Annotated in this window: 51 protein-coding genes, 2 tRNA genes and 2 riboswitches (1 of these 55 running past the window's edge); of the genes, 19 read left to right on the forward strand and 34 right to left on the reverse strand. The window is 73.4% G+C overall.

The features are described from left to right. Positions 1-87 precede the first annotated feature (87 nt). Positions 88-1,428 (reverse strand): UDP-glucose dehydrogenase family protein, encoded by a 1,341-nt coding sequence (locus tag EBN88_RS02490; RefSeq protein ID WP_122182173.1) that lies wholly within the window; start codon positions 1,426-1,428, stop codon positions 88-90. Between the two features lie 165 nt (positions 1,429-1,593). Between EBN88_RS02490 and EBN88_RS02495 the strand changes: the two genes are divergently transcribed. Further along, positions 1,594-2,754, forward strand: a complete 1,161-nt coding sequence (locus EBN88_RS02495) for an acyl-CoA dehydrogenase family protein (RefSeq protein WP_122182113.1) — start codon at positions 1,594-1,596, stop codon at positions 2,752-2,754. Positions 2,755-2,794: 40 nt separating this feature from the next. On the opposite strand, the gene EBN88_RS02500 is transcribed toward EBN88_RS02495, so the two are convergent. Next, the gene (locus EBN88_RS02500; protein WP_122182114.1) at positions 2,795-3,565 is read right to left on the reverse strand and encodes a TetR/AcrR family transcriptional regulator; all 771 of its coding nucleotides are present in this window, start codon (positions 3,563-3,565) and stop codon (positions 2,795-2,797) included. Positions 3,566-3,742: 177 nt separating this feature from the next. On the opposite strand from EBN88_RS02500, the gene EBN88_RS02505 reads away from it, so the two are divergent. Then, entirely contained in the window at positions 3,743-4,717 is a 975-nt protein-coding gene (locus EBN88_RS02505; RefSeq protein WP_122182115.1) for an ATP-binding cassette domain-containing protein, read from the forward strand. Continuing rightward, positions 4,714-5,565, forward strand: a complete 852-nt coding sequence (locus EBN88_RS02510; protein ID WP_199742225.1) for an ABC transporter permease — start codon at positions 4,714-4,716, stop codon at positions 5,563-5,565. Before EBN88_RS02505 ends, EBN88_RS02510 begins: the two co-directional genes overlap by 4 nt. A 76-nt stretch (positions 5,566-5,641) precedes the next feature. Here the strand turns inward: EBN88_RS02510 and EBN88_RS02515 are convergent, their stop codons facing one another. From EBN88_RS02515 to EBN88_RS02530, 4 genes are all read right to left on the reverse strand, one after another. After that, on the reverse strand, positions 5,642-6,373 hold the full coding sequence (locus EBN88_RS02515; RefSeq protein WP_122182116.1) for a LysM peptidoglycan-binding domain-containing M23 family metallopeptidase: 732 nt from the start codon (positions 6,371-6,373) through the stop codon (positions 5,642-5,644). Position 6,374: 1 nt separating this feature from the next. Beyond that, a riboswitch (cyclic di-AMP (ydaO/yuaA leader) is annotated at positions 6,375-6,589 on the reverse strand. Positions 6,590-6,807: 218 nt separating this feature from the next. Then, positions 6,808-8,022, reverse strand: coding sequence for a dipeptidase (locus tag EBN88_RS02520; protein WP_122182117.1), 1,215 nt, complete (start codon positions 8,020-8,022; stop codon positions 6,808-6,810). Continuing rightward, positions 8,019-8,558, reverse strand: a complete 540-nt coding sequence (gene purE / locus EBN88_RS02525) for a 5-(carboxyamino)imidazole ribonucleotide mutase (protein WP_122182118.1) — start codon at positions 8,556-8,558, stop codon at positions 8,019-8,021. The genes EBN88_RS02520 and purE overlap by 4 nt, the downstream gene beginning before the upstream one ends. Positions 8,559-8,604: 46 nt before the next feature. Continuing rightward, a complete protein-coding gene (locus EBN88_RS02530; RefSeq protein WP_122182119.1) occupies positions 8,605-9,744 on the reverse strand; it encodes a 5-(carboxyamino)imidazole ribonucleotide synthase in 1,140 nt (379 codons plus the stop codon). A gap of 193 nt (positions 9,745-9,937) precedes the next feature. Between EBN88_RS02530 and EBN88_RS02535 the strand changes: the two genes are divergently transcribed. Together EBN88_RS02535 and EBN88_RS02540 are read left to right on the forward strand one after the other, a co-directional pair. Continuing rightward, positions 9,938-10,396: a protease inhibitor I42 family protein gene (locus EBN88_RS02535; RefSeq protein ID WP_158621304.1), complete on the forward strand. Its 459-nt coding sequence runs from the start codon at positions 9,938-9,940 to the stop codon at positions 10,394-10,396. 46 nt (positions 10,397-10,442) lie between these two features. Beyond that, positions 10,443-10,931, forward strand: a complete 489-nt coding sequence (locus tag EBN88_RS02540; protein WP_122182175.1) for a GtrA family protein — start codon at positions 10,443-10,445, stop codon at positions 10,929-10,931. 36 nt (positions 10,932-10,967) lie between these two features. Here the strand turns inward: EBN88_RS02540 and EBN88_RS02545 are convergent, their stop codons facing one another. The 4 genes from EBN88_RS02545 to EBN88_RS02560 all read right to left on the reverse strand — a co-directional run bounded on the left by EBN88_RS02545 (position 10,968) and on the right by EBN88_RS02560 (position 14,258). After that, entirely contained in the window at positions 10,968-12,221 is a 1,254-nt protein-coding gene (locus EBN88_RS02545) for an ATP-binding protein (RefSeq protein ID WP_122182121.1), read from the reverse strand. A gap of 12 nt (positions 12,222-12,233) precedes the next feature. Then, complete coding sequence (locus tag EBN88_RS02550) at positions 12,234-12,911, reverse strand: response regulator transcription factor (RefSeq protein ID WP_122182122.1); 678 nt, start codon at positions 12,909-12,911, stop codon at positions 12,234-12,236. 203 nt (positions 12,912-13,114) lie between these two features. Further along, the gene (locus EBN88_RS02555) at positions 13,115-13,606 is read right to left on the reverse strand and encodes an ATP-binding protein (RefSeq protein WP_122182123.1); all 492 of its coding nucleotides are present in this window, start codon (positions 13,604-13,606) and stop codon (positions 13,115-13,117) included. A 271-nt stretch (positions 13,607-13,877) separates the two neighbouring features. Next, positions 13,878-14,258: an STAS domain-containing protein gene (locus EBN88_RS02560; RefSeq protein WP_122182124.1), complete on the reverse strand. Its 381-nt coding sequence runs from the start codon at positions 14,256-14,258 to the stop codon at positions 13,878-13,880. Positions 14,259-14,508: 250 nt separating this feature from the next. Here EBN88_RS02560 and EBN88_RS02565 point away from each other — a divergent pair, with 250 nt between their 5' ends. Next, positions 14,509-15,411, forward strand: coding sequence for an RNA polymerase sigma factor SigF (locus EBN88_RS02565; protein ID WP_122182125.1), 903 nt, complete (start codon positions 14,509-14,511; stop codon positions 15,409-15,411). Between the two features lie 332 nt (positions 15,412-15,743). On the opposite strand, the gene EBN88_RS30375 is transcribed toward EBN88_RS02565, so the two are convergent. Then, positions 15,744-15,908 carry a hypothetical protein gene (locus EBN88_RS30375; RefSeq protein ID WP_158621305.1) on the reverse strand — a complete coding sequence of 55 codons (165 nt, stop codon included), beginning with the start codon at positions 15,906-15,908 and terminating at the stop codon, positions 15,744-15,746. 52 nt (positions 15,909-15,960) lie between these two features. Here EBN88_RS30375 and EBN88_RS02570 point away from each other — a divergent pair, with 52 nt between their 5' ends. Both EBN88_RS02570 and EBN88_RS02575 read left to right on the forward strand, forming a co-directional pair. Further along, a complete protein-coding gene (locus EBN88_RS02570; RefSeq protein WP_122182126.1) occupies positions 15,961-16,605 on the forward strand; it encodes a zinc-binding dehydrogenase in 645 nt (214 codons plus the stop codon). A gap of 55 nt (positions 16,606-16,660) precedes the next feature. Beyond that, positions 16,661-17,329, forward strand: coding sequence for an MOSC domain-containing protein (locus tag EBN88_RS02575; RefSeq protein ID WP_122182127.1), 669 nt, complete (start codon positions 16,661-16,663; stop codon positions 17,327-17,329). Between the two features lies 1 nt (position 17,330). Here the strand turns inward: EBN88_RS02575 and EBN88_RS02580 are convergent, their stop codons facing one another. Beyond that, a complete protein-coding gene (locus EBN88_RS02580; RefSeq protein WP_158621306.1) occupies positions 17,331-18,983 on the reverse strand; it encodes an MFS transporter in 1,653 nt (550 codons plus the stop codon). A gap of 214 nt (positions 18,984-19,197) precedes the next feature. Here EBN88_RS02580 and EBN88_RS02585 point away from each other — a divergent pair, with 214 nt between their 5' ends. Continuing rightward, positions 19,198-19,938, forward strand: a complete 741-nt coding sequence (locus tag EBN88_RS02585; protein WP_147472626.1) for a hypothetical protein — start codon at positions 19,198-19,200, stop codon at positions 19,936-19,938. Here EBN88_RS02585 and hutI read toward each other — a convergent pair. The 4 genes from hutI to hutU all read right to left on the reverse strand — a co-directional run bounded on the left by hutI (position 19,878) and on the right by hutU (position 25,628). Further along, a complete protein-coding gene (gene hutI / locus EBN88_RS02590; RefSeq protein ID WP_122182130.1) occupies positions 19,878-21,047 on the reverse strand; it encodes an imidazolonepropionase in 1,170 nt (389 codons plus the stop codon). The two genes, EBN88_RS02585 and hutI, sit on opposite strands and share 61 nt — an antisense overlap. A 128-nt stretch (positions 21,048-21,175) precedes the next feature. After that, positions 21,176-22,528 carry a formimidoylglutamate deiminase gene (locus EBN88_RS02595; RefSeq protein WP_122182131.1) on the reverse strand — a complete coding sequence of 451 codons (1,353 nt, stop codon included), beginning with the start codon at positions 22,526-22,528 and terminating at the stop codon, positions 21,176-21,178. Continuing rightward, positions 22,519-23,706 carry an allantoate amidohydrolase gene (locus EBN88_RS02600; protein WP_122182176.1) on the reverse strand — a complete coding sequence of 396 codons (1,188 nt, stop codon included), beginning with the start codon at positions 23,704-23,706 and terminating at the stop codon, positions 22,519-22,521. Before EBN88_RS02600 ends, EBN88_RS02595 begins: the two co-directional genes overlap by 10 nt. A gap of 110 nt (positions 23,707-23,816) precedes the next feature. Then, entirely contained in the window at positions 23,817-25,628 is a 1,812-nt protein-coding gene (hutU, locus tag EBN88_RS02605; protein ID WP_122182132.1) for a urocanate hydratase, read from the reverse strand. A gap of 129 nt (positions 25,629-25,757) precedes the next feature. On the opposite strand from hutU, the gene EBN88_RS02610 reads away from it, so the two are divergent. After that, positions 25,758-27,065, forward strand: coding sequence for a type III PLP-dependent enzyme domain-containing protein (locus EBN88_RS02610; RefSeq protein ID WP_122182133.1), 1,308 nt, complete (start codon positions 25,758-25,760; stop codon positions 27,063-27,065). A 188-nt stretch (positions 27,066-27,253) separates the two neighbouring features. Here the strand turns inward: EBN88_RS02610 and EBN88_RS02615 are convergent, their stop codons facing one another. Next, a complete protein-coding gene (locus EBN88_RS02615) occupies positions 27,254-28,096 on the reverse strand; it encodes a MurR/RpiR family transcriptional regulator (RefSeq protein WP_122182134.1) in 843 nt (280 codons plus the stop codon). A 142-nt stretch (positions 28,097-28,238) separates the two neighbouring features. Between EBN88_RS02615 and EBN88_RS02620 the strand changes: the two genes are divergently transcribed. After that, the gene (locus EBN88_RS02620; protein ID WP_122182135.1) at positions 28,239-28,670 is read left to right on the forward strand and encodes a hypothetical protein; all 432 of its coding nucleotides are present in this window, start codon (positions 28,239-28,241) and stop codon (positions 28,668-28,670) included. Between the two features lie 359 nt (positions 28,671-29,029). Here EBN88_RS02620 and EBN88_RS02625 read toward each other — a convergent pair whose 3' ends face one another. Then, the gene (locus EBN88_RS02625) at positions 29,030-30,442 is read right to left on the reverse strand and encodes a cystathionine beta-synthase (RefSeq protein WP_122182136.1); all 1,413 of its coding nucleotides are present in this window, start codon (positions 30,440-30,442) and stop codon (positions 29,030-29,032) included. Between the two features lie 146 nt (positions 30,443-30,588). Here EBN88_RS02625 and EBN88_RS02630 point away from each other — a divergent pair, with 146 nt between their 5' ends. The 4 genes from EBN88_RS02630 (at position 30,589) to EBN88_RS02645 (ending at position 34,577) form a co-directional block, all read left to right on the forward strand. After that, positions 30,589-31,662, forward strand: a complete 1,074-nt coding sequence (locus EBN88_RS02630; protein ID WP_233580395.1) for an SGNH/GDSL hydrolase family protein — start codon at positions 30,589-30,591, stop codon at positions 31,660-31,662. Positions 31,663-31,731: 69 nt separating this feature from the next. Beyond that, positions 31,732-32,940, forward strand: a complete 1,209-nt coding sequence (locus EBN88_RS02635; protein WP_122182138.1) for an acetyl-CoA C-acetyltransferase — start codon at positions 31,732-31,734, stop codon at positions 32,938-32,940. A gap of 293 nt (positions 32,941-33,233) precedes the next feature. Further along, the gene (locus tag EBN88_RS02640; RefSeq protein WP_122182139.1) at positions 33,234-34,154 is read left to right on the forward strand and encodes a hypothetical protein; all 921 of its coding nucleotides are present in this window, start codon (positions 33,234-33,236) and stop codon (positions 34,152-34,154) included. A gap of 96 nt (positions 34,155-34,250) precedes the next feature. Then, entirely contained in the window at positions 34,251-34,577 is a 327-nt protein-coding gene (locus tag EBN88_RS02645) for a hypothetical protein (RefSeq protein ID WP_122182140.1), read from the forward strand. Between the two features lie 141 nt (positions 34,578-34,718). On the opposite strand, the gene EBN88_RS02650 is transcribed toward EBN88_RS02645, so the two are convergent. Both EBN88_RS02650 and EBN88_RS02655 read right to left on the reverse strand, forming a co-directional pair. Next, positions 34,719-35,573: a Bax inhibitor-1/YccA family membrane protein gene (locus EBN88_RS02650; RefSeq protein WP_122182141.1), complete on the reverse strand. Its 855-nt coding sequence runs from the start codon at positions 35,571-35,573 to the stop codon at positions 34,719-34,721. A gap of 154 nt (positions 35,574-35,727) precedes the next feature. Continuing rightward, the gene (locus EBN88_RS02655; RefSeq protein WP_122182142.1) at positions 35,728-36,858 is read right to left on the reverse strand and encodes a helix-turn-helix domain-containing protein; all 1,131 of its coding nucleotides are present in this window, start codon (positions 36,856-36,858) and stop codon (positions 35,728-35,730) included. 180 nt (positions 36,859-37,038) lie between these two features. Here EBN88_RS02655 and EBN88_RS02660 point away from each other — a divergent pair, with 180 nt between their 5' ends. Both EBN88_RS02660 and EBN88_RS02665 read left to right on the forward strand, forming a co-directional pair. Further along, positions 37,039-38,412, forward strand: a complete 1,374-nt coding sequence (locus EBN88_RS02660; protein ID WP_122182143.1) for an FAD-binding oxidoreductase — start codon at positions 37,039-37,041, stop codon at positions 38,410-38,412. A 94-nt stretch (positions 38,413-38,506) separates the two neighbouring features. Then, positions 38,507-39,883: an MFS transporter gene (locus EBN88_RS02665; protein WP_199742226.1), complete on the forward strand. Its 1,377-nt coding sequence runs from the start codon at positions 38,507-38,509 to the stop codon at positions 39,881-39,883. Between the two features lie 30 nt (positions 39,884-39,913). On the opposite strand, the gene EBN88_RS02670 is transcribed toward EBN88_RS02665, so the two are convergent. Next, positions 39,914-39,995: transfer RNA gene (locus EBN88_RS02670), tRNA-Leu, on the reverse strand. A 409-nt stretch (positions 39,996-40,404) separates the two neighbouring features. Between EBN88_RS02670 and EBN88_RS02675 the strand changes: the two genes are divergently transcribed. Beyond that, entirely contained in the window at positions 40,405-41,193 is a 789-nt protein-coding gene (locus EBN88_RS02675) for an ABC transporter ATP-binding protein (RefSeq protein WP_199742227.1), read from the forward strand. 46 nt (positions 41,194-41,239) lie between these two features. Here the strand turns inward: EBN88_RS02675 and EBN88_RS02680 are convergent, their stop codons facing one another. The 12 genes from EBN88_RS02680 to EBN88_RS02735 all read right to left on the reverse strand — a co-directional run bounded on the left by EBN88_RS02680 (position 41,240) and on the right by EBN88_RS02735 (position 54,293). Beyond that, complete coding sequence (locus tag EBN88_RS02680) at positions 41,240-42,532, reverse strand: SAM-dependent methyltransferase (RefSeq protein WP_122182146.1); 1,293 nt, start codon at positions 42,530-42,532, stop codon at positions 41,240-41,242. A gap of 224 nt (positions 42,533-42,756) precedes the next feature. Then, on the reverse strand, positions 42,757-44,178 hold the full coding sequence (locus tag EBN88_RS02685) for an NAD(P)/FAD-dependent oxidoreductase (protein WP_122182147.1): 1,422 nt from the start codon (positions 44,176-44,178) through the stop codon (positions 42,757-42,759). Positions 44,179-44,596: 418 nt separating this feature from the next. After that, positions 44,597-45,553 carry a Ppx/GppA phosphatase family protein gene (locus tag EBN88_RS02690; RefSeq protein WP_122182177.1) on the reverse strand — a complete coding sequence of 319 codons (957 nt, stop codon included), beginning with the start codon at positions 45,551-45,553 and terminating at the stop codon, positions 44,597-44,599. A gap of 2 nt (positions 45,554-45,555) precedes the next feature. Beyond that, a complete protein-coding gene (locus EBN88_RS02695) occupies positions 45,556-46,092 on the reverse strand; it encodes a DUF501 domain-containing protein (protein ID WP_233580396.1) in 537 nt (178 codons plus the stop codon). 96 nt (positions 46,093-46,188) lie between these two features. After that, the gene (locus EBN88_RS02700; protein WP_122182148.1) at positions 46,189-46,704 is read right to left on the reverse strand and encodes an FtsB family cell division protein; all 516 of its coding nucleotides are present in this window, start codon (positions 46,702-46,704) and stop codon (positions 46,189-46,191) included. A 159-nt stretch (positions 46,705-46,863) separates the two neighbouring features. Further along, the gene (eno, locus tag EBN88_RS02705; RefSeq protein ID WP_122182149.1) at positions 46,864-48,144 is read right to left on the reverse strand and encodes a phosphopyruvate hydratase; all 1,281 of its coding nucleotides are present in this window, start codon (positions 48,142-48,144) and stop codon (positions 46,864-46,866) included. Between the two features lie 294 nt (positions 48,145-48,438). Next, positions 48,439-49,098 (reverse strand): LysM peptidoglycan-binding domain-containing protein, encoded by a 660-nt coding sequence (locus EBN88_RS02710; RefSeq protein WP_122182150.1) that lies wholly within the window; start codon positions 49,096-49,098, stop codon positions 48,439-48,441. A 3-nt stretch (positions 49,099-49,101) separates the two neighbouring features. After that, a riboswitch (cyclic di-AMP (ydaO/yuaA leader) is annotated at positions 49,102-49,248 on the reverse strand. Between the two features lie 359 nt (positions 49,249-49,607). Next, on the reverse strand, positions 49,608-50,411 hold the full coding sequence (locus EBN88_RS32535; protein ID WP_325052714.1) for a LysM peptidoglycan-binding domain-containing protein: 804 nt from the start codon (positions 50,409-50,411) through the stop codon (positions 49,608-49,610). A gap of 189 nt (positions 50,412-50,600) precedes the next feature. After that, complete coding sequence (locus EBN88_RS02720) at positions 50,601-51,863, reverse strand: cytochrome P450 family protein (protein ID WP_199742230.1); 1,263 nt, start codon at positions 51,861-51,863, stop codon at positions 50,601-50,603. A 31-nt stretch (positions 51,864-51,894) separates the two neighbouring features. Next, positions 51,895-53,262, reverse strand: coding sequence for a sensor histidine kinase (locus EBN88_RS02725; RefSeq protein ID WP_122182153.1), 1,368 nt, complete (start codon positions 53,260-53,262; stop codon positions 51,895-51,897). Between the two features lie 90 nt (positions 53,263-53,352). Beyond that, a complete protein-coding gene (gene crcB, locus EBN88_RS02730; RefSeq protein ID WP_122182154.1) occupies positions 53,353-53,730 on the reverse strand; it encodes a fluoride efflux transporter CrcB in 378 nt (125 codons plus the stop codon). After that, entirely contained in the window at positions 53,727-54,293 is a 567-nt protein-coding gene (locus EBN88_RS02735; RefSeq protein WP_407703365.1) for a fluoride efflux transporter FluC, read from the reverse strand. Before EBN88_RS02735 ends, crcB begins: the two co-directional genes overlap by 4 nt. A 247-nt stretch (positions 54,294-54,540) precedes the next feature. Between EBN88_RS02735 and EBN88_RS02740 the strand changes: the two genes are divergently transcribed. Beyond that, a tRNA-Gln gene (locus tag EBN88_RS02740) sits at positions 54,541-54,612 on the forward strand. Positions 54,613-54,631: 19 nt separating this feature from the next. Here the strand turns inward: EBN88_RS02740 and mfd are convergent. Next, positions 54,632-56,810, reverse strand: the 3' portion of a protein-coding gene (mfd, locus tag EBN88_RS02745) for a transcription-repair coupling factor (RefSeq protein ID WP_122182155.1). 1,364 nt of this gene lie beyond the right edge of the window; the window shows 2,179 of its 3,543 coding nt (coding positions 1,365-3,543); its start codon lies beyond the right edge, outside the window; its stop codon occupies positions 54,632-54,634.

A 56,810-nucleotide genomic window follows, 5' to 3' on the forward strand; every position in this document is an offset into this window, starting at 1 on the left:
CGGCCGGCGGGGGCGGCCCGCCCCCGCCGGCCACGCGCCGCCGGCCACGCGCCTGCGGGGCGGTTCAGCCCCTGCCCCCCAGGGGTCTCAGGCCGTCGGGCGGCCCAGGGCCCGGTAGGTCCAGTCGGCCTTGCGCCAGAGCGAGGCGTCCAGCGTGTTCCGCCCGTCCAGAATGTGGCGGTTGGACACCACCTCGCCCAGGGCCACCGGGTCCAACTCCTGGAACTCGCGCCACTCCGTGAGGTGCAGCACCACGTGCGCGCCCCGCGCGGCCTCCGTCGCCGACTCGGTGTAGCGCAGCGTCGGGAAGACGGCCCGGGCGTTGACGACGGCCTTGGGGTCGTAGACGCTCACCTCGGCGCCCTGGAGGTGGAGTTGACCCGCGATGTTCAACGCCGGGGAGTCGCGGACGTCGTCCGTCTCCGGCTTGAAGGCGGCGCCGAGCACCGCGACCCGCCGGCCCAGCAGCGAGCCGCCCAGCGCGTCCCTGGTCAGCGCGACCATCGAGGCGCGGCGGCGCATGTTGAGCGAGTCCACCTCGCGCAGGAACTGGAGCGCCTCGGACGCCCCCAGCTCCCCCGCCCTGGCGAAGAAGGCGCGCAGGTCCTTGGGCAGGCAGCCGCCGCCGAACCCGATGCCGGAGCGCAGGAACTTCGGGCCGATCCGTTCGTCGTGCCCGAGCGCCTCCGCGAGCTTGACCACGTCGCCGTCGGCGACCTCGCAGACCTCGGCCATCGCGTTGATGAAGGAGATCTTGGTGGCGAGGAAGGCGTTGGCCGCCGTCTTGACCAACTCGGCCGTCGGCAGGTCGGTGACGACGAACGGGCTGCCCTCGGCGACGGGCGTCGCGTACACCTCGCGCAGCACGGCCTCGGCCCGCTCGCTGGTCACGCCGACCACGATCCGGTCGGGATGGAGGGTGTCCCGCACGGCGAAGCCCTCCTGGAGGAACTCCGGGTTCCACGCCAGCTCGGCGGCCTCGCCGGCCGGCGCCAGCTCGGCGACGCGGCGGGCCAGCCGCGCGGCGGAGCCGACCGGGACGGTGGACTTCCCGACGACCAGCGCCGGCCGGTCGAGGTGGGGCGCGAGGGAGTCCACCGCGCTGTCGAAGTACGACATGTCACAGGCGTACTCGCCGGGGCGCTGCGGGGTGTTGACGCAGATGAAGTGCACGTCAGCGAAGGCGGCGACCTCCTCGAAGGAGGTGGTGAACGACAGCCGCCCCGTGGAGTCCGGCAGGCCGGCGACGTGCTGGCGCAGGATCTCCTCAAGTCCCGGCTCGTACATCGGGGAGAGCCCCCGGGAGAGCAGTTCCACCTTGGCCGGCACCACGTCGATGCCGATCACCTCGAAGCCCAACTCCGCCATGGCGGCTGCGTGGGTGGCGCCGAGGTAGCCGAGACCGATCACCGAGATCCTGAGAGGCATGGCCCCGAGCATAGACGGACGGGCCTGTCGGCAAGCTCACCTATCCCCAGGCCCGCCATGACCCTAGGATCAAGTTACTTAACAGTCATGAACCAGTGGCACCACTGGCCCGAGCCAGTGCGGCACTGAACCAGCGAACCGCTTCGTGGGCAGGGAGTGAGACAGGTGGCAGGAGCCGGGGACTTCGATCTCTACCGTCCGGCCGAGGAGCACGAGATGCTCCGGGAGTCCGTTCGGGCGTTGGCCGAGGCGAAGATCGCGCCGCACGCGGCGGACGTCGACGAGCAGGCGCGTTTTCCGCAGGAGGCGCTGGACGCGCTGGTCGGCAACGACCTGCACGCGGTCCATGTGCCGGAGGAGTTCGGCGGCGCGGGGGCCGACGCGCTGGCCACGGTGATCGTGATCGAGGAGGTCGCGCGGGTGTGCGCCTCCTCCTCGCTGATCCCTGCCGTCAACAAGCTGGGGTCGCTGCCGCTGATGCTGTCGGGCTCGAAGGAGTTGCGGGAGCGGTATCTCACCCCGCTGGCCAAGGGGCAGGCGATGTTCTCGTACTGCCTCTCGGAGCCGGACGCGGGCTCGGACGCCGGCGGCATGAAGACCAGGGCGGTGCGGGACGGGGACTCCTATGTCCTCAACGGCGTCAAGCGGTGGATCACCAACGCCGGGGTCTCCGACTACTACACGGTGATGGCGGTCACCGACCCGGAGAAGCGGACGCGGGGCGGGATCTCGGCGTTCGTCGTGGAGAAGGGCGACGAGGGGGTCTCGTTCGGGGCGCCCGAGAAGAAGCTCGGCATCAAGGGCTCGCCGACCCGCGAGGTGTATCTGGACAACGTGCGGGTGCCGGCCGAGCGGATGATCGGCGACGAGGGCACCGGCTTCGCGACCGCGATGCGCACCCTGGACCACACCCGGATCACGATCGCCGCCCAGGCGCTGGGCATCGCGCAGGGCGCCCTGGACTACGCGAAGGGCTATGTGCGCGAACGCAAGCAGTTCGGAAAGCCGGTGGGCGACTTCCAGGGCGTCCAGTTCATGCTGGCCGACATGGCCATGAAGCTGGAGGCGGCCCGGCAGCTGACCTATGCGGCGGCCGCCAGGTCGCAGCGCGAGGACGGCGACCTGACGTTCTTCGGGGCCGCCGCGAAGTGTTACGCCTCGGACGCGGCGATGGAGATCACCACCGACGCGGTGCAACTCCTCGGCGGCTACGGCTTCACCCGGGACTACCCGGTGGAGCGGATGATGCGGGACGCCAAGATCACCCAGATCTACGAGGGCACCAACCAGGTCCAGCGCATCGTGATGGCCCGCAACCTCCCCTGACCGAGCGGTCGTTGACCCTCCGACCCGCCGGGTCGGGGGGTCAGCCCGCCGCGCGTTCCTCCTCGCGGCGGCGGATCAGGGCGGCCACGCTGTCCAGAAGGAAGTCGAGGTTCTCGTTGAAGTCGTCCTCGGCGGTGTTCTCGTTGTCGAAGATCCCCGACGTGGCGACCTTGGCGAGCGTGGGAAACCGCTCGTCGGTGGCGACCCTGGCCATCATGCGGCCGTAGACCCGGCCCCACTCCTCGTACGAGACGCCGGTGCGCGCCGAGGCGCTGGTCATGGTGAGTTCCTGTCGGGTGTCGCCCAGGACGAAGCCGCTGATGATCAGCAGCACCCCGATCATGTCGCCCTCGTTGAGCGCGGTCCGGTCCAGCGCCGCGAGGGCCACCTCCATCCAGGCCAGGTTGTTGGGGCCCATCGGCGGGGCCCCGATGGGAATGTCCAGCATCCAGGGGCGGTCGAGCAGCAGTTGCCTGGTCCCGCGCGCCCAGTTGCGCAGCACGCCGCGCCAGTCGTCGGGCCAGTCCGAGGTGTCCGGCACCGAGGTGGCCATGGAGAACATCAGGTCCAGCAGGTCGTCCTTGCTGGGCACATAGCGGTAGAGGGTCATCGTGGTGACGCCCAGCTTCTGGGCGATGCGGCGCATCGAGACCGCCGCGATGCCCTCCTCGTCGGCGATCCGAACGGCCTCCCCCACCACCTGGTCGAGGCTGAGGCTGCCCCTGGGCCCGCGCGTGCCGGGGCTCTGGGTGCGCCAGAGCAGGTCGAGCAGGTACTGCGGGTCCCGCCCTCGGGTCTCGTCCGCCGCCATGTCGCCGCTCCTCGATCCTTCGTGCCAGGCCAGGGACCGCCGCCATCGTAGAACTCTGTACAGCGTCCACAGAAAGTGTACGCTGTACAGAGTTAGTGTACGCCGTACAGGGTTTCCCGTTCGGCGTGCGCCGGGACGTGCGCGAACGCGGATGCGGAGAGGGCGAGGTGGGGCGCGATGACAGCGATCGTGGCCGAGGGGATACGCAAGCGGTACGGGGACACCCGGGCCCTGGACGGGTTCGACCTGACGGTTCGGGAGGGCACGGTGCACGGGCTGCTGGGGCCCAACGGCGCCGGAAAGACCACGGCGGTGCGGACGTTGACCACGCTGGCGCGGATGACGGAGGGCCGGGCGACGGTCTGCGGGTTCGACGTGGCCAGCCAGCCGGACGAGGTGCGGGCCAGGATCGGGCTCACCGGGCAGTACGCGGCGGTGGACGAGTTCCTCAGCGGCCGGCAGAACCTGGTCCTCTTCGGCCGGCTCTTCGGGCTGCGGCCCCGGGCCGCCCGGCGCCGCGCGGACGAGCTGCTGGAACGGTTCGACCTCACCGGGGCCGCGGGACGCAGGGTGGACGGCTACTCCGGCGGGATGCGCCGCCGGCTCGACCTGGCGGCCAGCATGATCGTGGTGCCCCGGGTGCTCTTCCTGGACGAGCCGACCACCGGGCTCGACCCGCGCAGCCGCAACCAGGTGTGGGAGGCGGTGCGTTCGCTGGTCGCCGAGGGCACCACGGTGCTGCTCACCACCCAGTATCTGGAGGAGGCCGACCAACTCGCCGACCTGATCTCGGTCGTTGACGCCGGCCGGGTGGTGGCCGAGGGCACCGCCGACCAGCTCAAGTCGCGGCTGGGCGGGGACCGGGTCGAGGTGGTGGCGCGCGAGGCCGCCGACCTCGGAGCCGTGGCCGCGCTGCTGCGGCGCGTCTGCGGGGTCGAGCCGGAAGTCGACCACGAGACGCGGCGGGTGGTGGCCGAGGTGGACGACCGGGTGCGGGCCCTGACCGACGTGGCCGGCGCGCTGCGCGCGGCCGGGCTGGCGGTCGAGGACCTGGGCACCAGGCGGCCGACCCTGGACGAGGTGTTCCTCCACCTCACAGGCCGCCCGACGGACGACGCCACGCACCCCGAACGGGAAGGAGCCACGGCATGAGCGCGCACGCCACCACGGACGCACCCGGCGAGGCCCGTTGGCGGGGGCGCGCGCGGCGCGGGCCCCGGGTCGCCGTCTCGGACGGCCTGGTGATGACCCGGCGCAACATGGCCCAACTGGCGCGCAGCCCCGAGGAGATCTCCCTCTACTTCAGCCTGCCGATCCTGTTCGTGCTGGTCTTCGGCTATGTCTTCGGCAGCGGGATGCGGGTCCCCGGCGGCGGGAACTACCGCGAGTTCCTGCTCCCCGGCGTCTTCGCCATGACCATGCTCTACGGGATGGGGGCGACGGGAACCTCGTTGGCGTTCGACGTCAGCCGGGGCGTGGTGGACCGCTTCCGGTCGATGCCGATGGCCAGGTCGGCGCTGCTGGTCGGCCGGTGCCTGGCCGATCTGCTGCGCGGGCTGCTGGAGATGACCGTGCTGGTGGTCTGCGGCCTGCTGGTCGGCTGGGAGTGGCACCGGGGCGTCGGGCTCGCGCTGGCGGCGGTGGGCCTGGTGCTGCTGCTGCGGGTGGCGATGTCCTGGATCGGGATCTACATCGGCCTGCTGCTGCCCAACCCGGACACGGTCGGCACGGTGATCTTCCCGTTGGCCTTCCCGCTGACCGCCCTGTCCAGCATCTTTGTCGCGCCCGAGCTGATGCCCGGCTGGCTGGGCACCATCGCGGAGTGGAACCCGCTCTCGGCGACGGTCGCCGCGACCCGCGAGCTGTTCGGCAACCCGGGCCTGGGGAGCGACTCCTGGGCGGCGGACCACGCGCTGCTGCTGGCGGTGGCCTGGCCGGTGGCGATGGTGGCGGTGTTCGCTCCGCTGGCCATCCGCCGCTTCCAGCGGCTCACCGACTGAACCGGTCCCCGGAAACGGGCGGGGCGGGGCCGGCACCCACCGGCCCCGCCCCGCGTTCGCCCCGGAGCGCGAACGCTCAGATGCTGACGCCGTGCTCGCGCAGGTACGCCAGCGGGTCGATGTCGGAGCCGTAGGAGGGGCCGGTGCGCACCTCGAAGTGCAGGTGCGGGCCGGTCACATTGCCGGTGGCGCCGGAGAGGCCCACCTGGTCGCCGGCGCCGACCGACTGGCCGACGCTCACCGAGAGCGAGGAGAGGTGGGCGTACTGGCTGTAGTGGCCGTCGGCGTGCCGGACCACGACCTCGTTGCCGTAGGAGCCGCCGCTGCCGGCGGTCACGACCTCGCCGGCGGCGATGGAGACCACCGGGGTGCCGGTCGCGACGGGGAAGTCGGCGCCGGTGTGGTACCCGGAGGACCACAGCGCGCCGGCGTTGCCGTAGCCGCCGCCGCTCACGCCGGCCACGGGGGCGACGTACTCGCCGCTCGGGGCGGGCTCGGCCGGCTCGTCGGCCTCGGCGTCCCCGAGGTCCAGGGAGAGGGTGAGGCCGGGGGCGATGTGGCCCGGGTCGTCACCGATGACCTCGCGGTTGGCCTCGTAGAGCTGCTCCCAGCCGCCGGCGATGTCATGGTCGGCCGCGATGCGGTACAGGGTGTCGCCGCCCTCGACGGTGTAGCTGGCGGGCGCGGCGCCGGCGGCGCCGGCGGCGAACAGGGGCAGGGCGAGGCCGGCGGCCCCGGTGGTGAGCAGCGCGGCGGCGCGGGACACGCGGCGGGACGGCTGACGGCGGTGGCGTCCGGTTCCGGACATGGGGTCTCCTCTCCGACGCCTGCGAGGTCAGCTGTCGGGTTCGGGCCGGAGTCGCCCGGCCACGGCCGGCCGCGACGCGCCTGGGCGCCGGGTTCTGCCGTGACTTCACCCCTAGCCGGAGATCGAACGAGATCCGGCGGAATTGGGTCCCCCGCTCCTGTCAGACGGAATGACCACGTTCCCGCTTCCGGTGACAGGATTCGGCGTCCGGAGCGGTTCGCCGCGAATGCGACGCGGACCGAACGTTAAACCCGGGAATTCCCCCCGGACAAGAAAGCGGGAACGCCGGGAACGTGACCCGAATATCACGGACGCCGGCATATGACGCTGCGTTCTGATCGTTTTCCGCACCGTAGGCGGCGCGCCGTTCCGGGAGAGGCGTCAACTGCACGCGGAAAAGGGACACTTCGCCGGGCGCTATCTCACCTTTGGGGCTATTGCCCGTTTTTCCGGCCGTCCAGGCTCTCGATGGTGGCGATCGACGGGCCGCGCCCGCTCGCCAGATCGGCGGCCACGGTCTCCGCATCGCGCAGCACCCGCACCGCGTTCTCCCAGGTCAGCTTGGCCAGGTCGGCGCGCGACCAGCCGCGTTCCAACAGCTCGGCGATCAGCAGCGGATAGCCGGAGACGTCCTCAAGGCCACGCGGCAGGAAGGCCGTCCCGTCGTAGTCCCCGCCGATCCCGATGTGGTCGACGCCGGCCACCTCCCGCATGTGGTCGAGGTGGTCGGCCACGGTCGCCGGGGTGGCCGTCGGGCGCGGGTTGGCCTCCTCGAACGCGCGCTGCACCCGCATCCCCGGCTCCGTGGTGTCCAGCGGGTGGAAGCCGTTGGCCGTCATGTTCGCGTCGGCCCGGCGGGTCCACTCGATGGCCTCGGGCAGCACGAACTTGGGGACGAAGGTGGCCATCGCGACCCCGCCGTTGGCGGGAAGCGCGGCCAGCACATCGTCCGGAACATTGCGCGGATGGTCGCAGACGGCGCGCGCCGAGGAATGCGAGAAAATCACCGGCGCCTCGGAGATCCGCAGCGCGTCCCGCATCACGTCGGCGGAGACATGGCTGAGATCGACCAGCATTCCGACACGGTTCATCTCCCGCACCACCTCGGCGCCGAAGGCCGAGAGGCCGCCGTGCCGTGGCTCGTCGGTGGCGGAATCCGCCCAGTCGATCGTGGAGTTGTGCGTCAGCGTCATATAGCGCACGCCGAGCCGGTGAAAGGCGCGCAGCGTCGCCAGCGAGTTGTTGATGGAATGGCCGCCCTCGGCGCCCATCAGCGAGGCGATCCGGCCCTGCGCCCTGGCCGCCACCATGTCGTCGGCGGTCAGCGCCCTGGCCAGGTCGGTCGGATAGCGGTCGAGCAACCGCCCGACCACGTCGATCTGTTCGAGGCAGGCGCTGACGGCGTGGTCGCCGCTCAGCTCGGCCGGCACATAGACCGACCAGAACTGCGCGCCGACGCCGCCGGCCCGCAGCCGGCGCAGGTCGGTGTGGAGCCGGCCGGTCAGGTCGCCGGCGATGTCGGCCCGGTCCAGGTCGTAGCCCACGGTCTCGCGCAGCGCCCAGGGCAGGTCGTTGTGCCCGTCGACCAACGGGTGCTCGGCGAGCAGCGCCCGCGCCTCGGCCAGCCGGTCGGCGGCAACCTCGCTCATCGGGCCCGCTCCTCGGTCTCGTGGGGCGGCGTGTCCAGGGAGGCACGCAGCCGGCGGCCCTTCTCCCTGGCCTGCTCGCGCAGTTCGTCCTGGAACGCGCGCATCCGGGCGCGCAGCTCCGGGTCGGCCGCGCCCAGGATGCGGGCGGCGAGCAGCCCCGCGTTGCGGGCGCCGCCGACGGAGACCGTGGCCACCGGCACCCCGGCGGGCATCTGCACGATGGAGAGCAGCGAGTCCATCCCGTCCAGGTGTTTCAGCGGCACCGGGACGCCGATCACCGGCAGCGGGGTCAACGAGGCGAGCATTCCGGGCAGATGAGCGGCCCCTCCGGCCCCGGCGATGATCACCGAGAGACCGCGTTCGGCCGCTTCCTGCCCATAGGTGACCATCTCGGTGGGCATCCGGTGCGCCGAGACCACGTCGGCCTCATAGCGGACGCCGAACTCGTCGAGCGCCTCGGCCGCCGCCCGCATCACCGGCCAGTCGGAGTCGGAACCCATCACGATGCCCACCTGGGGCGCCGGGCTGTCGCTCATGCCTCACCATTCGTCGTTTCGGCGGTCGTTCACTCACGGCGGTCGTTCACTCGTCGATCAGGCCGCGAAGGTAGTCGGCCGCGTGGCGAGCACGTTCGGTCACGTCGGCCAGGTCGTCGCCGAACGTGTTGACATGCCCCACCTTGCGGCCTGGCCTGACGTCCTTGCCGTACATGTGGATCTTCAGGGCCGGGTCCCTGGCCATGCAGTGCAGATAGGCCGGATACATCTCCGGGTACTCCCCGCCCAGGACGTTGGACATCACCGTCCAGGGCGCGCGCGGCCTGGGGTCGCCCAGCGGCAGGTCGAGCACGGCCCGCAGATGGTTGGCGAACTGCGAGGTCACCGCGCCGTCCTGGGTCCAGTGGCCGGAGTTGTGCGGGCGCATCGCCAGCTCGTTGACCAGCACCCGGCCGTCCCGCGTCTCGAACAGCTCGACCGCCAGATGGCCCACCACCCCCAGCTCTGCGGCGATCCGCAGCGCCATCTCCTGGGCGTGGGCGGAGAGTCGGGGCGCGAGGTCGGGCGCGGGCGCGATCACCGTGTCACAGACGCCGTCGACCTGCCGGGACTCGACGACCGGGTAGGCCACGGCCTGGCCGTGCGGGGAACGCACCACGTTGGCCGCCAACTCGCGGCGGAAGTCCACCCGCTCCTCGCCCAGCACCGGCACCCCAGCGCGGAAGGCGTCGCCCGTCTCCGCCTCGGAGCGCACCAGCCACACGCCCTTGCCGTCGTAGCCGCCGCGCACCGTCTTCAGCACCACGGGGAAGCCGCCGACCTCGGTCGCGAAGCGGGCCACATCGGCCGGGTCGGTCACGATCCGGTGGCGCGGGCAGTCCACGCCAAGTTCGGTGAGTCGGGCGCGCATCACGCCCTTGTCCTGGGCGTGCACCAGCGCGTCGGGCCCGGGGCGCACCGGGATGCCGTCGGCCTCCAGCGCGCGCAGATGTTCCGTCGGCACATGTTCGTGATCGAAGGTGATCACATCGCACCCTTTGGCGAACGCGCGCAGCGTGGCCAGATCGCGGTAGTCGCCGACCACCACATCGTTCACCACCCGCGCCGCCGAGTCCTGCGGGGTGTCACTGAGCAGACGGAAGGTGATGCCGAGCGGGATGCCCGCCTCATGGGTCATTCGGGCGAGCTGACCGCCTCCGACCATGCCGACCACGGGAAATGTCACGCGCCCCAGCGTATCCGGCCCCCGTTCCGCCCCGGCGGGGGCCCGGAACCGCGACGGCCCGTGGCCACGTCCCTGCTGGTGGTTCGCGACCGCGAAGGCCGCCCGAGGCCGAAGGCGCGTGAGCCGGGAGCACAGAATGAGACAGCCCGAAGCACAAGGCGAGAGGCGTGGGGACGTGAACAGCGTGAACGGCGTGAACGGTGGCAACGGCGTGGCCGGCGGGACGACGCGAGGCCGGGGGGCCCGCGCGCGCCGGCTGCTGCTCGCCCCGCTGGCCGCGTTGGCGCTGCTGCTCACCGGCACCGCCTGCCAGGACGACGAGCCGGAGCAGCCGCGGTTCACCGACGCCGACGCCGGGGCGCCGGTCGAGGTCACCGCCGGCGAATCATTCCTTCTGGCCCTGGAGGAGAACCCGTCCATCGGCTGGGAGTGGACGGTCATCGACCCGGAGCCGGACGAGGCCGTGGTGCGGGCGGACGGGGACCGGTACGAGTCCGACGGCGACGAGCCCGGCACCGGCGGCACCCGGCTGCTGCGCTTCGAGGCGGTCGCGGCCGGCGAGACCGAGATCACCGTGACCCGCCTCTTCCGTGGCGAGTACGAGCCGGAGACCGACCTCGTCTTCGACATCCGGGTGGTCGACGCCGGGTGAGCCGCACGACGGGCCGTTGTCGGGAGGCGCGATTAGCATGGCGCACATGAAGGAGGGGCGTCCGCTCCGGGACCGGGTGCGCGGGGTCGCGAGGGAGGCGGCGAAGTTCGGCACGGTCGGCGCGTTCGGCTTCCTGGTCAACGTGGTCGTCTTCAACGTCTGCTCCCAGGTGCTGGGCCTGGCCCCGATCCGCTCCGGGGTCATCGCCACCTCGGCCGCCATCTGCACCAACTACGTGGGCAACCGCTACTGGACCTACCGCCACCGCGACCGCTCGGGCCGGCGCCGCGAGATCGCCCTGTTCGTGCTGTTCTCCTGCGTGGGGATGGTCATCGAGAACGGCGTGCTGGCCCTCTCCCACTACGGCCTCGGCCTCACCTCGCCGCTCGCCGACAACCTGGCGAAGAACGTGATCGGCCTCGGCATGGGCTCGCTCTTCCGCTTCTGGTCGTACCGGACCTGGGTCTTCCGCCGCTCGGGACGGGCCCCCGAGGCGAGCGGCGAGCCGCTGCCGGTCGGCTCCGCGGCGCGCTGAGGCCGCCGCGCGGCCGTCGCGGCCCGGCGCCCCGCCTCAGCCTTCCGGGGCCGGGTCCTCCATCTCGCGGCTGAGGAAGAGCGCGAACACCGGCGGGGAGAGCCCCAGCAACTCCAGCCGCCCCCCGTCCGCCTCGGCCAGGTCGCGGGCGACGGCCAGCCCGAGGCCGGTGGAGTTCCGGCCGCTGACCGTGCGTTCGAAGACCCGCGCGCCCAGCTCCTTCGGTACCCCTGGCCCCTCGTCCGTGACCTCGACCACCACCTGGTTCCCGGCGACCCGGGTGCGCAGGGCGACCGTTCCCGCGCCGTGCATCAGGGAGTTCTCCACCAGCGTCGCCACCACCTGGGCGACCGCGCCCGGGGTGCCAACCGCGCGCAGCCCCTGCTTGCCCGAGTGCACGATGGCCCGCCCCGCGCCCCGGTAGGCCGGCCGCCACTCCTCGACCTGCTGGGCCACCACCTCGTCCAGGTCGAAGCCGACGGCCGAACCCAGGCGTGGATCACGGGAGTTGGTCAACAGCCGCTGCACCACGTCGGTCAGCCGCTCGACCTGGACCAGGGCGACCGTCGCCTCCTCCTTGACCGTGTCCCGGTCCTCGGTGGCGATGATCTCCTCAAGCCGCATGGACAGCGCGGTCAACGGGGTGCGCAGCTGGTGGGAGGCGTCGGCTGCCAGCCGCCGCTCGGCGGTCAGCATCCGGGCGATCCGTTCGGCGCTGGCGTCCAGCACATCGGCCACCCGGTCCAACTCCGGCACCCCGTACCGGCGGTGGCGCGGGCGCGGGTCGCCCGAGCCGAGCCGTTCGGCGGTCTCGGCGAGGTCCGTCAGCGGCGCGGAGACCCGCCGGGCCTGCCGCACCGCGAGCAGCGCGGCGGCGGCCACGGCCAGCAGGGAGACCACGAGGATGATCATCAGCATCCGGCCGATCTCGTCGCTGACCACGCTCCTGGGCTGCCGCACCACAACCCGTTCGCCGTTCGCCCCGGTCTGGGTGCTCTCCATCGGGTTCTCGCCGGCCCCGGGGCCGAGCCGGATGGGCGGCTGCCCGACGAGTTCGATCAGCACCTGGCGGTCGGGCGGCGCGGAGGCGGCCATGTCCTCGGCGGTGATCGGCTCGCCGGAGGCGATCCGGCTCTCCACGTCCGCCAACAGGCGGGCGGTCTCGGACTCCAGCCGGTCCCTGGCGCTGGCCTCGATGGTCCTGGTCTCCACGAGGAACAGCGAGACGCCGAAGACGGCGATCACCACCAGGACGACCGAGAGCGTGGAGTTGATCAGACGACGGCGCACGGCGGCCTCGTCTCAGCTCTTCTCGAAGCGGAATCCCACTCCCCGGACGGTGACGATGTAACGCGGGTTGGCCGCGTCGTCGCCGAGCTTCTTGCGCAGCCAGGAGATGTGCATGTCCAGCGTCTTGGTCGAGGACCACCAGGTCGTGTCCCAGACCTCCCGCATCAGCTGCTCCCTGGTGACCACCCGGCCCGCGTCCCGCACCAGGACCCGCAGCAGGTCGAACTCCTTGGCCGTCAGGTGCAGCTCGTCCTCGCCCATCCAGGCGCGGTGCGACTCCACGTCGATCCTGATGCCGTGCACGGCGGGGGCCGGGCCGCTCTCCGCGTTCCCCCGGCGCAGCAGGGCCCGCACCCGGGCCAGCAGTTCGGCCAGCCGGAAGGGCTTGGTGACATAGTCGTCGGCCCCGGCGTCCAGCCCCACCACGGTGTCCACCTCGTCGGCGCGGGCGGTCAGCACCAGCACCGGCAGGCCGAGCCCCTCGGTGCGCAGCCGGCGACAGACCTCCAGGCCGTCCATCCCGGGAAGTCCGAGGTCGAGCACCACCAGGTCGACGTCCCCGCGCAGTCCCGCCCGCAGCGCCTCGGGGCCGTCCTCGCGCACCTCCACCTCGTATCCCTCGCGGCGCAGGGCACGGGCCAGCGGCTCCGAGATGGATGCGTCGTCCTCGGCGAGCAGCACACGGGTCATGCGCTGATGGTAGACGCCCGCGTCACCCGGGCATGGCAGGTCCCGGAGGAAGGGAGGGGAACGGGCCGTCCGTCGGCAACGGGCCGTCCGTCGGCAACGGGCGCCGCCCTCGGCCGGGAGCCGGCGACCGGAGGCCAGCGGCCGGCGACCGGCCTTCGGTCGGGGGGAGCGGCTGGCGCCCGTCGGGCGGGACCGGTCGCCCGTCAGTCGGGAACGGGCGCCCCCAGCTCGGCCCAGACCGTCTTGCCCACCGCGTCGGGCTCGTGCACCACGCCCCAGTCGAGACAGAGCCGCTGGACGATGAACATCCCGTGCCCGCCGGGGCGGCCCGGCAACCGGGTGGTCCGCAGCGCGGGGGTGCCGGCGCCCCGGTCCAGCACCTCGATCCGGATCAGCTTGGTGCCCCGGCCTATCCGCAGCTCCTCGGGGCCGCCGGCGTGCAGACAGGCGTTGGTCACCAGCTCGGAGACGACCAGCAGCACATCCTCGACGGCCGCGAACTGCTCCTCGTCCACGGCCGGCAGCCAGCCCCAGTCGTGGAGCGCCTGGCGCGTGAACTCGCGGGCTTTGGAGACCACTCCGCTCGTGCCGATCAGCCGTAGCCTGCGGACCTGCCGAACCGCTTCCTCGGCGGGGGCCACCCGGTGTCGCTGCGCACCCTGGTCATCAGCGGGGCGCGGTCGAGTCGTCCCCATGCACGCCTCCCCTAGCCTTCTCAGCCATCTTCGCGCCCCGTCGTCCTGGGCGGCGTTTCCTCAAACCAGCCGGGTGCCGGGTTCGTTCCGTTCGTTCCGTTCGGTCCGGTCGGTCCGGCATCGCGTCGAGTGGTCTCCTGCCCGGAGGTGCGGGTCGCACACCCGCCCCTTCGGGGCAATCGGCCGGGCGGGGCGACACGCTCCGACGTGCGCTGTCCGAACCAAGTGTGACGGGCGGGGATGGCCGCGTACAGCGGCCCCCGCCGTGGCGTCAGTCGCCCGGTGGACCGGCCAGGGCCTCGTCGAGGGTCTCGTGAACCGTGAACACGGCGGTGGCGCCCGTTATCTCCAGAATTCTCGCCACGATCGGCGGCATTTCGGCCAGATGCACCGCGCCGCCGGCCTGTTCGGCCTCCAGTCGTGTGGCGAGAAGCACATTCAGTCCGGTCGAGTCGCAGAACTCCAGACCGGAACAGTCAACGACAATCCGGGCACCTCCGGACACCACACACTCATGCAGTGCGCTGCGGAGCTTTTCGGCGGAATGGTGATCGAGTTCACCGACGGGCGCGACCACCGAGGACCCAGCCGTGCGCCGAACATCGACCGTCAGGCCACGCCGGTACGTCTCCCCCGGCATTCCGCGGTCCATGCGGCCCCCTTCTCATTGGAGCGCCCTCCTGGCTAGGTTCGAAACCTTAGCCTCTGGAGGCCCGGTCCGGCACCCCAACAGGACCGACATTCCTCGCAATTCGGACGTAGCAGACTTGCCATAGTTGCTGAAATCCGGGTAGGGCTAGAGAAGCACCTGTTTTTTTCGAACCGGCTTGGAGGCGCCGCAACCCCCAGTGCACGTCATGGCTTCGGCGGCCATACGCCGTGAAACTACGGAGGACAACCACATGTCACCGGCCCCTCGTACCCACGAACCGCATACCGGCGCTCCCGCGAAGGACGCCGCCTCGACCCCCGCCGACCCGCCGGCCGAGGCCGAGGACGTACTCGCGTCCATCCCGGAGATGCCGCCGTTCGATCAGGTGGCCCCGCTGGACGCGCGTGAACTGTCCAGGAGCCTCTTCGGCCGCCTCCGGGATCTGGAGGAGGGCACCCACGAGTACGCGTATGTGCGCAACACGCTGGTGGAACTCAACCTGGCGCTGGTGAAGTTCGCCGCCGCCCGGTTCCGCTCCCGCAGCGAGCCCATGGAGGACATCATCCAGGTCGGAACGATCGGTCTGATCAAGGCGATCGACCGCTTCGACGCCGACCGTGGAGTGGAGTTCCCCACCTTCGCGATGCCGACGATCGTCGGCGAGATCAAGCGCTTCTTCCGGGACACCTCCTGGTCGGTCCGGGTTCCCCGGCGCCTTCAGGAGCTGCGTCTCGACCTGGCCAAGGCGGGTGACGAGCTGGCCCAGAAGCTGGACCGCTCCCCGACGGTGGCCGAACTGGCCGAGCGCCTCGGGCTGTCCGAGGACGAGATCGTGGAGGGCATGGCCGCCTCCAACGCCTACACCGCGAGTTCCCTCGACGCGCAGCCGGAGGAGGACGACGCGGAGGGCGCGTTGGCCGACCGGATCGGCTACGAGGACCACGGGCTTGAGGGCATCGAGTACATCGAGTCGCTCAAGCCGCTGATCGCGCAGCTGACGCCGCGCGACCGCAAGATCCTGTCGCTGCGCTTCGTGGCGAACATGACGCAGTCGGAGATCGGCGAGGAGCTGGGCATCTCCCAGATGCACGTCTCCCGGCTGCTGTCGCGGACACTCGGCAAGCTCCGTCGCGGGCTGATGGTCGAGGAGTGAACGGGACCGGCACGCGGAACGGGACCGGCACGCGGAACGGCACCGGCACCGGCGCGCGGAACGGGAACGGGAACGGCACGCGGAGGGGGACCACCGCAGGGGCCGGGACCATGGCACGGGCCGAGACCACATAACGACACCGACACCGCCTCGGGGCGAGCGACACGGTTCGCCGAAGACGGTCAGCCTGGACGGCGCGCGGCTTTCCTCCGCGCGCCGTCCAGGCTTTTGTGCGCGGGGCACCCTGGGGCGAGCGACATTGCGGGGGCGGGCGGTTCAGGGGGCACGCCAGGGCGCGCTGACCGGGCGGTTCCGGCGGGCGGCCGGGCGGTTCAGGAGGTGGTGGCCGCCAGCGCCGCCACCTCGGGGAGCAGCGCGAGCGCGCCCCGGGCGCGGGCGACCAACTCGGCGCGCCCCGGCGGCTCGGCCCCCGAACCGACCTCGGCGTGCAGCCAGTCGTGAGGTTCGGGGCCGCCGGAGGGAACCCGGGCCGTCACCCTGGGCGCGGCCGGCGCCTGGGCCGAACCGCGCGCGGTGAGGACGGACGCCGTGGGCGTCGTGCCGAACGACCTGGACCTGGGCGCGGCCAGCACCCTGCCCGTCGCCGCCGGCTCCGCGCTGCGCGCGCCGCGCCGCCTCGGCCCGATCCTGGGGCGGCGGGTGCTGGTCATCGGGGGCGGCAGCGGGGTGGGGCGGTTCGCGGTGCGGCTGGCCGCCCTCGGCGGGGCGCGGGTGATCGCCAGCACCACCGACCCCGGCAAGGAGAAGTTGCTCCGTGAACTGGGCACGCACGAGGTGGTGTTCGGCGCCGCCGGCGTCGAGGAACTGACCCGGCGCCCGGTGCACGGGGTGATCGACCTGGTGGGCGGCGACCATCTGGTCGCCGGCTACCGGGTGTTGACGCCGGGCGGCGTGCTGATCGCCCTCGGGCACACGGCGGGGCAGGGCGAGGCGTTCCGGGTGGGCGACTTCGAGGGCCCGCTGGGGCACGACCGGATGACCACCTCCTTCTATCCGCTCGACGACCAGGTGGGGATCGGCGCGGATCTCGGCTGGCTGGCGGGGTTGTTGGGGAGCGGCGAGCTGGGCGCGAACATCGGCTGGCGCGGCGACTGGACGCGGCTGCCGGAGGCCACGGCCGCCCTGGTCGACGGGGCGGTCCCCGGGAAGGCCGTGCTCGACGTGATCGGTTGACGGCGGCGGGGGAAACCCCGTGCGGGCCGGGAGAAGGCCCCGTTAGGGTGCCGACATGCCACCCATACTGCTCACCGTCAACGCCGGCAGGAGCGCGGCCGTCGCGCGGACCAACGCCCCCAGCGGGCTGACAGGCATCGACAAGCGCCCGGTCGACGGCGAGGTCGCGGTCAGCGCGCCGGGCCCCAAGGGGGTGGGCGGCAGCGGGCTCGCCGGGGACTCCGTCGCCGACCTGCGCCACCACGGGGGCGACGACCAGGCGGTGTACGCCTACGCCAGGGAGGACCTGGACCACTGGGCCGCCGAGTTGGGCCGTTCCCTGGAGAACGGCGTCTTCGGTGAGAACCTGACCACCGAGGGCATCGACGTCAGCGACACCCGGGTCGGTGAACAGTGGCTGGTGGGCGACGAGTTGCTGCTGGAAGCCACCTCACCGCGCATCCCCTGCGCGACGTTCGCCGACTGGATCGGCGAGCGCGGCTGGGTCAAGCGGTTCTCGGAGGCCGCCCGTCCGGGAGCGTACTTCCGGGTGCTGCGCCCGGGCACCATCCGGGCGGGGGACCGGATCGAGGTGGTGCACCGGCCCGCGCACGAGGTGTCCGTGGCCTTCGCCTTCCGCGCGCAGCTCGGCGAACGGGCGCTGCGGCCCCGGCTCCTCGCGGCCGGACCCGCGCTCCACTCGGAGCTGTACCGGAATGCCACCGCCTGGGCCGAGGGCGCCTGACTCACCGCCGCTTCCGGTCCTTCTCCCGGCTCCCTCCGCTCGCGTCGTGGCCCTCCCCGGGCGTCCGGGGCTCCGCCGGTGTCCCCGCTCGGTGCTCGCCCCGGCCCTCGGGTGTCTCCGCCCGTGTCTCCCTCCGGTGCTCGTCCCGGTCGTCCTCGCGGCCGTCCTCTCGGCCCCGACGTATCTCCGTCCGGTTGTCCTCTCCGCCGACGGGGTCGGGGGTGTCGTCGGAGTCGTCCCCGACGGCCTCAGCGAATGAGGCGTCGATCAGCCGCTGGGTGAGCCGGCGGCGCACATAGACCGCGAGGACCGCCAGCACCAGCCCGGTCAGCAGCAGCGGGGAGCGCAGCGCCGCCTCCCGCCCCCAGTGCGGCTCGGCCAGCGTCACCAGCAGGCCGCCCAGCGCGGCGCCGAGCGGGATGGTGCCCCAGCCCAGCAGCCGGTAGACGCTGTTCACCCGGCCCAACAGCCGGTCGGGTATGAGGGTTTGACGCAGCGAGACGGTGGTCACGTTCCACAGGACCACGACGAAGCCCAGCAGGCTCATCACCGAGCCGACCAGGTACGCGTTCGAGGCCACGCCGGTGATCGTGAAGACCAGCGTCTGCACCACCGCCAGCAGCGACAGGCTCCGGGCCCGGCCGATCGCCTGGACGACGCGACCGGCGAGCAGGCCGCCGACCAGGGCGCCGACGCCGGTGACCGAGGAGAGCAGCGCGAAGCCGACCGGCCCGAGCCCCAACACCTCCTGGGCGAAGAGCACATAGGTCACCATGGCGCCCTGCGAGGCCATGTTGGAGATGGCCAGCGCGATCGCCAGCCGGCGCAGCAGCGTGTGCCCCCAGAGCCAGCGCACGCCCTCCCTGGTCTCCGCCCAGAGGGAGGTACCCACCTTCGACGCCTCGCCGGTGCCGACCGCTGCGACGCCCGGGCCCCCGGGCGTCGCAGCCGCCGTCGAGGCGGCGACCGGCGGGGCGGCGACCGGCGGGGCGGGCGGGCCCGCGCTCCTGGCGCGGAAGGTGCCGCGCAGCGTGAGCAGCAACACCCCCGCCACCACGGCCGTCACCGCGTCGAAGGCGAAGGGCGCGGCCAGCGTCAACGCCAGCAGCACGCCGCCCAGCGGCCTGGCCAGAAAGTCGTCGGCGACGATCTGGGTGGCCATCAACCGGCCATTGGCGCTGTCGAGTTGTCTCCGCTCCACCACGGAGGGGAGGAGGACCTGCGAGGTGTTGTCGAAGAGCACCTCGGAGAAACCGAGAGTCAGCGCGCAGGCGCAGAGCAGCGGCATCGTCATGGCGTCGACCGCGACCAGCAGCGCGACGGCCCCGACGACCAGGGCGCGGACCCCGGTCATCCACACCATCACCAGCCGCCGGTCCAGCCGGTCGGCGAGCGCGCCGGCCGGCAGGCTGAACAGCAGCCAGGGCAGCCGGTTGGCCATCGCGACCAGGGCGATCAGAAACGCCTGGTCCGTGAGGGTGCTGGCCAGCCAGGGGAACCCGATGGCGCTCGCGCCCTGCCCCAGGTTGGAGACCGTGCTGGCCGACCACAGGCGCCAGAACTGCCGGCCCAGGCCCCGGCGTTGGCGCCGGGAGTCGTCGGGTGCGGCGGCGGTGTGGGGAGCGGCGCCCCGCTCGCGGCTTCTGCTCTTCATGTCGGGCATTCTGCCTCTCGTCACTGACAGTGACAATCGATCGCGTCGCGGGACGATGCCAATACGCCAACGCACGCCCCCGGTTGACCGACGCGCGCCCCCGGTTGTGCGCCCCGCGCGAAACCCGCCGGTAACTCTTGTGAAGCTCCCGGTGCGATCGGGAACGGCCGAGCACCATATGGACACGGAGCACACGATCGACAACGCTCAGGGCATGACCCTCCCCACGCCTCCACAACCCCCACACCCCGCGCAAGGGGCGCACGCGCCCCCTGCGAGCGCCCCGCTCGACTCCCTGGCGCTGCTGATCGCGCTGATCGGTCTCATCACGCTGATCGTCGGCTCCTCCACCACCTCCTGGATCGCGCTCCGCTTCGACGAGGGGCAGTCCGAGTTGACCCTCAACGAGGTGGCCAGGCTGCTGCCTTCGGCCGAGCGCGGCAGCGCGCTGGGCGGGTTCGCGCACGCCTACCTCCAGTACTGGAGCGCCCCCACGGCGCTGGTCGCGGCGCTGGCCTCGCTGGGCGCGGCCTGGCCGCGCCCGGGGCACGCGCCCCGGCGCGCTCTGGGCCGACTCGCCACCGTGGCCTGTCTCTTCGGGATCGTCGCGACGGTCCTGCTCGCGGCGTCGCTCAACGGCCTTGGCGTCAGGGAGGGTTACTGGAGCGAGTGCCGGGTGCTGGCCGGCCCGTGGGTCGCGGTGGTCGGGCTGGCGCTGATGCTCGCCGGCGTTCGCCTGAGCCAGCGGCCCGGCCGGACGGCGCGAAACGAGCCCGCCCGGCCCGAGGCGACGCGGGACGCGTTCGCCGCGCCCGCCGGCCTCGACGCGGGCGCGACCGGACCGAGTTGGGCCGAGGTCACCCAGGCGCCCGAGCCGCTCGGCGAGACGCCCGTTCAGGCGACGCGCGTCCCGTCCTGCCAGACGGCCGAGACCAGCGGGACGCCCGGCCGATAGGCGAGGTGGACCGGGTCGGGCGCGGCCAACAGCGCCAGGTCGGCCCGGGTGCCGGGCGCCAACCGCCCGATGTCGGTGCGGTCCAGGGCGGCCGCCCCGCCGGCGGTCGAGGACCAGAGCGCCTCGTCGGGTGTCATGCCCATCTCGCGAACGGCGACGGCCAGGCAGAACGGCATGGAACTGGTGAAGGACGACCCGGGGTTGCAGTCCGTGGCGAGCGCGACCACGACCCCGGCGTCCAGCAGCCGGCGGGCGTCCGGGTAGGGGGCCCGGGTCGAGAACTCGCAGCCGGGCAGCAGCGTGGCGACGGTCGTTCCGTCGGCGAGGGCCGCCACGTCGGCGTCCGTCAGATGGGTGCAGTGGTCGGCGGAACGCGCGCCCAGCTCCACGGCGAGCGCGACCCCCGGGCCGGGGCCGAGCTGGTTGGCGTGAACGCGCAGCCCCAACCCCCGAGCGCGGCCGGCCAGGAGGACGGCGCGGGCCTGCTCGGCGTCGAACGCCCCACGCTCGCAGAAGACGTCGATCCACCGGGCGTGGGGGGCGCAGGCGTCGAGCATCGGGCCGGTCACCAGGTCGACATAGGCGGCGGGGTCGTCCCGGTACTCGGGCGGCACGATGTGGGCGCCGAGGAAGGTGACCTCCGTCAGCTGCCGGACGGCGATCCGCAGCGCCCTGGCCTCGTCCTCGACGGTGAGCCCGTAGCCGGACTTGGTCTCCACGGTGGTGGTGCCCTGGCGGGCCATCTCGTGGCGGAAGTGGGCCAGCCGCCGGGCCAGTTCGGCGTCGGTCGCGGCGCGGGTGGCGGCGACGGTGGTGGCGATCCCGCCGGCCTCGTAGGGCCGCCCCGACATCCGCGCGTGGAACTCGGCGGTGCGGTCGCCGGCGAAGAGCAGATGCGCGTGGGAGTCGACGAAGCCCGGAATCACGCTCCGTCCGGCCGCGTCGATGTGACTGTCAGTGGCGGGTGCTCTACTGGACGCACCGATCCAGGCGACGCGATCGTCCTCCACCACGAGGGCCGCGTCCCGGATTCGGCCGAGTGGTCCACTGCCCAGGGAGGGGTCGTTGGTGACAAGGGTGTTGATGTGGGTGATGGCGATGCTGGGCATCGGGGGCGCCTCCCGGTGCGGGGTGCTGGTGCGGCCGCTGCGGCTGGTGCGAGCGGCAGGGACGGTGGGAGCGGTCGGGGCCTGGCTGGGGGTGCGGCCGTGGGCCGCGACGCTCCCGCCGGGCCGGGTCAACGCCGGGCGTGCAGCGCGGCGATGGCGCGGCGCAGCGCGCGGGGGGCGTCGTGCACCAGCTGGTGACCGCCGTGACGGACGATGTGTCGCCCGCCCACCACGGTGTGCCGGACGTCGGCGCCCGTGGCGGCGAAGATCACCGCCTCGGCGGCGAGGCGGGGCGGCGGCCCCGCGGTCCGCACCGTGTCCAGGGAGACGGTGGTGAAGTCGGCGAGCGCGCCGGTCTCCAGCCGCCCGGCCTCGGGCCAGCCGAGCGCGGCGTGGCCGTTCTCGGTGGCGCAGCGCAGCAGTTGGTCGGCGGTGAAGTGGCCCCTGGCCTGGGTGCGCACCCGCTCGCCCAGCTCCACGGCCCTGGCCTCCTCGAAGAGGTCGATCACCGCGTGGCTGTCGCTCCCCAGGCTCAACGGGCAGCCGGCGTCGCGCAGTCGCACGGCGGGGCCGATGCCGTCGGCCAGGTCGCGCTCGGTGGTGGGGCACAGACAGGCTGTGGTGCCGGCGGCGCCGAGGAGGGCCACGTCGGCCCCGTCCAGGTGGGTCGCGTGGACCGCCGTGGTCCTTCGTGTCAACACCCCGTGGTCGGCGAGGAGTTGGGTGGGGCTGCGGCCGTGGGCCGCCTGGCACTCCTCGTTCTCCCTGGGCTGCTCGGAGAGGTGGACATGGAGCGGGGAGCCGTGGCGGGTGGCCCAGTCGGCCACGGTGGCCAGCGCCTCGGCGGGCACCGCCCGCACGGAGTGCACGGCGGCGCCGATCCGGGCCACGTCGGTGGAGCGCAGGGCTTCGGCGCGCTCGGCCCAGGCCTCCACGGTCCCGTCCGAGAAGCGCCGCTGGTGACGGTCCGGCGGCCGGCCGAAGCCGGCCGAGAGATAGCAGGTGTCAAGGAGGGTGATACGGATGCCGGCCTCGCCGGCGGCGGCGATGAGCGCCTCGGCCATCGCGTTGGGGTCGTGGTAGCGGGTGCCGTCCGGCTGGTGGTGCACATAGTGGAACTCGCCGACGCATGTGATGCCGGCCAGCGCCATCTCGGCGTAGACGGCGCGGGCCAGCGCGTAGTAGCCGTCGGGGTCGAGCAGGAGGGAGAGGTCGTACATGGCGTTGCGCCAGGTCCAGAAGGTGCCGCCGCCCACCTGGGCGGTGGAGCGCAACGCCCGGTGGAAGGCGTGGCTGTGGACGTTGGCGAGCCCGGGGATCGTCAGGCCCCGCAGCGAGACGGCGCCGATCGGGGGCTCGTCCACCCCGGGGCGCACCTCGGTGATGGAGCCGTCGAGCGCGGTGGCGATCACCACGCCTGGCTCCACGGTCCCGTTGAGCCAGGCGTGTTCGGTCCAGTACGTCTGGGCGGTCAGCGACATACCAGCCCCTCCAGTACCTCGGCGAGTGCGGCGACTCCGGCCAGACAGTCCCGCTGGTCGGCGTGTTCGGCCGGGGCGTGGGAGACCCCGGTGGGGTTGCGCACATAGAGCATCGCGGTGGGCACCACGGCGGAGAGCACCCCCGCGTCGTGCCCGGCGCCGGTCGGCAGCACGGGCGCGTTGTCCAGGCGGGCGGCCACGCTGTCCCGCAGCGCCGGCGTGAACCACTGCGCGCCGGTGTGCGACTCACGGGTCACGGCGAGTTCCACGCCGTCCCGGGCGGCGCGCTCCCCCGCGCCGGCCTGGATGGCGGCGACCAGCTCGGTCAGGGTCGGGCCGTCCGGCGCCCTGGCGTCCAGCCAGCCGGAGACCCGGGACGGGATGGCGTTGACCCCGCCGGGTTCGACGGTGACCTTGCCGAAGGTGGCGAGCGCCCCGGCCAGCCGGGCCCGCTTGCGGGCGGCCAGCACGGTGTGCGCATAGCTGAGCATCGGGTCCCTGCGGTCCGTCAGCCGGGTGGTGCCGGCGTGGTTGGCCTCGCCGGTGAAGTCGAAGCGCCAGCGGCCGTGCGGCCAGATCAACGAGCCCACGCCGACCGGCCGGTCCAACTCGGCCAGGGCACGCCCCTGTTCGATGTGCAGCTCGACGAAGACCCCGACGCGGCGCAGCCGTTCGGGGTCGGGACCGAGCCCCTCGGGGTCGTGCCCGGCGCCGAGCATGGCGTCGGCGAGGGTGACGCCCCCGGCGTCCGTCAGCGCCCTGGCCCGCTCCGGCTCCAGCGCGCCCACCGCCAGCCGGGAGCCCACGCAGGCCACGCCGAAGCGCGCGCCCTCCTCGTCGGCGAACGCGACGACGCCCAGCGGCCGGCGCCCGGTGCGGCCCCTGGCCCGCAGCTCGTCGAGCGCGGCGAAGGCCGAGACCACGCCGAGCGGCCCGTCGAAGGCGCCGCCGTTCGGCACCGAGTCCAGATGGGAGCCGGTGACCACGGCGTCGCCCACCGTGGGATCGCCCAGCCAGGCCCACTGGTTGCCGTTGCGGTCCACCTCGTGGGTCAGGCCGCGCGCCAGCGCCTGGACGCGGAACCACTCGCGCAGTTCGCCGTCCACCGGCGTCCAGGCGTGCCGGCGGTAGCCTCCGGTGCGCGCGTCCCGGCCGATGGGCGCCAGTTGCTCCCACATGGCGGCGAACGAGCCGACGCCGCCGCTCGGTTCGGCGGCCGGCGCGGCCCCCTCCCACGCGCGCCCGCCCTCCGGCGGCGACGCCACGGGCTCCAGCGGTTCGGCCTCGGTCACCGCGCGCCCCCCGCCGGGCCGTCGGAGCCCGGGGCCCCGGGACCTGAACCAGCCCCGCCGCCGCCGGCCCCCGACCCCGGGGCCGGCGCCTCGCGCGTGCCCTCCGGCCCCTCGCGCAGGGGCACCCGCACCCCGTCCCGCTCGGCCACCTCGACGGCCCGCTCGTATCCGGCGTCCACATGCCGGAGCACGCCCATCCCCGGGTCGTTGGTCAACACCCGCAGCAGCTTGCGGCCGGCCAGTTCGCTGCCGTCGGCCACCGTGACCTGCCCCGCGTGCAGCGAGCGCCCCATGCCGACGCCGCCGCCGTGGTGCAGCGACACCCAGGAGGCGCCCGAGGCCACGTTCACCATGGCGTTGAGCAGCGGCCAGTCCGCGATGGCGTCCGAGCCGTCCCGCATCCCCTCCGTCTCCCGGTACGGCGAGGCCACCGAGCCGCAGTCCAGGTGGTCCCGGCCGATCACCACCGGCGCGGCCAACTCGCCCGAGGCGACCATCTCGTTGAACCGTTCGCCCGCCAGCGCCCGTTCCCCGTGCCCCAGCCAGCAGATCCGCGCCGGCAGCCCCTGGAAGCGGACGCGTTCCCCGGCCAGCCGCAGCCAGCGGGTGAGCGGTTCGTTCTCCGGGAACAGGTCCAGCACCGCGCGGTCGGTGGCCGCGATGTCCTTCGGGTCCCCGCTCAGCGCCGCCCAGCGGAACGGCCCGCGCCCCTCGCAGAAGAGCGGCCTGATATAGGCGGGAACGAAGCCGGGGAAGGCGAACGCCCGGGCGTAGCCGGCGAGTCGCGCCTCGCCACGGATCGAGTTGCCGTAGTCGAAGACCTCGGCCCCCGCGTCCTGGAAGCCGACCATCGCCGCCACATGGCGTGCCATCGACTCCCTGGCCCGCTCGGTGAACTCGGCCGGGTGCCGGGCCGCGTAGTCCGCCATGTCGTCCAGCTCCACGCCCAGCGGCAGATAGCTCAGCGGGTCGTGGGCGCTGGTCTGGTCGGTCACGATGTCGACGGGCGCGCTCATCTCCAGCAGCCGGGGCACCACGTCGGCGGCGTTCCCCAGCAACCCGACCGACAGCGGCCGGCGCTCCTGCCGGGCGCGCACCGCCAGCGCGAGCGCCTCGTCGAGCGTGGCCGCCCGCACGTCGAGGAACCCGTGCTCGATCCGCCGCACGATCGCCCGGGGGTCGCAGTCCACGCACAGCGCGACGCCGCCGTTCATGGTGACGGCCAACGGTTGGGCGCCGCCCATGCCGCCCAGCCCGGCGGTCAGGGTGAGCGTCCCGGCGAGGCTGCCGCCGAACCGCCTGGCGGCGACGGCCGCGAAGGTCTCGTAGGTGCCCTGGAGGATGCCCTGGGTGCCGATGTAGATCCAGGAGCCGGCGGTCATCTGCCCGTACATGGTCAGGCCCAGCGCCTCCAGGCGGCGGAACTCCTCCCAGTTCGCCCAGTCCCCGACGAGGTTGGAGTTGGCGATCAGCACCCTGGGCGCCCACTCGTGGGTGGTGAGCACGCCCACCGGCCGCCCCGACTGGACCAGCAGCGTCTCGTCGTCCGCCAGGGTGGTCAGGGTCGCGGCGATCGCGTCGAAGGAACGCCAGTCCCTGGCGGCCCTGCCGGTCCCGCCGTAGACCACCAGCCGGTCCGGGTGCTCGGCCACCTCGGGGTCGAGGTTGTTGTGGAGCATCCGCAACGCGGCCTCCTGCGGCCAGCCCCTGGCCGTCAGGGTGGTCCCGGTCGCCGCCCGCACCGGGCGTGCCCCGGGAAGCGCGCCCGACGCCCCCGACGTTCCTGCCGGCTCTGAGGGTCCTGCCATGGCGCCTGCCTCCCCGATGTGGGCGGAATATTCAATCACTCTAGGGGCTGAATAGATTCGCTCAACAGGGCGCGGTTCCCCTTTCTCACGGGCCTGACCCCGGCCGCCCGGTCGTGTTTGGCTGGGGGCATGGTGCTCCCAACCCGACGCGACCAGGCCGTCCGGGCCCTGCTCGCCCACGGCCTCCTCACCGACGACCAGCCCCTGGCCGCCCTGCTCGACCTGCGGGGCGTCCAGGAGTCGGCCTCCGCTCTCCATGCTGCCTTCGATGCGGTCACCGCGCCCGGCCAACGGGTGCTGCACACGTTCGCCGTCAAGGCCGCCACCCTGGTGCCGGTGCTGCGGCTGCTGGACGGGTTCGGCATCGGCAGCGAGGTGGCCAGCCCGGGCGAGCTGGCGCTGGCCGAGGCCGCCGGGCTCGCCGCCGACCGGATCGTGCTCGACTCCCCCGCCAAGACCGGCGCCGAACTGCGCCGCGCCCTGGACCTCGGCATCGCCTGCAACGCGGACAACCCCCAGGAGCTGGAACGGCTCGACGCCCTGCTCCCCGACCACCCCGGCCATGGGCCGATCGGGCTGCGGATCAACCCCCAGCTGGGCGGCGGAACCATCGACGCGATGAGCACCGCGACCGCCACCAGCAAGTTCGGGGTCGCGCTGCGCGACCCGGGGGCGCGCGACTGGGTGGTGCGCGCCTTTCTCACCCGCCCCTGGCTGACCCGGCTGCACTGCCATGTCGGCTCCCAGGGCATGGCGCTGGAGGCGATGGCGGACGGCGTGCGGGAGACCTACGAGCTGGCCGAGGAGATCAACGCGGCGGCCGGCCGGCGGCAGGTCGACACCCTGGACATCGGCGGCGGGCTGCCGGTCAACTTCGCCTCCGACGAGATCACGCCCGCCTTCGCCGACTACGCGCGGCTGCTGAGGGAGACGGTGCCCGGCCTCTTCGACGGGCGGTACGGGCTGGTCACCGAGTTCGGCCGGGCGCTGCTGGCCAAGGCCGGCATGGTGGTGGCCCGCGTCGAGTACACCAAGGAGTCCGGCGGCCGCCCGATCGCCGTCACCCACGCCGGCGCCCAGGTCGCGACGCGCACCGTCTTCGCGCCCGCCTCCTGGCCGTTGCGGGTGGCGGCCTACGGCCCTGGCGGCGAGCCCAGCGCCGAGCCGCTGGTCAGCCAGGACGTGGCCGGGCCCTGCTGCTTCGCCGGTGACCTGGTCGCCATCGACCGCCCGCTGCCCAGGCTCCGGCCGAACGACCTGGTGGCCCTGCTCGACACCGGCGCGTACTACTTCTCCACGCCCTTCGGCTACAACGCGCTCCCCCGCCCCGCCGTCTACGGCTACTCGGTCGACGGCCGGGGGCCCGCCGTGCTGACCCCGCTGCGCCGCGCGCAGACCCTGGCCGAACTGGTGGAGGAGGCGGGCGGCTCGCTCTGAGGCGCGCACGGAACGGAACGGAACGGCGGGCACGGAGCGGAGCCGACCAGAACGCAACGGAACGGAACGGCCCGCAACGGAACGGACCGGCGCGCACGGGGCCGAGAAGCGGCGCGCGCCAGGCGGAACGCGCGGTCTGGTGCGACGCACGCCGGTTGGCGCGGCGCGCGCCGACGAGCACGCGCCGTTCAGTCCAGGAAGACGCCCCGCGCGGCGGCCCGTTCGTCGAACCGTTCCAGCCGCGCCTGCGCGTCGGGCAGCGCGTCGCACATCGCCTCCAGCAGCGCCCGGCCCAGCAGCAGCGGCGCGCACGCCGTGTCGAACGAGAGCGCGGTGCTCACCGGCGCGACAAAGAGCTGGTCGGTGGGCGCGGCGACCGGCGCCAGCGGGCTGTCGGCCACGGTCACCACCGCGAGCCCCAACCCCCTGGCCACGGCCAGCGCCGCCGGCAGCTCACGCGGGTAGCGCGGCAGCGCGAAGCAGAGCAGGGCGCGCGCCCCCGCGTCGGCGGCCTGCTCGATCCGGTCGGCCAGATGCGAGCCGCCCTCGTCCAGCAGCCGGACGTCCGGGTGCACCTTGGCGGCGAAGTAGGCGAAGCCGCGCGCCTCGGCCGCCGCCGCCCGCAGGCCCAGCACCGGCAGCGGCCGTGAGCCCGCCAGCAGCCGGCCGGCCCGCTCCAGCCGCGTCGGATCGCCCAGTTCGGCCGCCAGCGCCCGCAGCCGCGCCACCTCGGCCCACACCGCCTGCTGGTAGACGTTGGGCTCGGCGTCCTCGCCCGCCGGCGCGCGCTCCCCGGCGCGCAGCGCCTCGCGCAGTTGCCGGCGCAGCCCCGGATAGCCGTCGAAGCCCAGCGCCACGGCGAACCTGGTCACCGACGGCTGGCTCACCCCGGCCAACCCGGCCAACTCCACGCTGGACAGGAACGGCGCCTCCTCGGCCCGCCGCACCAGCACCTGCGCGATCCGCCGCTGGGTCGGGGTCAGCCGGTGCCCATCGAACAGGCCCGCCAAGCGCGCGCTCGCCTCACTCATCCGCGTCAGTCTAGGCAGCGGCCCGAACGGGCGGACCCGAGCGCCCGGCCGGACACCCGGGCCGCGGCCCCGGGAACCCCCCGGTCCCATACGGGGGTTAGCCCCCGTGCCGCCCGCCGCGTGGAGGTCGTACCGTTGCGCCATGAAGAGTGGCCGTGATCCTGAGCTGAACCGAGACACCGACCTGAAACGGGATCTCGAAGCCGCCGTGCAGACCCGCAAGGAACTGGGTGAGGGGTACGAGGCCGAGCTGGTCGACTCGTTTCTTGAGAAGGTCGAGCAGCGCATCGAGACCACCGTGGACAAGCGCGTCCGTCGTCAACTCGCCGAGCAGCAGATGGTGATCGCCCGGGGCGGCCGGCCCTCGCAGAGCGCCGACGCACAGGGCCCCGGGGTCGCGTTCGGCCTGGCCGCGCTCTCCCTGGTGCTGGCGATCCCGCTCTCCGCGATCGCCGCCGTGCAGACCGGCCTGGCCGGGCTGCTCGTCTGCTGGGCCGGCGTGGTGGGCGTCAACGCGTGCTTCCTGGGGCACACCAAGCTGCGCGGCGGCGAGAAAAAGTCCGACTGGGACTGAGACCGGTCCCGACGTCGAGCCCCTCGCACGACAGGCGTCGAGCCCCCCGGGTGGGTGGCCCGAGGGGCTCGAGAGAAGACTGGCGGGGGCCGCCGCACCCCGGCGCGAAGCCGAGGGCGGGACGACGGCGGCCCCCGCGGGGACACGGGCCGGGTCGGGGCCTCGTGTCCGGGCGACCAGGGAGGTCCGGGAGCCGCTCCGGAGGTCCTTGGTGCCGACATCCAGAACTCTGCCGGAGCGGTGTTAACGACGCGTTGCCCAGCCGTGACACTTCGGGATCTCTTGGTGGACCCGCGTGTTCAACGCCGGTCGAGGGCGGACCCGCGCGTTCGGAGCCGACGCGTCCCCGCCCCGCGCGTTCACGCCGAGGCGCTCCCCGCTCCCACGCCGGCGCGCTCCCCCGCGAGGAAGGCCAGCAGGTCCTGCCGGCTGACGACGCCCGTCGGCTTCCCCTCCACCAACACCACGGCGGCGTCCGCCGCGTGCAGCGTGCTCATCAGGTCCGCGATCGGCTCGCCCGAGCCGACGTGCGGCAGCGGCGGGCTCATGTGCGCGTCCAGCCGGTCGTCGAGCGCGGCCCTGGTGGTGAACAGCGCGTTCAACAGCTCCTTCTCGACGACCGAGCCCACGATCTCGGCCGCCATCACGTCGGGGTGGCCAGCGCCCGGCTTGACCACCGGCATCTGCGAGACGCCGTACTCGCGGAGCACCTCGATCGCCTGCCCCACCGTCTCGTCCGGGTGCATGTGCACCAGCGACGGCATCCCGCCCGACTTGGCGCGCAGCACGTCGCCGACCCGGGTGGCCGGCTCGCCGCCCTCCAGGAAGCCGTAGTCGGCCATCCACTCGTCGTTGAAGATCTTGCTCAGATAGCCGCGCCCGCCGTCCGGCAGCAGCACGACCACCACGTCGTCCGGGCCGAGTTCGCGCGCCACCTCCAGCGCGCCCACCACCGCCATCCCGCAGGAGCCGCCGACCAACAGCCCCTCCTCGCGGGCGAGTCGGCGGGTCATCTGGAACGAGTCCTTGTCCGAGACGGCCACGATCCGGTCGGCCACGCCCCGGTCGTAGGCCTCCGGCCAGAAGTCCTCGCCGACGCCCTCCACCAGGTAGGGGCGGCCCGAGCCGCCCGAGTACACCGAGCCCTCCGGGTCGGCGCCCACCACCCGCACCCGGCCGCCGCTGACCTCCTTGAGGTAGCGCCCGGTGCCCGAGATGGTGCCGCCGGTCCCGACGCCGGCCACGAAGTGGGTGATCCGCCCCCCGGTCTGCTCCCACAGCTCGGGCCCGGTGGTCTCGTAGTGGGAACGCGGGTTGTCCGGGTTGCTGTACTGGTCCGGCTTCCAGGCGCCGGGGGTCTCGCGCACCAGCCGGTCGGAGACGTTGTAGTACGAGTCCGGGTGCTCGGGGTCCACGGCGGTGGGGCAGACCACCACCTCGGCGCCGTAGGCCCGCAGCACGTTGATCTTGTCCGTGGAGACCTTGTCGGGGCAGACGAACACGCAGCGGTAGCCCTTCTGTTGGGCCACGATGGCCAGGCCCACGCCGGTGTTGCCCGAGGTCGGTTCCACGATCACGCCGCCGGGCCGCAGCGCCCCGGAGCGCTCGGCGGCCTCGATCATCCGCACGGCGATCCGGTCCTTCACCGACCCGCCGGGGTTGAAGTACTCGACCTTGGCGAGGACGGTGGCCTCGATTCCCTCGGTCACTCGGTTCAGTCTGACCAGCGGGGTGTTGCCGACCAGTTCGATCATGGACTCGTGATACTGCACCTGGGTCTCCGCATTTCAGGGGCGGGTTCTTCCGCTGTGAACGGCGATGGAGAGCACCCTATTGCGTTGCGGGGTGGGCCGGGTTGGGCACCACACAAGTGACGGGGTGGTCGACGAGAGGCAGTGGGTGGATGTCAAGAGCGCGCGTGGCACGGAGAATCGCGACGGCGGCGGCCTTCGGGGGCGGCGGGGTCAGCCTGCTGGGGGGAGCCGCCGTGGGACTGCTGCTCACCGAGGCCAGGTACGCCAGGCGGCGGGTGCTGGACGGCTCGTCCGACGCCGAGCCGCCGGTCGCCGACGGGGTCTACGGGACGGCGTTCGCGGCGGCGGCCGGCGTTCCGTGGCGGCTCGCGATCCTGGGCGACTCGACGGCCGCCGGGCTCGGCGTCGAGCACGCCCGCCAGACCCCGGGCGCGCTGCTGGCCTCCGGGCTCGCGGCGGTCTCCGAACGCCCCGTCGAGCTGCACAGCGTGGCGCTCTCCGGCGCCCGCTCCCTCGACCTCGAACGCCAGGTGTCGCTGCTGCTCACCGAGCCGGGGCGGGCCCCGGTGCCCGACGTGTGCGTGATCATGATCGGCGCCAACGACATCACCGGCCGGGTCTCGCCCGCCGAGTCGGTCCGCCACCTCTCGGACGCCGTCTCCCGGCTGCGCACCGCCGGCTGTCAGGTGGTGGTCGGCACCTGCCCCGACCTGGGCTCGGTTGAGCCGGTCGGGCAGCCGCTGCGCTGGGTGGCGCGGCGGCTGTGCCGGCAGCTCGCGGCGGCGCAGACCATCGCCGTGGTGGAGCTGGGCGGGCGAACGGTCTCGCTGGGCACGTTGCTCGGGCCCGAGTTCGCCGCCCACCCACGGGAGTTGTTCGGGCCGGACCGCTACCACCCCTCCGCAGCCGGCTACGCCACGGCGGCCATGGCGGTGCTGCCCACGCTCTGCGCCGCGCTCGGCGTCTGGCCGGAGGAGCGGCGGCCGGGGATGCCGCGCGGGGAACGGCTGCTGCCGGTGGACCGCGCGGCGGCACGCGCGGTGCTCGAAGGGGGCACGGAGGTCAGCTCGGCGGAGCGCGGCACCCGTCGCGCGCCCTGGGCGCTCCTCAAGCGCCGGCGCAGGCGCCCGCTGCCCACCGAGGCGACGGAGCCCGTGGGACAGCAGGACGAGGAGGACGCGCCGGCGCGCGACCGCTCGCGGGGGCGGGCGGGCTGGTCGAGCGAGGCCGTGACATAACCTCTACCTGCCGGTAACTTCGACCCGGGCGAGCCGCCCGTCCGTCCCCGTTCCGCCCCGGAGGAAGCCGTGCCCGAAGCAGTGATCGTCTCAGCAGCCCGCTCTCCGATCGGACGGGCCGGCAAGGGCTCGTTGAAGGAGATGCGCCCCGACGACCTGACCGCCACCGTCGTCCGCGCCGCGCTCGACCAGGTCCCACAGCTCGACCCGGCCGAGATCGACGACCTGATGCTCGGTTGCGGCATCCCCTCCGGCGCCCAGGGCAACAACCTCGCCCGCGTCGTCGCCGTCCAGCTCGGCATGGACCACCTGCCGGCGACCACCGTCACCCGGTACTGCTCCTCCTCCCTCCAGACCACCAGGATGGCGATGCACGCCATCAGGGCCGGCGAGGGCGACGTCTTCGTCTCGGCCGGCGTCGAGATGATCTCCGTGAACCCCAGGGAGGGCGCCGAGACCCACAACCCGCTCTTCGCCGAGGCCGAGGCACGCACCGCGCACCGCGCCGAGCACGGCGGCGAGGGCTGGCACGACCCGCGCGAGGACGGTCAACTGCCCGACATCTACATCGCGATGGGCCAGACCGCGGAGAACCTGGCCCGGGCGAAGGGGATCACCCGCCGGGAGATGGACGAGTTCGGGGTGCGCTCGCAGCGGCTGGCCGAGCGGGCCATCGCCGACGGCTTCTGGCAGCGCGAGATCACCCCGGTCACCACCCCCGACGGCACCGTGGTCGCCGCCGACGACGGCCCACGGCCCGGCGTGACGATGGAGGGCGTCTCCGCCCTGAAGCCGGTCTTCCGCCCCGACGGCCTGGTCACGGCGGGCAACTGCTGCCCGTTGAACGACGGAGCCGCCGCGCTGGTGGTGATGTCCGACACCAGGGCCCGCGAGCTGGGCATCACCCCGCTGGCGCGGGTGGTCTCCACCGGGGTCTCCGCGCTCTCGCCCGAGATCATGGGCCTGGGCCCGGTGGAGGCGTCCCGCCGGGCGCTGGCCCGCGCCGGCCTGACCGTGGACGACATCGACCTGGTGGAGATCAACGAGGCGTTCGCGGCCCAGGTGATCCCTTCCTACCGGGAGTTGGGCATCGACCTGGACCGGCTGAACGTCAACGGCGGCGCCATCGCCGTGGGCCACCCCTTCGGGATGACCGGCGCCCGGATCACCACCACGCTGATCAACTCGCTGCGCTGGCACGACAAGCAGTTCGGCCTGGAGACCATGTGCGTGGGCGGCGGGCAGGGCATGGCCATGGTGCTGGAGCGGCTCAGCTGAGGAGACCGAGGAGGAGACAGCGGCGACCCCGGGTGGCGGGGTCGTCACACGGACGGGGGGCGTGCGCCGGCGGGCGCGGCCGGGCCCGGCGGTATATCCGCGCGATACCGAAGCGGACCCGGGATGTGATCCACGCCCGTTCGACAAGAAGAAGGCGCAGGTCAACGCCGACAGGGGGGCGCGTAAGGGACCAAATACCTGTCCACTTCATGACGTTTTGCACTGCACGCCGTGTCCGCGCCCCGGAAACCTGAGATAAGAAGTCAGGGACCAACAGCACTGGGAGCGAGTCCGTGAGCGCCATATCCGTCATCCTGCTGGTGAGCGCAGGCACCACCGTTGCCCTGGGCGGCCTGTCCCTGTACACCGTGCGTGCCCTGCGCGGGGAGTTGGCCGCGCTGCGGGCGGATCTGGCCGCCGGGGCGGCGCGGGTCCCGGGGGCCAGGGCCGAGGTCTCCCCCGACGATGTCAGAACGGCCGTGGTGACGGCGCTGGCCGAGGAGCGGGAGCGGGAGCTGGCGGAGGCCAGGGCGTACTGGGCGGAGCAGGACGCCAGGGAGGACGAGGGCCCGGGCGCGCTGCTGGCCGGGCGGGGCCTGAGCTATGTGGTCGCGGACGACGACGAGGAGCTGCTGGACGCCCTGTTGGAGCGCTATCTGCTGAGCGACTCGACGCTGCCCCCCTCCGTCCGCGAGGGCTCGCTGTTCCTGCCCCGGCAGTCCGACGAGGGCGCCGAGGACACGTACGAGGACGCGGGCGCGGCCCCGGGCGGCGAGGAGGACGAGCAGGCGGACGAGTCGGCCGCGTTGGCCGCCGCCCGCCGCCGGCACCCCTCGCACCCGGGGTTCACGCTCTCCGGGGAGCCGGTGGACCGCTCGGACGCCGGCGGGCGGCGCCGCGCCGACCACGGCGACACGGCCGACCGGCTGACCCAACTCGCCGCCTCCCGCGTCCCGTTGGCCGACGTACGCCCGGGCCCGCTGGGCACCCTGGACGTCTTCCTCTTCGCCGACGGCACCACGCTGTGCCTCACCCCCAGCCACCAGGAGGCCGCCGAGCGGCTGGCCTCGGCGCTGCGCGCCGGCGAGCCGCCGGTGCTGATGGGCGGCTCGGCGGTCTCCGGCGCCTATGCGCTGACCTTCTCCTGCGGCGCGGAGGAGAACGTCTATCTGCTGGCCGACCGGGTGGTCGCCTCCTCGCTGCCCGGCGAGTAGGGCGCACGCCCCGGGCGCGTGCCCCGGGCGCGTGCCCGGCGGCCACGGCGCGCGTGAGATGCTCCGGGGCGGAACGACCGCACGGAGGCGAGCGAGATGGCGGTGGAGACGGCGGAGTTGCACGCCGCGCTGGAGCGGGCCGTGGAGCGGCTGCGGCGGCTGCCGGAGAGCCGGCTGCGGCGCGGCGCGGCGGCCGAGGGACGCGCCCTCGCCGACGCGTTGACGCGCCGGGCTCAGCTGCTGGAGGAGCCCCACCGGGGCGGCACCCGGCGGGTGCCCGACGCGGGCCTGTGGGCGGTGGGCGACCAGATCGCGGTGACCGGACACGACCTCGCCCGCGCCATCGAGGCCGCCGACGACCCGGCCCGCGCGGAGCGGGAGTTGGCCGAGGCGCTGCGCCTGCTGGCCGCGTTCACGGTCTGAACGCCGGCCGCCACCCGCCCCGTTCGACGACCGCGGGAGCCCGTTCCCCACCTGAGGGACGGACGCCAGCGGGCCCCGACGAGAGTCTCGTCGGGGCCCGCTGGGTGAAGCCGTTGACGGCGCCCGCGAGGGCGCCGGCGGTCAGTCGCCCTGAAGGATGGCGATCAGCCGCAGGAACTCCATGTAGATCCAGACCAGGGTCAGGGTCAGGCCGAAGGCGGCCAGCCAGGACTCCTTCTCCGGGGCGCCGTAGGCGACGCCGTCCTCGACCATCTTGAAGTCGAGGGCGAGGAAGCAGGCGCCCAGGACGATGCCGATCACGCCGAAGGCGACGCCGAGCATCCCGTCCCGCAGGCCCAGGCCGTTGCCGCCGCCGATCATCGCGACGACGAGGTTGACCAGGGACAGCAGGATGAAGCCCAGCGCGGCGGCGAGCACGAACTGGGTGAAGCGGGCGGTGACGCGAATGATGCGCTGCTTGTACATGAACAGCACACCGGCGAAGACCGCCATGGTGCCGATGACCGCCTGCATCGCGGCGCCGGGCGCGTACTGGTTGATCGCGTTGCTGATGGCGCCGAGGAAGATGCCCTCGGTGACGGCATAGGCCAGAATCAGCGGCGGCGAGGGCTCGCGCTTGAACGACTGCCACAGGCCGAGGACCAGGGCGACCAGCGCGAAGGCCACGCCGACGCCGAGCGGCAGGTCGGTGATCCAGGCGACAGCGGCGGCGGCGACCACGGCACCCAGGGTGATCGCGGTGCGCGAGACGACGCTGTCGATCGTCATCACATTGGGGCGGGTGGGGGCGACATATCCGCCGTCGGGGCCCACCTGCGGCTGCGCATACGGGTTCCCCGGCTGCGGCGCGTAGGGGTTGGCAGGGCTCCCCGCGTACGGATTCCCGGTCTGCGGCTGCGGTCCGGCGTTGAAGCCGGCGTAGCCGCCGTCCCGACTGAACCCCCGACGCGTGAAGACCGGGTTGCTGCTCCTCATCTCACTCCTCCATGGGGCCGCACGGCACGGCCTTGCTACCAGAGTAATGCGTTAGCAAAGTCCGCACGGTAGTGCACCCAAGGAAACTACTGGAAGAGCCTCGTTGTTCCCAGCCCTTCATGAGCCCCGCTCACCCCGCCGGCGGGAGCGCGGCTCAGGGGTTTCCCACCCGCGTGGTGCCGCGCTCGGCGAACGGCGCGTAGTACTCGGTGAAGAGCTTGCCGACCAGTTCGCCACGGCTGGAGACCCCGGTCTTCCCGAACACCGTCTTGACGTGGTCCCGCACGGTGTGCGGCGACAGGTGCAGCTCCTCGGCTGTTCCAGCGGTGGAGAGCCCCCGGGCCAGGCACTGGGTCACCTGGATCTCCCGCTCCGTCAGCTCGAAGGCCGCGGCGATCAGCGGCATGACCTCCGAGGTCTTCGCCGGCTCCAGCACCACGGCCGACGGCCCGAGCGCGCCGTCGGCGCCGCGCAGGCAGGAGGCGTGGCAGACCAGCCAGCGACCGGAGCGGGTCCGCACCCTGACCCTGGCCGGTCCGCGATCGCGCCGCTCGGCGACGGCCCTGGCCTGGAGCGCCGTGGCCCGCACCCAGGCCGGAACCCGGATGCCGAACGAGGACGGGGTGGCGGGTCCTGCGGGCAGGTCCGCCAGATAGGCGCGGGCCTCCTCGTTGACCGAGAGCAGCCCGCCGGAGGCGTCGAGGAGCAGCAGCCCCGGGCCGGGTGAGCCGTCGGGCAGCGGGTTGACGGCGGGCTCGGCGAAGGAGCGAAGGGTTTTCGCCAGCGGGGTGACCAGGCTCGCGACCAGCCGGGTCTCGGCCTCGCCGAAGGCGGGCGCGCCCCGCTCCCGGAAGAGGCTGATGTGGCCGTGCGGCCGGCCGCCCACCCTCAGGACGGCGCGCAGCTCGTCCCCCAACCCCCGTGGCCGCATGAACCGTTGGTACAGCGCGCTGCGGGCCGGAAGATCCCCGGTGGTCTGGCGGAGGCCGGCGACCGGCACCCTCGCCCGGGTCAGATCGCGGAAGAGGTTCACGTTCTCGGTGAACAACTCGCACTCCCAGTAGACCGCGCAGCCGCCCTCGTCGAGGTTCTCCGCGCGGATGGGCGCGGCCAGCAGCCCGGTCAGCGGATCGACGACCCGCCACACCGACGCCTCGTGGGGGAGCAGCTTCCGCAGCTGTGCCGACGCCTCGGCGAACAGGCCCGGGGCGTCGGGCGCCTTCGCGGTTCGAGCGAGCAGCCGGGCCGTGCCGGACGGGCGTTGGGGCACTGCTGAGCTGGTCACTCCGCCATCGTGACAGCGGGCCGGCGCGTTGGCCAACCCCCCGATCGAGGGGGTGGAGGCGCCGCGTCTCCCCCGGACCCGGGGGATGGATGGGGCCCGAATCCCCGGCCGAGACTGCTGGTCGAAGCCGCGTCCGCCGGGTTGAACGGCCGTGGCCACAGCATCGGAAAGGACCCGTCCATGGCCGAGGACTCCCCCTCAAGCACCGCGTCTCCCGAGGCGCTGGACCGACTCGTCACCGAGCTGCGGGGCGAGGTGTTCACGCCCGGGGACGCGGAGTTCGCGTCGGAGCTGTCCGGATTCAACCTGATAGCCCGGCACCGGCCGGCGCTGGTGGTCCAGGCCGCCGGCGCCGGGGACGTCAGCGCCACGGTGCGGTACGCCGCCGCGCGCGGGCTGCCCGTCGCGGTCCAGGCCACCGGGCACGGCATCGCGGCCCCGGCCGACGGCGGGGTGTTGATCAGCACCCGGCGGATGAACGCCGTGACCGTCGACCCGGCCACCCGCACCGCCAGGGTCGAGGCCGGGGCCCGCTGGCACCAGGTCATCGCCGCGGCGGCCCGGCACGGGCTCGCGCCGCTGAACGGCTCCTCCGACCAGGTGGGCGTGGTCGGCTACACGCTGGGCGGCGGCCTGGGCCCGCTCGGCCGCCGGTACGGCTGGGCGGCCGACCATGTCACCAGCGCCCACCTCGTCACGGCGGACGGCGCGTCGCTGGAGGTGAGCGCCGACCGGCACCGGGACCTCTTCTGGGCGCTGCGCGGCGGCAAGGGCGCCTTCGGCGTCGTCACGGCCCTGGAGTTCCGACTGATGCCCGTGGAGCGGCTCTACGGCGGCGGCATCCACTTCCCCGCCGAGTCAGCCGCCCCGCTGCTGCGCGCGTGGCGGGACTGGACGGAGCGCGTTCCCGACGCCATGACCTCCTCGTTCGCGCTGCTGCGGCTCCCGGACGTCGCGACCGTGCCGGAGTTTCTCCGGGGCCGTCTGACGGCGCACCTGCGGATCGCCTTCACGGGGTCGCCCGAGGAGGGTGAACGCCTGCTGCGCCCGCTGCGCGCCGTTGGCCCCGCCATCGAGGACCAGGTGCGCGACATGCCGTACTCGGCGGTCGCCGACATCCACCGGGACCCGACCGAGCCGCTGGCCTACCACGAACGCAACGTCGTGCTCGCCGAGTTGGACGACGGCGCGGTGGCGCGGCTGCTGGCCCTGGCCGGCCAGGACTCCGGCTGCCAGGACCTGATGGTGGAGCTGCGCCACCTCGGCGGCGCGCTCGCCAGGCCCCCGGCCGAGCCCAACGCGGTGGGCGTCAGGGACGGCGCCTTCACGCTGTCCACGCTCTCGCCGCCGAACCACCCGGACCGCGTGCCGCACCGGATGGCGCCCTGGGGCACCGGCCGTGGCTACCTCAACTTCTTCGCGGGACCCGACACGGCCGACGCCGCGCGGGACTGCTTCCCGCCCGAGACCCACGCGCGGCTGTCGGCCCTGAAGGACCGCTACGACCCGGGGAACCTCTTCCGCTTCGGCCACACCGTCCACGGCCGCGCCTGACCACCACCGCGCCCAACCACCGCGCCCGAACCACCGCCAGACCACCCGCCACGCCCAACCACCGGACCACGCCCCGGTGGTGGAAGGACTGTCCGTGTCCACTCCCCGAGCGGCCGCGCCGGCCGCGCCCCTCCGCCCAGGACGAGACTCCCGACCGATCGGCGCCAGGTCGGCGGGGGCGCGCTACGGGATGCTCTTCGGCCCGGCCGTCTTCGGCGTCACCGCCGCCGGTGTCGCGCTTCCCGATGTGGCCTCAGCGCTGGACGCCACGCCCTCCGCCGTCGCCTGGGTGCTCACCGCCCACGCTCTCGCGCTGGGCGTCGGCACCGCCCTGTTCGGCCGGCTGTCCGACTCCCGGGGGGTGCGGGCCTCCCTGCTGCTCGGCTCGTCGGTGCTGGCCGTCGGCGCGCTGCTGTGCCTGTTCGCCCCGGGTCTCGGGTGGTTGGTGGCGGGCCGCGCCGTGCTGGCGGCCGGCTCGGGCGCCATGACCTCGGCCGCGCTGGCCCTCTCCGCCTCGACCGAGCCGGCCGACCGGCCCCGGGTGCTCGCCGGGTTCGGCGCCACCATGGCGGTCTTCTCGGCCGGCGCCACGCTCGCCGGCGGCGTCCTCACCGAGTGGGTGAGCTGGCGGGTGGCCCTGGTGCTGCCGGCGCTCTCGCTGCTCGCGGTGCCGCTGTGCCTGCGCCCGGCCGCCGCCCGCCGTGGCTCGGGGCGCCCCCTCGACCTGTGGGGCGCCGCTCTGCTCACGGTGACCGCCGGCACCTTCCCGCTGCTGGTCCAGGCGCCCGCGCTCCGGCTGCCGCCCGTCCTCGCGCTGGCGCTGGGCGTTCTGTTCGCGGGGGCGGGCGCGCTGTTGGTCCGGCGGGTGCGCGCGGTCCCCACGTCCTTCGTGCCGAGGAGCCTGGTGACCGACGGGCTGTTCCTCCGCGTCGCCGGCACCGGAGTCGGCGTCTACGCCGGCCTGTTCGCCGCCATGTACACGGTGCCGCAGCTCCTGGTCCGGGAGCACGGCTGGAGCGTTCTCGCCGTCGGCGGCTGGCTGTTGCCCGGCGCGGTCGTGGGCGCGGCGCTCTCCCGGGGCGCCGGCCGGCTGTCCGCCTCGGGCGGCGGCGTGCTGCTGGCGGCCGTCGCCGGCGCCATGGCGCTGACGCTGGCGGTCGCGCCGGGGACCGACCACGTGGGCCCGCCGATCGTCGGCGCCTCGCTCGGCTTCGCCGCCTTCGCGGTGACCCAGGTGGTCTCCACCGGGTCGCTGTCCCGCCATGTCCAACCGGCGCTGCGCGGTGGCGCGATGGGGTTGGTGAACCTCACGTTCTTCGTCGGCGGCGGCGTGGGCAGCGCGACGGCGGGGGCGTTGGCCAACTCCGTGTCGCTGTCCACCACGCTCGCGGTCGTCGCCGGCTTTCCTCTGGTGGGCGCCGCGCTGGCGCTGCCCCTTCCCGGACGAGGTCGGCGGCGCCAACTGCCGTGATGCGCCTCAGCGTCGGGAGGAGGCTCTGGGTGCCCGGAGCCGGACTTGAACCGGCACGGCCCGAAGGCCAGCGAGTTTTAAGCTCACCGTGTCTGCATTCCACCATCCGGGCACAGATCCCAAGCCGTACCGGGCGCCGGGGCGCCGAGGGAGTCATCCGAGCTTAACGGCCGGATTCGACCCGAACACCGGTGCCCCAGCGCGATGTTGTCTGATTTTATGAGCTGTTGACGAGGCGTCAGTACGCGACGGGGCTGTTACAGGCAGCTTTGGCCAGGAGGGAGCGCCACCGTCGAGCGAAGGATGACGCAAATCAACCCTCCGCATCCTTCCGCACACTCAGGGATCATCTCCTCCTCAGGTAGGACGACGGGCCGTCCCGTCTCCGACCCGGGACCGTCCGACCCGGGAACGCGGGAGGAGTTGACGGCCGGAGGGATCACAGACGGGCGGTTTCGACTCAGGATGGAGGAGTCCTTCCCGCGTCCCGGCTGGAGTACGCCGTGTCCCATGAAGCGCCAGTGCCGCACACCGATTCGACCGGCAGCACGCCCGAAGCCCCCGGCGGCGAGGTGGCCGCCAGGGCCGTGGACCTGACCAAGGTCTACGGCACTGGCGAGACCAGGGTGTTGGCCCTCGACCAGGTCAGCGTCGCCTTCGAGAAGGGGCGCTTCACGGCGATCATGGGGCCGTCGGGCTCGGGGAAGTCCACGCTGATGCACTGCATGGCCGGCCTGGACTCGATATCGGCGGGCTCGGCGAGGCTCGGCGACACGGAGCTGAACGGGCTGAACGACCGGCGGCTCACCCAACTCCGCAGGGACCGCGTCGGGTTCGTCTTCCAGACGTTCAACCTGCTGCCCACGCTCAACGCCCTGGAGAACATCACGTTGCCGATGGGCATCGCCGGGACCAGGCCCGACCGGGAGTGGCTGGACCAGGTGATCTCCACGGTCGGGCTCAGGGACCGCCTCAAGCACCGGCCGGCCCAGCTCTCCGGCGGCCAGCAGCAGCGGGTGGCGGTCGCCCGCGCGCTGGCCGGCCGGCCGGAGATCGTCTTCGCCGACGAGCCCACCGGCAACCTGGACTCGCGGGCCGGCGCCGAGATCCTGGGCTTTCTGCGCGACTCCGTCCGGGAGTTGGGGCAGACCGTCGTGATGGTCACCCACGACCCGGTCGCGGCCGGCTACGCGGACCGCGCGGTCTTCCTCGCCGACGGCCGGGTCGTGGACGACATGCCAGCCCCCACGGCGGAGCGGGTCCTGGAACACATGAAGCGGTACGACGCCAGGGGCCACACCGGCCCCTGAGCTGGCGCGGGCCGGCCGACCGGCAGCCGGCCGGGAGGCCAGCTCGTCAGCTCGTCAGCTCGACCCAGGAGCGCGGCCGCAGCGGCAGCCCCGAGGCGCCGTCGTCCGGGGTGCGGACCGCGAGGATCTGGTTGACGCCGATCCGGCCGCGCTCGAACTGGAGCGCGGACGCGGCCATGTAGAGCCGCCAGATCCGCGCCCTGGCCGGGCCGACCAGCCGCACCGCCTGGTCCCAGCCCTGCTCCAGGTTGCGCACCCAGCGGCGCAGCGTCAACGCGTAGTGCTCGCGGAGCGACTCGACGTCCCGCACCTCAAGGCCGGAACGTTCCAGCAGGCTCACCGTGCGTCCCACCGGGGCGAGTTCGCCGTCCGGGAAGACATAGGCGTCGATGAACGGGTCGATCCGGTAGCCGTCCTCGTCGGCCAGCGGACGGCGGGCGATCTGGTGGTTGAGCAGGCGGCCGCCGGGGCGCAGCAGCCGGAAGAGCCGGTCGGCGTACTCCTGGTAGCGGGCGGTGCCGACGTGTTCGGCCATGCCGACGGAGGCGACGGCGTCGAAGGGGCCGTCGGTCACCTGGCGGTAGTCCTGGACCCGGATCTCGACGCGGTCGGTCAGGTCCTCCTTGGCGACGCGCTCCCTGGCGTACTCGGCCTGCTCGGCGGAGAGCGTCACGCCCACCGCGCGCACCCCGTGGTGCTGCGCGGCGTGCAGCACCAACGAGCCCCAGCCGCAGCCGACATCGAGCAGCCGTTGGCCCTCGCGCAGCCCCAGCTTGCGGCAGATCAGGTCGAGCTTGGCGGCCTGGGCGTCCTGGAGGTCGTCGGTGCCGGGGCCCCAGACCGCGCAGGAGTAGACCATGGAGGGGCCGAGCACCAGCTCGTAGAACTCGTTGCCCACGTCGTAGTGGTGGCTGATGGCCCTGCGGTCCCGGCGCTGGGAGTGCGCGGGTCCCGGCCGGCGGCGGCGGTCCTCCTCGCGGGGCGGGCGGACCGGCAGCGGCAGGGGCCCGGAGAGGGCGAGGAGTTCGGGAACGACGGACAGCATCCGGGTGCGGGAGACGGCCGGCGCGTCCGCCCGGTCCCAGACCAGTTCGGAGAGCGCGGCGAGCGCCTGGTACAGGTCGCCGTCGACGTCGAGGTCGCCGGCCACCCAGGCGCGGGCGAGGCCGAGTTCGCCGGGCCGGAAGAGCATCCGACGCAGTGCCCGGCGGCGTCGGACCACGATGACGGGCCCCTCGGTCGGCCCGGCCTCGCTGCCATCCCACGCCCGGAGGCGGAGCGGAAGCGGTGAGCCGAGGAGCTGTTCGGTGAGAGCGGCGAGGCGGGGAGCGACAGCCACGAGACAAACCTCCGCAGATTTAGACAAACTGCCCACAGTTACCTTGGCGTCCAGCTCTCGGTGAACGCTGCCGATCCGCCGCCGATTCCGCGCGATTCCCCCCACACCGCCCCCTCGATTGGGCCGCCCGGCCCACCCGGGCAACCCGAACACGCCGAGGGCGGGCGACCGCGTGGGTCGCCCGCCCTCGGCGTGCGGTGACGGAGCCCTGAGGCGCCCTTCGGTCAGCCCGCGCGGGCCTCCGAGCGCTCCCTGGCCGGGCGCTCCTCGGCCGCGCCGGCCGGCCGCTCGACCGCCCTGGCCGGGGCCGGGACGGGCGCCGCCGCCTCGTGGAACTCGTCGCGCGGGCGCTCCACGGCGCCCAGCGAGACCACCTCGCGCTTGAGGAAGAGGCCCAGCGTCCAGTCGGCGAAGACCCGGATCTTGCGGTTCCAGGTCGGGACGGCCATGCCGTGGTAGCCACGGTGCAGGTACCAGCCGAGACGGCCACGGAAGCGGAGCGAGAGCCGGCCCAGCTTGATCATGGCCACGCCCTTGTGCAGGCCGAGGCCGGCGACCGCGCCCATGCTGGCGTGCTTGTACTCGTGCTGCGGGAAGCCACGCATCCCGGCGATGACGTTGTCGCCGAGCACCTTGGCCTGGCGCAGGGCGTGTTGGGCGTTCGGCGGGCACCAGGCGTTCTCCACCCCGGCCTCGCGCGCGGCCAGGTCGGGCACCTGGGCGTTGTCGCCGGCCGACCAGATGTGGCCGGTGCCCTTCACCTGGAGGGTGGGCTCGGTGTCCACGTGGCCCCTGGGGCCCAGCGGCAGCCCGAACTCGGCGAGCGCCGGGTTGGGCTTGACGCCGGCCGTCCAGACCAGGGTGTTGGAGTCCAGCTCGACGCCGTTGCTGAGCACCACGTGCCCGTCGACGCAGGACTTCAGCGAGGTCTTGAGGTGCACCTCGATACCCCGCTGCTTGAGGTGCTCCAGGCCCCACTCGCCGAGCTTGGGCCCGACCTCGGGGAGGATGCGCTCGGCCACGTCCACCAGCACGAAGCGCAGGTCCGACGGCTCGATGGTCGGGTAGTACTTCGTGGCGTCCCTGGCCATGTCCTCGACCTCGCCGATGGTCTCGGCACCGGCGAAGCCACCGCCCACGAAGACGAAGGTCAGCGCCTTGCGGCGGATCTCCTCGTCGGTGGTGGAGTCGGCCTTGTCCAGCTGCTCCAGGACGTGGTTGCGCAGGCCGATGGCCTCCTCGACGCCCTTCATGCCGATGCCCTGCTCGGCCAGGCCGGGGATCGGGAAGGTGCGGGAGACGGCGCCCAGCGCGACCACCAGGTAGTCGAAGGGAACCTCGTAGGGCGAACCGACGTGCGGCGCCACCGTGGCGACCTGCCGGTCCTGGTCGATGGTGGTGACACGGCCGGTGAGGACCTCTGCCTTGGGCAGCACGCGACGCAGGGGCACCACGACGTGCCGCGGGGAGATGCTGCCGGCAGCGGCTTCGGGAAGGAAGGGCTGGTAGGTCATGTAGGAGCGAGGGTCGACGACGGTGACGGTGGCCTCGCCATACCGCAGCTTCTTCAGGATGCGGCGGGCCGCGTACAGACCGACGTAACCCCCGCCTACGACGAGGATGCGCGGACGCTCCGTGGTGCTCATGCCATCGAGTATCCACCCACCCCCCGGGGCGACCTCGTGAGGCCCTTCACAAGCACCGGGCGACTTTGTGCTACACTTCGCGCCCCGCCGAGCCGAGCGCCTCTCACCAGCCGGACCCAACGGCTCCTCAGGAGCCGGGAGTCGGGCCCCTCACAAGGGAACGAGCCAGGTCGAGAGGGTGTCCCCCGGCTCCACCCGGGCGGCGCCGCCGGCCGCCCCGCCCCGCACGCGTTCGCCGCCCCGGGGCCTCCGGCGGCCGGGGACCGCTCGCCGTCCACCGTTCGGAACACTTTCGGGTCCTTCGGGCACGCCGGTCATGTGAATAACTTCACGAAGTTCGTCTCCGGCCCGCCGGGCGGCGGCCGCAGCCGGCCTCGGCCCGGCGGGAGAGCCGGCGGAAAACCCGGAAACGCCCCGCTCAGCGGGCCAGCACGCTCCACAGGAGGCCGTCCAGGATGTCGTGCTCGGAGACCGTGACCCGGGCGACGTCCGCCCGTTCCATGGCGCGCAGCAGCACCAGGGCGCCGGCGCCGATCACGTCGACCCGCCCCGGGTGCATCGACGGAACGGCCGCGCGCTCCGCGTGGGTCGCGCTCAGCAGCCAGTCGACGACCTCCCGCACCTTCTCGCGCTCCAGCACCGCGTGGTGGATCGCGGCCGGGTCGTACTCGGGCAGCTCCAGGGCCATGGCCGCCACCGTGGTGACCGAGCCGGCCAGCCCCACCAGCGTCCCGGCGCGCTCCAACGGAACGCGCTCGGCGGCCAGTTCGAGGGCCGCGTCGATGTCGGCGGTCAGCGCCGCCAGCGCCTCGGGCCCCGGCGGGTCGGCCACCGCGCCGTCGGCCGTCGTCAGATGCCGCTCGGTCAGCCGGACGCAGCCGATGTCCACGCTGCGGGCCGCCGTCACCCGCCGCTCGCCCAGCACGAACTCGGTGGAGCCGCCGCCGATGTCCATCACCAGGAACGGCCGCGCCACCTCGGGCCGGCCGGCCAGCTCCCTGGTGGCGCCGGTGAAGGAGAGCGCGGCCTCCTCGTCCCCGGTGATCACCTCGGGCACCACGCCCAGGATCTCCTTGACGCCCCGGACGAAGTCGTCGCGGTTCTCGGCGTCCCTGGAGGCCGAGGTGGCGACGAACCGCAGCCGGTCGGGGGTCACCCCGTGGGCGGCGATCGCCTCCGCGTAGTCCCGGCACGCCGCCAGGGTGCGGGCCAGCGCCTCCGGCGCCAACCGGCCGGTCCGGTCCACGCCCTGGCCCAACCGGACGATCTCCATCCGCCGCACGCGGTCGACCAGTTGACCGGTCTCCGGGTCGGCGTCGGCCACCAGCAGCCGGATCGAGTTGGTGCCGCAGTCGATGGCGGCGGCGGTGGTCAGGCTCATGCGTTCTCTCCTCGCGCGGGGTGCGGGCCGGCGTTGGCCTCGGCGGTGGCACCGGTGGCGCAGCGGCCGGCGCGCCACCACTCGGGCAGCATGGCGAGGGCCTCGTCACCCAGCGGGTTGACGCCGGGCCCGGCGACCAGCGCGTGCGCGACCAGCACATGGAGGCACTTGACCCGCTCCGGCATCCCGCCGGCGCTGGGGAAGCCGGCCAGCACCTCGATCTCGTCCCGCCGGGCCAGGTAGTCCTCGTGGGCCGCCCGGTAGGCGGCGGCCAGCTCCGGGTCGGTGGCCAGCCGCTCGGTCATCTCCCGCATCACGCCGTTGGCCTCCAGGGTGCCGATGGCGGAGGCGGCGCGCGGGCAGGTCAGGTAGTAGGTGGTGGGGAACGGGGTGCCGTCGGGCAGCCGGGGCGCCGTCTCCACCACGTCGGGGTTGCCGCACGGGCAGCGGTGGGCGACCGCGCGCAGCCCGCGCGGGGGGCGGCCGAGCTGCTCCTCGATCACCGCAACGTCGGTCGGGGTCGGGGTTTCCACGGGTGAACTCTTCTCAGGGGGACAACTCACGGGACGACGCGACGAGCGGCGGCTCCCACGGAACAACGAGTGTCGCGGACGCGGCGACCGGGCCGCTCACCGGGGGCGGTCGGCCCGATCGACGCCGTCCCACAGGTTCTGGTGCCAGGGGCGGGGCGCCAACGTCCCCCGGGTGCGCAGCCGTTCGTCCGTGCCGGCGTTGGCGCCGGGGGCGCCGTCGGGGAGGACGTAGCCGATCTCGCCGGGCCGCACATAGCGCAGCCGCTCCCTGGCCTGACGTTCGACATAGGCGTCGTCCTGCCAGCGGGCCTTGGCGTCCCGCAGCTCCTCGACGCGGTCGGCGGCCTCCCTGGCCAGCCGCCGCTGCTCGGAGATCTCCGAGCGCTGCTGCACGTACTGGCGCAGCGGATAGGCGAGGGCGACCACCAACGAGCAGACCACCAGCGCCAACAGCGCGGCCCTGCCGGTGAGCCGGCCGCGCCGCTGCTGGCCGCCGCCCCGGCGCGGCCGGGCGAGCCTGCGGCTCTGCGCCCGGTAGACCCGGGCGGCGGCCTGCTCGCCGAGCGCCCGCAACCGGGTGGCGGTGGAGAACCGGTCCCGCTGCGCGGCCACATCGCCTCCCTGTCACCCTCACGTGGACTGCCCACGACCCGTCCCCGCCACCGTACGGGACGGACGGCGGGGACCGGTCGGGGGACACGGGCGGGCGGCCGACGAGCGCCGGCCGGGGCGGTCCGCCCGGACGCCTCCGGGCGGACTGCCCGCGCGGGCTCAGCCCTTGAAGCGCGGGAAGGCGCTGCGGCCGGCGTAGACGGCTGCGTCGTCGAGGATCTCCTCGATGCGCAGCAGCTGGTTGTACTTCGCGACCCGCTCGGAACGGGCGGGCGCGCCGGTCTTGATCTGGCCGCAGTTGGTGGCGACGGCCAGGTCGGCGATGGTGACGTCCTCGGTCTCGCCGGAGCGGTGGGACATCATGCACTTGAAGCCGTTGCGCTGGGCCAGCTCCATGGCGTCCAGGGTCTCGGTGAGCGAGCCGATCTGGTTGACCTTCACCAGCAGCGCGTTGGCGGACCTGTTGTCGATGCCGCGCTGGAGCCGCTCGGGGTTGGTCACGAACAGGTCGTCGCCGACGATCTGGACCTTCTCGCCGAGCCGGGCGGTCAGCGCCTGCCAGCCGTCCCAGTCCTCCTCGGACAGCGGGTCCTCGATGGAGACCAGCGGGTAGGCCTCGACCAACTCCTCGTAGTAGTCGGTGAGCTGCTGGGCGCTGAGGGACTTGCCCTCCAGGGTGTAGGAGCCGTCCGAGTACAGCTCGGTGGCGGCCACGTCCAGGGCCAGCGCGATGTCCTGGCCCGGCGTGTAGCCGGCCTTCTGGATGGCCTCGACGATCAGGTCGAGCGCCTCGCGGTTGGAGGACAGGTTGGGCGCGAAGCCGCCCTCGTCGCCGAGACCGGTGCCCAGGCCGCGCTCCTTGAGGACCTTCTTGAGGGTGTGGTAGGTCTCGGCGCCCCAGCGGACGGCCTCGGAGAAGGACTCCGCGCCGATCGGGGCGATCATGAACTCCTGGATGTCCACGTTGGAGTCGGCGTGGGCGCCGCCGTTGAGGATGTTCATCATCGGCACCGGCAGCAGGTGCGCGTTGGGGCCGCCGAGGTAGCGGAAGAGCAGCAGGTCGCGGGACTCGGAGGCGGCGTGGGCGACGGCCAGCGAGACGCCGAGGATGGCGTTGGCGCCGAGCGAGGACTTGTCGGGGGTGGCGTCCAGGTCGAACATCGCCTGGTCGATCAGGCGCTGCTCGGTGGCGTCGTAGCCGACCAGCTCGGGGCCGATCTGCTCAATGACGGCGAGCACGGCCTTCTCCACGCCCTTGCCGAGGTAACGGCTGGCGTCGCCGTCGCGCAGCTCCAGCGCCTCGAAGGCACCGGTGGAGGCGCCGGAGGGGACGGCGGCGCGGCCGGTGGAGCCGTCGTCGAGGCCCACCTCGACCTCGACCGTGGGGTTGCCTCGCGAGTCCAGGATCTCGCGGGCTACGACGACGTCGATGGACGGCACGAGGTTCTCCTTCGGGTCAGAGTGTGTGGTCGACCTGCGCGCGACCTGTGCCGGTCCGCCGCGTCGACCTCATCCAAGGTGACTCCCTGAGCCTAACCGCCTCCCGGCCCGCCGCCGTCATCCAGCGCCCGTCACGCGCCGAGAGACCCGGCGAAATGCCTGGTCAACCAGGGTTGCGAGACGGCGAAGCTTTTTGTTTAACCACTGAAGAAAACGGGGTGCCCGGCCGGTGAACACCGGCCGGGCACGGGGCCGTTCACGGGAGGAGTCCGGAACGGCGAACGACCGCGTCGACTACAGGGACAGCTCCTGACCGGGGCGGATCAGGTTGGGGTCCTCGCCGATCACGTCGACGTTGTCGGCCCAGATCTGCCGCCAGGTGGTGTCGTGCTCCTCGGCGATGGCGGAGAGGGTGTCGCCCTTGACGACGGTGTAGGTCTCGCCGTCCTCGGCCGGGGCCGAGCGCGGCTGGGCCTCGACCGGCCGCTCCGGCTCGGGCTGCGCCTCGGGGGCGGCCTCCTCGGGCGCGGACTGCTCGGCGGAGCCGCCGGAGGTGTCGAGTTCGGGGGCCGGGCCGCCGGAGGTCAGCCCGGCCTGGGCACCGCAGACCGGCCAGGCGCCGGGGCCCTGCATCGCCAACAGCTGCTCGGCGGCGGCGATCTGCTGCTCCTTGGTGGCCTGGTCGGCGCGCGCCGCGTACTGGGTGCCGCCGGCCGCCTCCCAGCTGGACTGGGAGAACTGGAGGCCGCCGTAGTAGCCGTTGCCGGTGTTGATGGACCAGTCGCCGCCGGACTCGCACTGGGCGACGGCGTCCCAGGTGTCCACGGAGGCGGCCGAGGCGCCGGAGGCGCCGATCAGCGGGATGGCCACGGCGGCGCCGGTGACACCGGCGGCGGTGGCTATGCGGGTGGGCTTGCTGGGACGGCGGTGCCGCCCCGTGCCGGAGAACAGCATGACGTTCCTTCTCACCGGACGCCTGCGAGGTGAGCTGTCGGGTTCGGGATCAGGTGAGTTGCCCGGCCGACAGGGGCAGTTGGGCTGGCTGTCGGCTTCACCCCGAGCCGTCCACGGCGCCCGAAGGCGCCGGTCCGGCGGACACGGTCGACGCGTCGGCCATGGGCGGCCGTTGACCGTGCTGGGTCCCCCGCTCCTGTCTGCGGTGGTGCGCGTGGTGGCCCGGGTCGGCGACAGGATTCGGCGTAACGGCCCGGACGCCCGGCGGAAAACCGGGCGAGGGGACACTAAACACACCCGCGCTAACGATTCAAGAACGATGAAGATCGTCGCATCGTCCCAACTTGACCGACTTTGGCCGGAGGACGACACCTTCTCGCAGGTCAGCGAGGAAAAGGGGCGGCGGGGCGGAGCGGGACACTCCGCGAAGAACCGAGAGGATCGTCACACACCAGACGCGCCCGGGCCGGGGCGCGCCGAGCGGCCAAGAGCCGCCCGGCGCGCGCCGCTTAGCGACCGCTGGCGGTCAAGTCCAGCCGCTGGCCGGGGAGAATATAGTCGGGGTCGTCCCCAATGACCGATTCGTTCGCCCGGTAGAGGGCCGGCCAACCGCCCGAGATGTCATGGTCCAGGGCGATCTGCGAGAGGGTGTCGCCCGGAATCACCCGATATTCGCCGCCGTTGGCGCGCTCCCCCTCGTCCGCGCGCTCTCCGGCGCGGTCGCCGCGCGCCTGGTCGCGCTGGCGCTCGGCCTCGTCGGTCTCCGCCGGGTCGGGGTCGCCCCGGTGCCGGCCGTTGCCCTCCGACTCGGTGCGCTCGTCCGGCAGATCGCCGGCCCGCCCCTCGTCCGGCTGGTCCCCCGCCTCGGGGGTCTCCTCGACCGGCTCGGGCTCCGGCGTCGCGTCCCCCGGGCGTTCGTCGGAGCCGTCCGACGAGTCCTCGGGCGAGGCGCCGATCTCCTCCTCCGCCTGGGCCTCCTCGGCCTCCTCGGCGCGGTCGATCTCCTCGCGCTGCTCCTGCCGGTACTCCTGCCACACCCCGCTGGCCACCCCGCAGCCGGGCAGCGCGCCCCGGCCCATCCCGGCCATGATCCGCTCGGCCACGGATATCTGCTGGGCGCGGCTGGCCAGATCGGGCCGGATCGCGAACTCCAACCCGCCGTACTCCTCCCAGAGTTCGATCGTCAACTGGAAGCCTCCGTACTGACCGTTGCCGTCGTTGGCGCTCCACCGGCCGCCGGACTCGCACTCCGCCGCCCGGTCCCACGCCTCGTCGCCGACCGCCGAGGCCGAGCCCGCGCTCAGCAGCGGCATGGCGATGCCGGCGCCGGTGACGCCCGCTGCGACGATGAAGGCAGGAGCCTGCCGTGGGCGACGATGACGACCTGTCCCGGAGCGCATCTGCGGACCCTCCCAAACGAACACTGTTGCGGTTGAGGGGAACCTAGCCGCCCCCACCGCACGATCACAAGCCGATCCCACGCAGATCACGCGCGGATCACACTACTGACGCCCCGTCACGCGCGCCGGCGTGAACTCCACGGGCAGCGAACGCAGTCCACGCATGATCAGCCCACCGCGCCAGCGCGGCTCGGGCGCCCCGCTCGCCCGCCGCAGATCCGGCAGCCTTCGCAGCAGCACCGCGAGGGCCGTTCGGGCCTCGGCCCTGGCCAGGGGTGCGCCCAGACAGTAGTGGATGCCGTGGCCGTAGCCGAGATGGGGGTTGTCAACGCGGCTCAGATCCAGGGTGTTCGGCTCAGCGAAGCGCTCCGGGTCCCGGTCGGCCGCCGCGAGCACCACCAGCACCGGCTCGCCGGCCTCCACCAACTGTCCGCCCAGGGTGAGGCGTTCGGTGGCGAAGCGCCAGGTGGCCAGCTCCACGGGGCCGTCGAAGCGGAGCAGCTCCTCGACCGCCGTGGCGAGCAGCCGCTCGTCGCCGGCCGCCAGCCCGGCGCGCAGCAGGGCGAGTTGCTCGGGGTGGCCCAGCAGCGCGTGGACGCCGTTCCCGATGAGGTTGACGGTCGTCTCGAAGCCGGCGAAGAGCAGGATGAACGCCATCGCCGCCGCCTCGTCCTCGGTGAGCTGCTCGCCGTGATCGGAGGCGCGGATCAGCCCGGAGATCAGGTCGTCGCCCGGCGTCAGGCGCTTGCGGTGGATCAACTCCGCGAGATAGGCGCGCATCCGCTTCACCGCGCGCCCCACGCCGCCCCGCTTGCCGCTGGTGTGCAGCATCATCCCGGCCCAGGAGCGGAAGTCGTCCTGGTCCTCGGCCGGCACGCCCAGCAGGTCACAGATCGCGTAGATGGGCAACGGGAACGCGAACTCGTCGATCAGGTCGGCCGATCCACGCTCCGCGAAGCCGTCAACGAGTCGCTCGGTCAACTCCCGCACCCGGGGCTCGAACGCGGCGACCCGGCGCGGGGTGAACGCCTGCGAGACCAGCCGGCGCAGCCGGGTGTGGTCGGGCGGGTCGATGTTGAGGAGGTGCGTCATCAGCCCGGCGCCGCGCTCGCCGGGGATGCCGACCCGGCCGGAGGCGTGCCGGTCGGCGCTGTGCCGGGAGGGGTTCTTGCTGAGCCTGGGGTCGGCCAGGGCCGCGCGGGCGTCCCGGTAGCGGGTCACCAGCCACGCCTCGACGCCGCTGGGCAGCGTCGCCCGGTGCACCGGCGCGTGCTCGCGCAGCCAGGCGTAGGCGGGGTAGGGGTCGGCCAGGAAGCCTGGGCCGAACAGCGCGGGGCGCGCGCCCGCGTGCGCGCCATCCCGCACGCCGGCTCGTTCCCGCTCCCCGGCGGCGCACTCAGCCACCCGTGTGCTCCCCCGGCCGGTCCGGGATCACCGCCGAGACGCGGAAGCCGCCCTCCTCGGTCGGGCCCGAGACAAAGCCGCCGCCCAGCGCCGTCACCCGCTCCCGCATCCCGACCAGGCCGTTGCCCCCGCTGGGCAGCCTGGCCTCGTCGGGGCGGCGGGCGGCGCCGTCGGGCGCCTCGTTGCGCACCTGCACGGCGACCTCGCCGTCCCGGTGCGCCAGCCGCACCCAGGCGGCCGCGCCGGCCGCGTGCTTGTGCACATTGGTCAGCGCCTCCTGGACCACCCGGTAGGCCGTGGACTCCACCTGCTCGGGATAGTCGCGGTGCTCGCCCTCGACGGCCAGCTCCACCCGCATCCCCGCCGCCCGCGACTCCTCGACCAGCGCCCGCAGCCCGGTGAGCCGGGGCCCATCGCCGTTGCCGGCCGGCGCCGGCCGGCCGCCCTCGGGCGCCCGGTCCGCCGCCGGCTCGCCCTGGCCGGCGCCCGAGGCGATCTCGGCCAGCCGGGACGAGGCCCGGGAGGCGTCCGAAGCGCCGGCCGGGGCGGCGCGCAGCACGCCCAGCATGGTGCGCAGCTCGGTCAGCGCCTGGCGGCCCATGTCGCCGATCAACGAGGCGTTCCGCGCGGCCTTCTCCGGGTCCTTGGGCGCCACCGCCTGCACGGCGGCGGCGTGCACCACCATCAGGCTCACCCGGTGTGCCACCACGTCGTGCATCTCCCGGGCGATGCGCCGCCGTTCCTCGTCGCGCGCCCACTCGGCGCGCTCCTCGGCGCGCTCGGCCAGCAGCCCCAACTCGCGTTCCAGGCCGAGCGCCCGGTCGCGCAGGGTCTCCACCAGCCGTCTCCTGGCTCGGACATACATCCCCAGCAGCACCGGCGGCACCACGGAGGCCACGCCGAAGAGCAGCGCCACCAGGGGCCGGAACCAGACCGGGACGGCCTGCTCCCTGATCGCCGGGTCGTTGTCCAGCAGCAGATAGGTGACGATGACCGTGCCCAGGCCCTCCATGCAGGCCAGCGCGGCGATCACCCGGCGGGGCGCGTCCGTGGTGGCGAGCGTGTAGAGGCCGACGAGCGCCAGCACGGCGCCCATGTTGGCCGGCAGCACGGCGATCGAGATGAGGATCACGGCCAGCGGCCAGCGCCGCCGCACCAGCAGCGCCAGCCCGGCCAGCGCACCCGGCACCACGACCAGCCCGACCGGGAGTCCGGTCCGGTCGGCGAAGCCCACCCCCTGGACCGCGCACTCGGTGGCCGAGACCACCGCGAGCCCCGCGTCCAGCGCCACGCTGCGCCGCCGCGTCCACCACAGCAGGCGGAAGTCACCTCCGGCCGTGGGCGCCCCCTTCGCATCCATGACGACCAGCCTACGGGCGCGGGCGGCGCGGTTTTCCGTCGGGCGGAAACCCGGCCAGCGACAGGGCGGTGTGAACGTTCACCCTCGCGTTCACGCCCACCACAGCAGCCCCAGGGCGTGGCCGGCGTACGCGGCGCCGAGTCCGCCGCCGACCGAGGCCAGCACATTGCCGAAAGCCGCCGGCCAGCGGCCGGTCTCGGCCAGCCGCAGGGTCTCGTGGGAGAACGTCGAGTAGGTGGTCAACGCGCCGCAGAACCCGGTGCCCAGCAGCAGCCCGAGCCCCTCCCCGGCCGCGCCGGCGAGCGTCGCGCCGGTGAGGACGCCGAGCACCAGCGAGCCGGCGAGGTTGACCAGCAGGGTGCCCCAGGGGAACGGTCCTTCGTGCCACCGCCGCAGCCCCCGGTCCACGGCGTAGCGCAGCGGCGCCCCCACCGCGCCGCCCAGCGCCACCAGCAGCCAGCCGCTCACCGCGCGCCCCCGCCCCCGCCGCCGGCGCGCGCTCCCCAGCGCGCGAGGAGGGGGCGCACCAGCCGGCGGGCGCCCCAGGCGCCCAGGGTGACGGCGAGCAGCGCGAGGACCAGCGTCCCGCCCAGCGCGCCGAGTCCGGCCGCCACCCGCCCGTCGCGCAGCAGCGTCTCGACGTCGACGGCGTGGGTGGACAGGGTCGTGAAGCCGCCCAGCACCCCGGTGGCGAGGAACGGCCGCAGCAGCGGGTGGGGCGCCGGGACCTCGGTGAGGACGACCAGCAGGCAGCCGATCAGCAGGCAGCCCAGCACGTTGACGACGAGCGTGGTCCAGGGGAACGCGCCGGGCGGCGTCGGCCAGCGCAGCGCGGCGCCGTAGCGGGCCAGCGCGCCCAGCGAGCCGCCCACGGCGACGACCGCGAGCACGGTCGGCGGCGGAACGGGCGGCGGCGCCGGCAGGTCCGGGTCGATCGGCTCGGGCCCGACGGCCCGGCGAGGACGCTCGTCCCTCCCGGCCAACGGTTCAGCGTCCAACGGGCCCTCGGCGAACGGTCCTTCGGCGGTCACGGTGCGACTCCCCACACGTCGACGTCGCGCCCGGCGGGCGGGCGCGATGATCACGAGCAGGGACCGTTGGCGGCGCCGATGCCGCGGTTCGGGATCGGGAGGGCCCCACCTCCCCGGGCCGACACGGTCGGCCGGTCCCAGGGTACGTCCGGCCCGGGGTATGCCGTCGCGACGCGGGCCGCCGGGCTGGCATAGTGTGGGGGGCGATCGGGCGGCCCCGGTCAACCGGCGTCCCGTGGACGCGCCTTCCCCCGTGGTGTAATTGGCAGCACATACGACTTTGACTCGTAGTGTCCAGGTTCGAGTCCTGGCGGGGGAGCCCAGCTTGGGTTCTCCGCTCAGCTCCCCGGGATCGTGGTGAGGAACTCCCCGGTCCAGGCCAGCAGTTCCCTCCCCGTCAGCGGCTTACCGCCCACCCGGGCCGTCGTCGGCCTGGGCACCAGCACCTGCTTCGTCGCCGCCTTGATCACGGCGCCCGGGTAGAGCCGCTTCAGCCGCAGCTCCTGGGACTCCCGCAGCTCCACCGGCGAGAACCTGATCCGGCTGCCCTGGAGCGTGATGTCGCCCACACCGCACGACCTGGCCAGCATCCGCAGCCCGGCCACCAGCAGCAGGTTCTCCACCGGCTCCGGCAACGGGCCGTAGCGGTCGGCGAGTTCCTCGCGGACCGCCGCGATGTCCTCCTCGGTGGTGGCGGCGGCGATCGAGCGGTACGCCTGGAGCCGCAGCCGCTCCCCCGGCGCGTAGTCGTGCGGAACGTGCGCGTCCACCGGCAGCTCGACCTTCACCTCCAGCGGCGTCTCCTCCGGCTCGCCACCGGACTCCAGCGCCGCCCGGTAGTCCGCGACCGCCTCGCCGACCATCCGCACATAGAGGTCGAAGCCCACGCCAGCGATGTGCCCGGACTGCTCGCCGCCCAGCAGGTTGCCCGCGCCCCTGATCTCCAGGTCCTTCATCGCCACGTACATGCCGGCGCCCATCTCGGTGTGCTGGGCGATCGTCGCCAGCCGCTCGTGCGCGGTCTCCGTCAGCGGCTTCTCCGGCGGGTACAGGAAGTAGGCGTAGCCCCGCTCCCTGCCCCGGCCGACCCGGCCGCGCAGCTGGTGCAGCTGGGAGAGGCCGAAGGTGTCGCCGCGCTCCACGATCAGGGTGTTGGCGTTGGAGATGTCGATCCCGGACTCCACGATCGTGGTGGAGACCAGCACGTCGAACCGCTTCTCCCAGAAGTCAACGACGACCCGCTCCAGGGCCGCCTCGCCCATCTGCCCGTGGGCGGTGGCGATCCGCGCCTCGGGCACGATCTGGCGGAGCCTGGCCGCGACCCGGTCGATGGAGTCCACCCGGTTGTGGATGTAGAACACCTGGCCCTCGCGCAGCAGTTCGCGCCGGATGGCCGCGCCGATCTGCTTCTCCTCGTAGGGCCCCACGAAGGTCAGCACGGGGTGCCGCTCCTCCGGCGGCGTGGTGATCGTCGACATCTCCCTGATGCCGGTGACCGCCATCTCCAGGGTGCGCGGGATCGGCGTCGCCGACATCGTCAGCACGTCCACGTTGGCCCGCAGCTTCTTCAGCTGCTCCTTGTGCTCGACGCCGAACCGCTGCTCCTCGTCCACGATCACCAGGCCGAGGTCCTTGAACCTCACCTCGGATGAGAACAGCCGGTGGGTGCCGATCACCACGTCGACCGAGCCGTCGGCCAGCCCCTCCAGGGTGGCGCGCGCGTCCGCGTCGGACTGGAAACGGCTCAACGGGCGGACCCTGACCGGGAACTGCGCGTACCGCTCCGAGAACGTGCCGAAGTGCTGCTGCACCAACAGCGTGGTGGGCACCAGCACCGCGACCTGCTTGCCGTCCTGCACCGCCTTGAACGCCGCCCGCACCGCGATCTCGGTCTTGCCGTAGCCGACGTCGCCGCAGACCAGCCGGTCCATCGGAACGGAGCGCTCCATGTCGGCCTTCACCTCGCCGATGGTGGTCAGCTGGTCCGGGGTCTCGGCGTAAGGGAACGCGTCCTCCAGCTCCCGCTGCCAGGGGGTGTCGCCGCCGAACGCGTGGCCGGGGGCGGCCATCCGCGCCGAGTAGAGCTTGATCAGGTCGGCGGCGATCTCCTTGACCGCCTTCCGCGCCCGCGCCTTGGTCTTCGTCCAGTCCGCGCCGCCCAGCCGGTGCAGCGTGGGCGCCTCGCCGCCGACGTACCTGGTCACCTGGTCCAGCTGGTCGGTCGGCACGAACAGCCGGTCGCCCGGCTGCCCCCGCTTGGCCGGCGCGTACTCCACCAGCAGGTACTCGCGGGTGGCGCCCTGCACGGTGCGCTGCACCATCTCGATGTAGCGGCCCACGCCGTGCTGCTCGTGGACGATGTAGTCGCCGGTCTCCAGGGTCAGCGGGTCCAGCGCCTTGCGGCGGCGGGCCGGCATCCGCGCGCCCTCCCGGCCCGCGGCCCGCTGGCCCGTCAGGTCGGTCTCGGTGAGCACGACGAGGGAGGACTCGGGCGCCAGGAAGCCGTGTTCCAGCGCG

It is taken from the genome of Streptomyces triticirhizae (assembly GCF_003696235.1).
GTDB classification, from domain to species: Bacteria; Actinomycetota; Actinomycetes; order Streptomycetales; family Streptomycetaceae; genus Streptomyces; species Streptomyces triticirhizae.

Coding starts and splice junctions, on each gene's coding strand:
- EBN88_RS02490 (WP_122182173.1), bottom strand. CDS start 1,428: ATGCCTCTCAGGATCTCGGTGATCGGTCTCGGCTACCTCGGCGCCACC.
- EBN88_RS02500 (WP_122182114.1), bottom strand. CDS start 3,565: ATGGCGGCGGACGAGACCCGAGGGCGGGACCCGCAGTACCTGCTCGAC.
- EBN88_RS02505 (WP_122182115.1), top strand. CDS start 3,743: ATGACAGCGATCGTGGCCGAGGGGATACGCAAGCGGTACGGGGACACC.
- EBN88_RS02510 (WP_199742225.1), top strand. CDS start 4,714: ATGAGCGCGCACGCCACCACGGACGCACCCGGCGAGGCCCGTTGGCGG.
- EBN88_RS02515 (WP_122182116.1), bottom strand. CDS start 6,373: ATGTCCGGAACCGGACGCCACCGCCGTCAGCCGTCCCGCCGCGTGTCC.
- EBN88_RS02520 (WP_122182117.1), bottom strand. CDS start 8,022: ATGAGCGAGGTTGCCGCCGACCGGCTGGCCGAGGCGCGGGCGCTGCTC.
- purE (WP_122182118.1), bottom strand. CDS start 8,558: ATGAGCGACAGCCCGGCGCCCCAGGTGGGCATCGTGATGGGTTCCGAC.
- EBN88_RS02540 (WP_122182175.1), top strand. CDS start 10,443: ATGAAGGAGGGGCGTCCGCTCCGGGACCGGGTGCGCGGGGTCGCGAGG.
- EBN88_RS02550 (WP_122182122.1), bottom strand. CDS start 12,911: ATGACCCGTGTGCTGCTCGCCGAGGACGACGCATCCATCTCGGAGCCG.
- EBN88_RS02555 (WP_122182123.1), bottom strand. CDS start 13,606: ATGGGGACGACTCGACCGCGCCCCGCTGATGACCAGGGTGCGCAGCGA.
- EBN88_RS02560 (WP_122182124.1), bottom strand. CDS start 14,258: ATGGACCGCGGAATGCCGGGGGAGACGTACCGGCGTGGCCTGACGGTC.
- EBN88_RS02565 (WP_122182125.1), top strand. CDS start 14,509: ATGTCACCGGCCCCTCGTACCCACGAACCGCATACCGGCGCTCCCGCG.
- EBN88_RS02575 (WP_122182127.1), top strand. CDS start 16,661: ATGCCACCCATACTGCTCACCGTCAACGCCGGCAGGAGCGCGGCCGTC.
- EBN88_RS02580 (WP_158621306.1), bottom strand. CDS start 18,983: ATGAAGAGCAGAAGCCGCGAGCGGGGCGCCGCTCCCCACACCGCCGCC.
- EBN88_RS02585 (WP_147472626.1), top strand. CDS start 19,198: ATGACCCTCCCCACGCCTCCACAACCCCCACACCCCGCGCAAGGGGCG.
- hutI (WP_122182130.1), bottom strand. CDS start 21,047: ATGCCCAGCATCGCCATCACCCACATCAACACCCTTGTCACCAACGAC.
- EBN88_RS02595 (WP_122182131.1), bottom strand. CDS start 22,528: ATGTCGCTGACCGCCCAGACGTACTGGACCGAACACGCCTGGCTCAAC.
- EBN88_RS02600 (WP_122182176.1), bottom strand. CDS start 23,706: ATGTGGGAGCAACTGGCGCCCATCGGCCGGGACGCGCGCACCGGAGGC.
- hutU (WP_122182132.1), bottom strand. CDS start 25,628: ATGGCAGGACCCTCAGAGCCGGCAGGAACGTCGGGGGCGTCGGGCGCG.
- EBN88_RS02610 (WP_122182133.1), top strand. CDS start 25,758: ATGGTGCTCCCAACCCGACGCGACCAGGCCGTCCGGGCCCTGCTCGCC.
- EBN88_RS02615 (WP_122182134.1), bottom strand. CDS start 28,096: ATGAGTGAGGCGAGCGCGCGCTTGGCGGGCCTGTTCGATGGGCACCGG.
- EBN88_RS02620 (WP_122182135.1), top strand. CDS start 28,239: ATGAAGAGTGGCCGTGATCCTGAGCTGAACCGAGACACCGACCTGAAA.
- EBN88_RS02645 (WP_122182140.1), top strand. CDS start 34,251: ATGGCGGTGGAGACGGCGGAGTTGCACGCCGCGCTGGAGCGGGCCGTG.
- EBN88_RS02650 (WP_122182141.1), bottom strand. CDS start 35,573: ATGAGGAGCAGCAACCCGGTCTTCACGCGTCGGGGGTTCAGTCGGGAC.
- EBN88_RS02660 (WP_122182143.1), top strand. CDS start 37,039: ATGGCCGAGGACTCCCCCTCAAGCACCGCGTCTCCCGAGGCGCTGGAC.
- EBN88_RS02685 (WP_122182147.1), bottom strand. CDS start 44,178: ATGAGCACCACGGAGCGTCCGCGCATCCTCGTCGTAGGCGGGGGTTAC.
- EBN88_RS02710 (WP_122182150.1), bottom strand. CDS start 49,098: ATGCTGTTCTCCGGCACGGGGCGGCACCGCCGTCCCAGCAAGCCCACC.
- EBN88_RS32535 (WP_325052714.1), bottom strand. CDS start 50,411: ATGCCGCTGCTGAGCGCGGGCTCGGCCTCGGCGGTCGGCGACGAGGCG.
- EBN88_RS02725 (WP_122182153.1), bottom strand. CDS start 53,262: ATGGATGCGAAGGGGGCGCCCACGGCCGGAGGTGACTTCCGCCTGCTG.